The sequence below is a fragment of the Bartonella tribocorum genome, assembly GCF_002777915.1.
In the GTDB taxonomy this organism is placed as follows: Bacteria; Pseudomonadota; Alphaproteobacteria; order Rhizobiales; family Rhizobiaceae; genus Bartonella; species Bartonella tribocorum_A.
The window spans coordinates 57,672-115,342 of record NZ_NJGE01000001.1; the positions used below are offsets into that span (position 1 = coordinate 57,672).

The window sequence follows — 57,671 nt, forward strand, 5'->3', positions numbered from 1 at the left end:
TGTCATATTTTTTGCAAGATAAAAAGACGATACTAAAAGATTTTTTGAACTCTATAATTCTCATCTACAAAATATTTATCTTCACACTTATGAAGGAGTAAGCTGGCATTATCATTATACTTATTAGGCTTTTAATGTTGCAACAGTTCTTGGCATTTTGTAATTAGGCTTGTGATGGTTAAAAGTCTCTGTTTTTTAGGAGATGGAGAATATCAATGAGAAGACGTTTGGTCGGAATGACGTCTCGCTTTCATCCAAGTACGCAACTCTTCAATAAGAATGGCAATAACACCGAGAGTGATAAAACTATCTGCAAGATTGAAAATAGCGAAATAAAAAATATCATCAATATGAAAAAGTATGTAATCAGTGACATGATGAAAACGAATACGATCAATAAGGTTGCCGATTGCTCCTCCAATAATAAGAATAAGACCGAAGCGCATTAAAAATTTATTATATTCAGTATTTTTCCATAACCATAGAAGAAAGATAATCACAATAATCGTGATGGCTGTGATACCTAGGTGAGAAAAGGAAGAAAAAAACGAAAATGCAATGCCAGAATTACGCACATGATAAAGGGAAAGGAAAGGAATGAGCCGGATTTCAGTTCCTAAAGGCATATTGTTCATAACCCAGTACTTAACAGCTTGGTCAAGTCCTACTGTAAGGGACAAGCCAAGGAGAAGAAAAGGGAGTGATTTACGGATCATATTTTTCCTCGTATGGTTTTAGTGTTAAATAAGGGCGACGGATTTCATAAAGCATAACAGCTGTTGCGATAGCCAGATTAAGCGAGTCGGCGCGTCCACTTTGTGGAATACGCGCAAGTTTATCACACCGACGTGTAAGAATGTCTGATAACCCCTGTTTTTCATTTCCCATTAAAAGGATGATAGGACCATTTTTCAAATCAAGTTTACGATAATCTAGAGATCCTTTGAGATGTGTGCCAACGATCATGCCTTTAAAGTGAGCAGACCAGTTTAAAAAGGCGCTTTCATCAAAACGATAAAGGGGTATAGAGAAAATAGATCCCATGGTTGCACGAACTGTTTCAGGTGAGAAAGGGTCTGTTGTTTCGCCAATTAAAATAACACCTTTAGCACCCACAGCATCAGCAGTGCGAATAATGGTCCCAAGATTTCCAGGATCACGCACACGATCAAGCGCGATGTAAACATCGTGAGCTTGCCCTTTTATCATTTCAAGAGGTTGCCATTTTTGTTTGAAAATACCAATAACTGTTTGTGGATTATCGCGTCGAGTCAGTGATTCCATAACCTTTTGTGAAGCTTTGATAACAAAACCGCCATTGGCTACAGCGCGTGCGGCAGTATTTTCGATCGTAGCATTGCCCATTTCGCTTTTAGAAAAAATAAGCGTTTGTATTGTCCAGCCGAGATTGAGAGCATCAATGACTAATTTCAATCCCTCTGCCATAAAAAGACCTTCTCGATTACGGTTTTTCTTTTGGTTAAGAGCTTTAAGATCTTTTATGATAGGGTTGCTAAGAGAGGTAATTTCTTTCACTCTACCAGTTTTGGGTCCACACATATTCAAGCAATCCAACGGCTAAAAAGAGAAGTAGAAAGGGCACGTCCTGCAACTTCTTCACGCAAAATGAGTTCTCCTGATTCGACTGTACCACCAAGATTTACAAATGCATCGCGCATTAAAGCATGAAGTGCAAAAAAGGAAGCACGAATAGAATAAGCTGTAAGGATAATAGAGATTGGTTTATCAGAGAGAAGCTTACGACAATTTGTGATCATTGCTGGTAAATGATCAAACAGTTGCCAAACTTCGCCATGGGGGCCTCGCCCATAAGCAGGAGGATCAAGAAGGATCATATCATAGCTTTTTTTGCGACGCAGTTCTCGTTCGACAAATTTCGTAGCATCATCGCAAATCCAGCGAATAGAATGACCTGGTAGTCCTGCTCTTTCCTGATTAGCTTTTGCCCATGTAATAGCTTTTTTAGAAGCATCAACATGAGTGACGTTTGCACCCGCTCGTGCTCCAATCAAAGAAGCCACTCCTGTATAGCCAAAAAGATTCAATAATTTTATAGGACGTGCGGCTTTAACAATTTGTTCTTCCATAGAGCGCCAATGGGCATCTTGTTCAGGAAAAACTCCTACATGACGAAAGGAAGTAAAGCGACCTAGAAAAGACAGTCCATTCCAAGAAAGTGGCCATGTTTCATCAAGTGGTTTTTTAGGAAAATGCCAACGACCAACCCCTTCTTCATCACGATTTCCTGTGAAAATAGCATCAACATCAGCCCATTGTTTTTTTGATAAAGCGGGTTTCCATAGTGCTTGACCTTCTGGCCGAATAATTCGATAATCTCCATAGCGCTCTAGTTTTTGTCCATGACCAGAATCAATGAGAGCATAATTTTCACTCATACCTGTTTCTAAAATAAGAGGCAAATTTTCCTGCGGATATCTATTATTATGGGAGGATTGAAAGCATTGTGCAGGCATGTTTTGTATCACGGTATATGAGGTATAAAGGATTGTGTTATAAAGCTCTTAAATGTTTCGTAAAAGTGCAAAAGAACTAAAGTCGGTTAAAACACGTATAGAAAAAAGGGCACCTTAAAATCCTGTATTGAATATGAAATACAGCAGAAAAAAGACTTCATTAAAATACTATTACACCAGATTTGTTATAGATGTCTTTAGTTTTTCGATCTCGGCTTTACTTTTTTTGAGAGCTTTTTTGCATTTATGATAAGAAAACCAACGGATCATATTTCCTAATACAATACCAAAACCAAAGAAAATAAAGAGCCATACAAAGAGGGGAGCGTGATAAGTAAAGCTTTCAGAATTTGCTCGAAAAGGATAAAAGGTTAACGGAACCATTTGACGATTAGCTACAATAAAAACAATCAGCACTGCTGTGATAATCACACAGATACTTGTTAAAAGAATACGTTTAATAATCATAAATTTCTCACTGATTAAGACGGTCGCGTAAATCCTTACCAGTTTTAAAAAAAGGAATCCACTTTTCTTCAACAGCAACGGCTTCTCCTGTCCGTGGATTTCGTCCATTACGGGCTGAACGGCTTTTCACAGAAAAAGCTCCAAATCCACGAAGTTCAACACGATCGCCATTTGCAAGTGCTGTTGAAATTTCTTCAAAAATAGCGTTTACAATATTTTCCACATCCCGTTGAAAAAGATGCGGGTTATGACGAGCAATAATTTGCACAAGCTCTGATTTAACCACAATAACCTCACTTTCACACAAAAATTTTTTTAAATTGTGCACTTCATGCATATTACAATATATAAACGGATAAAAGCAAAATAAAACCAAGAAAAAACAAATTTCAAGAAACAAAATTTGAAAATACCTCTTATAAAGGTTATACAGGTTAAAAATGCGGAATATTTAAGAGATTAGGAGAGTATGTCCGTACACAATCGTTATGAAGTCTTTTCAACGCAATCATCTATTGGAGATGTTTTTAAAAAAGCATCCCAGCATTCGCGTCGTATTAGCCTATTAAAAATTTTTTTACCCCTCTCAGCGTTGGTTTCAGCGCTGATTTTTTGCTGGTTTACGTTTTTCTTGGTTCCCACTCCTTCTGATCCTATGCCTTTGAATAATGAAGAGAGTGGAGTGATGAATTTGACGATGCTTAATCCAAAATTAGAGGGTTATACGCGTTCTCATGAACCTTATTGGCTTAAAGCAGAAAAGGCATTTCAAGATCATACGCGCTCTGGGATAATTGGCTTACAAAACATTACAGCCAGAGTATCTATGGGGCAACAAAGACAAGTTTTTCTTGCGGCACAAGGGGGCGTTTACAATAACATTAATGGTTTTTTAGAGTTGGATAAGCCATTCACCATTACGACGAATGATGGGATGATGGCACAATTTATGTCAGCTAATATTAATTTATCTGAGGGACAGTTAAAAACAGATCAACGTGTTAATATTCAGCGAGCCGGTTTTCATCTTGTCGCTAATGCCTTACAAGTTCGAGAAAAAGGAAAAAACATGTATTTCTATGGTGGTGTGCATTTAATGCTCCAAAAGCAATGACGCAATATCAATAAGAATTTTTAAGGGATATTTAAAAGAGAAATATGTAACTATAAAAACAGAACAAACAGAAGAATTGAAATAATGAGATCATACAAAAGATGGATAGGTATGACGTTGGCTTTTAGCATGGGAATGTTAGGAGGAGGGGCGGCTATAGGATATGCTGAAGGGACCCATTTGGGAATAAGCCTATCAAACGACAAAGAACCGGTAGAACTTCATGCAGATTCTTTGGAGATACGTGATAAAGAAGGGATAGCGCTTTTTAAAGGTGATGTTTCAGTGGTGCAAGGTGAACGTCTTCTACGGACGGCAAAATTAGTTGTTTATTATGATAAAGCCTATAAAGGAACGGATAGAAACAAGGAAAATACCAAGACATCATCTGTTGCTTTGTTTGGTTCGTCGGGCATAGAAAAAATGGAAGCCTTAGGAAAAGTTTATATAAAGATAGCTACGCAAATTGCTACGGGGGATAAAGGCGTTTTTGATGGAAAATCAAAGATGATGCGCTTAACAGGGAATCATGTTGTGTTAACGGATGGTGATAATGTGGCAACAGGATGCAAACTAACGGCAAATATGGAAAGTGGAAAGGCATTTTTAGAAGGTTGTGAGACACCTGAGAAAAAAGGTCGCGTTTCTATTATTTTTAAACAAAATCAAACAAATGGCCATTAAGATTTCATGTTTGGAATCAAAAGAAAAAAACAAACGGATAGTTATGATCTTACAAGTGAAGCCTCAAAAAAGCGCTTAAAGGGGACTTTGATTGCCAGTCATTTGATTAAAGTTTATCGAGGAAGACCAACTGTTAATGGCGTTTCTTTTGGCATTCGTACGGGAGAAGCTGTTGGTATTTTAGGGCCCAATGGAGCAGGTAAAACAACTTGTTTTTATATGGTTACGGGACTCATAAAATCTGATGGAGGGTCCATTAAAATTGATGGATTTGATATTACTCATCTTCCAATGTATCGACGTGCACGTTTAGGTATCGGATATCTTCCCCAAGAGGCTTCAATTTTTCGTGGACTTTCAGTAGAAAATAACATTAAAGCTGTTTTAGAAGTTGTTGAAAAAGACCGCCTTAAACAACGTGAAGAGTTAGATAGCCTTTTACATGAATTTAAAATTGATCATTTACGTAAAATGTCTGCACTTTCGTTATCTGGGGGTGAACGTCGACGACTTGAAATTGCGCGCGCTTTAGCTTCTCGTCCTCATTTTATGTTACTTGATGAACCATTTGCAGGAATTGATCCTATCGCTATTTTTGATATTCAGCAGCTTATTCGTCATTTAACAAGGCGTGGCATTGGTGTTTTAATAACAGATCACAATGTACGCGAGACATTAGGGCTTGTCGACCGGGCTTATATTATTCACACCGGCAAAGTGTTAGTTCACGGTCGTCCTCATGATATTATCAACAACGCTGATGTCCGCAGGATTTATTTGGGAAATCAGTTTTCTCTATGATTTTAAAGTTTTCATGCGTTTGCATTTAAGTTTGACAGAAACAACATGGTCGTCACAAACGCTATTTTAAGCAATCAAACATATTCCAAAGGAGGTAGATGAGGTTTCGTTGTGATTATTAATAAAGCATATTATCGCTATATATTTCTTACAGAAACAAAGGCAATTGTTCCTTATATCGTAGAAATTATGATAACGTTGTTAAAGGTTGTAAATCAATAAGAGAATACAACTTTTTTAATTAGGGTGTGCAATAGGATTTTCTCTGATGATTGTATTCATTACATTATTATTGAAAATCCCCTTATTTATGCCGAAACTTCTTTTATGAGTATAATACAAGGAGTTTTTATTGAGGGGTGCAAAAAGCTTCATCACTATAAGATGAGTCTATTGTTTTTCTGGTTAAGCTTACGCATGATTGTATCATAAAGATATCACTAGATTAACGCGATAATGAGTGATAAATGAGACTATAAATAAATGCGTGTGTTATTGAAAGGTGAGAGATATTCATCATATTTTTCTCTGTCGAATCAAAGAATATGTCGATGATGCTGTTTCGGGTATTTTGATTGGAGCACCCGTTATATATTGTATTTATCTAATAGGGGTTGTTGTGTTTTATTGGTTTGTATGGCGTATTTAAAATAGGATCGCAGCGACAGATATAAGGCTAAATCTATGAATCTTTTAAAATAATCATTAAATTTCTAAAAGCTTTTAGATTCTTGTTATAAGGCTTTGTTTAAGCTATACAGTAATTTTCAAACGAAAGGTCTGTTTTGCTCAAAATGTTTCTCGTTCTATTAAGAGCTCATTTTTAAAGAAAGAAAAAATCTAATGGGGAATTATACGTTAACTCTTATGACAAGTTTAATAAATCTATGAGTAATGCCCTGTTCTCATGTCTTAAGGAAATTAATTTTATGAACAACTTCATTTCTTTTTTTCTTTTCTCATGCTGTTAATGAGGAGCTAAACACTATTTATTGTTCTGTTAAAAGTGATATGAGACGTATTAAGCCATCACCCGTTATAAATTAAAAAATAAAAACACATGCGATGTTGCGAAAAGTGAAAGAACTTTAAAGTTCAATACCGTTTATAGGTTTATTGGTGAGCATTTGAGCGTGTAAGAGGAAAATTAAAGGATGAATTTGAGTGAGTTAATAGCACCGGAAGCAATTATTCCGGCTCTTAAGGCTAATTCGAAAAAACAAGTTCTGCAAATTTTAGCCGAAAAAGCGGCTCAGCTGACCGGTCTTAGTGAGCATGTAATTTTTGATATCGTTTTGCAACGCGAGAAGCTTGGTTCAACGGGGTTGGGTGGTGGTATTGCGATTCCGCATGGAAAATTACCAGATATTAATCGGATTGTTGGTATATTTGCACGTCTTGAAAGTCCTGTTGATTTTGAAGCTCTTGATGACGAGCCTATAGATCTCGTTTTTCTCCTTTTAGCACCTGAAAATGCTGGTGCAGATCACTTAAAAGCTTTATCACAGATTGCACGTGTTTTGCGTCATGCTGATGTTGTGCAAAAATTGCGCAATACGCATAATGCCAATGCGCTTTATGCTTTATTGATTCAAACTTCAGAATCCAATGCGGCCTAAAAGCGATTATTTGTATCTTAAAGGACTGATAGTAAAAGATTACGTTATTCGATTCACTATTTAGGGAAAATCTAAAGTCTCTTTATTTCATGACTAACATATTGATAATAATTTATTATTTTTGAAGATCTTTTTAAGATTATGACAAGACGATATCAAGACAACATTGAATACAAGGTATGAATACGCTATAATGGATGAAAGGTGGAGTATCTTACGGACATACATGTATTGGATGTGTAAAGTTGAGAAGTGATATTTACGAGGCTATGGGATTTTTTTTGGGAGTACAGGGTGTATTTTCAAAGTTTTGAAGCAGATTGTTTATGATATAAAGAGTGTGGTTTATTTCTTAACAGAGCGGTGGTATGTTCTCATCTTGTTTTGAATCCTATTGCTTAAAGAAATCGTTTTTTATGAAAAAACGATAAGGAGCGGTGTAAGATCAGAAATGTTGTTTTTTAATGTGATTATTGAATAAAAGGTTCATATTTTGGTAACGACTAAAAGATCACAATGGAGCGTAAAAATCTGTTCTGACTGTTGTGAAGATATTTCGCTTATGGAAGGAATTAGGATAATTATACATGGGTATCGAGGAGTTTTTGATTGAACTTTTCAATGCAGAGAACTTTGTTAGAGATTAAAGAAGTGAGCTAAATGAAGATGTTTGAGAAGACTGTTATTGCTGCATCTGTAATGGTTCTTGTTACAGCTGGTGCGGCATGTGCGCAAACGCCAAGCCGTTTAAATCAATTTGAAGCGTGGGGAGCTTATTCTTATAAATCGTCCCAAAATACGATTTGCTATGTGTTATCTGTTCCTTTGAAGGCTCTTCCAACGACGGTTAATCATGGTGATAATTTTTTCTTAGTTACTAAGCGTTCTCAATCGCCTATTTCGTTTGAACCGCAATTTATGGCTGGTTATACGCTTCAAGAAGGGTCGAGAGTGACAGTGACCATTGGAGATAAGGATTTTGATTTTTTCACGAAGGATTCCTCAGCTTGGTTGGCATCATCAGAGCTAGAAAAACAGCTTGTTTCTGCTATGCGTGCTGGAAACAGTATGACAGTGAAAGCAATATCAAAACGGGGAACGTATACCACCTATACTTATTCCTTAAAAGGGGTCACTGCTGCCTTGAATGCAGCTCAAAAGTGCCATTAAGGTTTTGATAATTTTTAAATTTAAAATAGTGATGTAAATTGGAAAGCAATGGCTATTTCATATGACCTTAGACCTGTTGTTTCGTGTTTAGCACGAAAAACAGATAGTGTTGTTGTGAAGGAGAGTTCTAAACTCTCTTTAATTGGATTATCGCAAGATGAAATAGTGCAAGCTTTGAAGACAATTGGTGTACCAGAGCGTCAAACGCGTATGCGTGCACGTCAGCTTTGGCATTGGCTTTATGTACGTGGTGTTTCAAACTTTGATGAAATGCTGAATATTTCTAAAGTAATGCAGGAGACACTTAAGCGTCATTTTTCCATTGCACGTCCGGAAATTGTTGGAGAACAAATATCAAAGGATGGTACACGTAAATGGCTATTACGTTTTCCAGCACGTGGGGCTGGAAAGCCTGTTGAAATTGAAACGGTTTATATCCCGGAAGAAGGACGTGGTACTTTATGTCTTTCATCACAAGTAGGCTGTACATTAACCTGCTCTTTTTGTCATACGGGAACGCAGATGCTTGTTCGCAATCTGACCGCGGAAGAAATTTTGGCACAATTATTGGTTGCACGTGATTGTTTGGGTGATTTTCCTGATAAGAATACCCCTGATGGGGCAATTGTTCCTGTTGAAGGGCGCAAAATTACCAATATTGTTATGATGGGGATGGGAGAACCTCTTTATAATTTTGAAGCTGTAAAAAAAGCTTTATTGATTGCTTCTGATGGCGATGGGCTTTCTTTATCAAAACGTCGGATTACACTTTCAACCAGTGGGGTTGTTCCTGGAATTATCCGAACTGGGGAAGAAATTGGTGTTATGTTAGCAATTTCACTCCACGCCGTACATGACACACTAAGAGATATGCTTGTTCCGATCAATAAAAAATATCCGCTTACATTGTTAATGGATGCTTGCCGTAATTATCCTAGTTTGTCTAATGCAAAACGAATCACATTTGAATATGTTATGCTGAAAGATATCAATGATAGTTTAGATGATGCTAAGCGATTGATTCAGTTATTGAAAGGGATTCCTGCTAAGATCAATTTAATTCCTTTTAATCCATGGCCAGGGAGTAATTATCAATGTTCTGATTGGGAGCAAATCGAGCGTTTTGCTGATGTGGTTAATCAAGCGGGCTATGCTTCTCCTATTAGGATACCGCGTGGACGCGATATTTTAGCTGCATGTGGACAACTTAAATCGGCTTCAGAGCGCTTACGGAAATCTGAACGTTTGAAACTTGAAAATGCCATTGGTCATTAGTTAACACCGTTTTCAGCGCTATAAAGCCTATGCTTTTTTACGTAAATTACATATAAAATAAGCATGTGTGAGACATAGCTTAAGGTGGATCAGTGCGAGATGAGCAGTTTTAAGATTTTATAGGTTCAATAGGGGAAAAGATATTGCATAAAGTCTGTTTGCATAATCTCTGAAATGAGGAGGCAACCTAATTTAAAGGAAAGTCTTAAGGGGCCCTCATTTCCACCTCACACTCTTTACTTCGGCTTTACGACTTTTAAAAGCATCAACGATAATATCTTTTAAAGAGTGGAAATATACATTGCCTCATGCTTTTGTTTGTTACGTTCTTTAACAAGATTACCTCACACATAAAACGGCATGTCTAAAATATAAATACCATTGCGTTGTTCATTGACATGTTTTTAAAAAAGCATTTCTCAATGCACTCCTCCTCTCGCGACAATGCTTGCGAAGGGTATAACACAAAAACCTTTGTGAAATATATGATGCCATTTAGGTTTAATAAAAGTGTAAGTTGGTATCATCATTCTATTTTTTAGCTTTTCTTGTGATGTACAAGGAAAAGCTATTGTTTAATTTAACATAAAACAGATTTAAAACGGAGAGTGTTTCAGAATATCTAGAATTCACATTTAAATTAAAAATGATAAATTACACTTATAAATCAATTTTTTGTAACCATAAGAAGATGGAGGGCAAAGCTGGTAAAAATACCTGCAATAAGCCAGTCGAGAAAGCGAATATAAAGAGGATTTTTTTTAAGGGTTTTGGTGAGTTTATGCGCTGTAAAAACAACTGAAATTGTAATAGGGAAAGAAATAGGAATATAAGAGAGTCCTAAAAAGAGTAACTTTTGTGTTGCCATAGGATCATTCGCATTAATAAATTGTGGTAAGAATGTTGCATTAAAGAGTATAACTTTAGGATTGAGAAGATTAATTCCAATACCAGCAAGATAGTTGCGTTTAGAACTTTGAGGTTTAGAAGATGTTGGTTCAAAGGAAAGCGTAGGTTTTCTCCGTAATGCTTGAAAGGCAAACCATAAAAGATAAAAGGCGCCAACAATTTTCAGAAGAACAAAAGCGTGTGGCGCTGCAAAAATAAGCGCTGATAAGCCAAGAGCTACGGCGGTAACCTGAATGGCAAACCCTGTTGCACTTCCCAAGGCGCACATGATTCCAGCTTTTTTGCTTTGTGTAATGGTTCGTCCTACAGAAAGCATCATATCAGGTCCTGGAATAAGTGCTAAAATCAACGATGCTAAAGCAAATTGTACAATAATAGACCACTCCGGTAGAAATGACACGCAAACCTCCTCTTAATTTTTAAGCCGTGCTCACTATTTACAGTCCGAATCACCCTTATTTACGCTTTTTGAGTCTTTTTCATGTTGCTTAAAGAGAATTTATTTTTATATTTCTTGCATCGTTTTGATTTTTGAGAAAAATAAAAAAACAACGCGTAAGAGCTTTAAAATGAAAAAGTGGCAAAATATTAGAAAAGTTGTTTTGGCTTATTCAGGGGGATTGGATACGTCAATTATTCTCAAATGGTTGCAAAGTACGCTAGGCGTTGAAGTTGTAACTTTTACAGCGGATTTAGGGCAGGGCGAAGAGCTAGAATTTGCTCGTCGTAAAGCTGAAATGCTCGGTGTTAAAGAAATCTATATTGAAGATTTGCGTGAAGAATTTGTGCGTGATTTTGTTTTCCCGATGTTTCGAGCCAATACCGTTTATGAGGGGAATTATCTTTTAGGAACATCAATCGCACGTCCACTTATTTCAAAACGCCTTATTGAAATTGTTAAGGAAACAGGGGCCGATGCAATTGCTCATGGAGCGACAGGAAAAGGCAATGATCAGGTACGTTTTGAGCTTTCTGCTTATGCACTTAATCCTGATATAAAGGTTATTGCTCCATGGCGTGATTGGGATTTTAAGAGTCGGACAGATCTGTTTGAATTTGCGCGTATGCATCAAATTCCTGTAGAAAAGGATAAGCAAGGCGAAGCACCTTTTTCCGTGGATGCAAATTTATTACATTCTTCATCAGAGGGAAAGATTTTAGAAGATCCAGCACTTCCTGCTCCTGAATATGCCCATAAGCGTACTCTTTCGCCGGAAGATGCTCCAGATCAAGCAACCAGAATCACTCTTGGCTTTAAAAAAGGCGATGCTGTTTCAATCAATGGAAAAAATTTATCTCCTGCAACGTTACTTACAGAATTAAATCGTTATGGGCGCGATAATGGTATTGGTCGGTTAGATTTGGTAGAAAATCGTTTTGTAGGTATGAAATCGCGGGGTATTTATGAAACACCGGGTGGAACCATTCTTTTAGCAGCTCACAGAGCTATAGAATCTTTAACGCTGGATCGTGGTGCAGCTCATTTGAAAGATGAATTGATGCCACGTTATGCAGAACTCATTTATTATGGCTTTTGGTTTTCTCCTGAACGTAAGATGTTGCAGGCAGCGATTGATTTATCTCAAGAACATGTTGAAGGTGAAGTCACGTTAAAGCTCTATAAGGGGAACGTGATTATTGAAGGGCGCCAAAGCAAAAAATCACTTTATTCGAGTGAATTGGTAACTTTTGAGGATGATCAAGGTGCTTATGATCAAAGAGATGCAACTGGTTTTATTAAATTAAATGCTCTACGTTTGCGTACATTAGCAAGGCGTTGTCAAGGTGATTAAGAAAAGAAATAAAAATTACTTTGATAAGTATCATGTGAGGCAGTGCTTTTGTATGAAACACTTAACTTAAGAATTTTTACCTGTTGGTTTTTATAGTTCTTTCGTTCAATGTTAGAGTCTTCACTTTTTTGCGAATAACTATAATAAGCAAGATCCACGAAAATAATAATGAAGGCTCTGATAATCAAAAAAAGACAATTTTGCTTTATAACCTTCAATGTTTTTTATTTCACTCGGAACGAAATATGTTTACAGCGAGGGTGGTTTTTGTATTGTGACTTAAGAGTATAAAGAAATTTACATCTTTTTGCTTGCTATTATTGACGAATAAATTCAAGAACCATACACCCTATTTTTAAAGAGTATAATTTTTAGGATAAATAATGATGCGTAATCAGTGTGATGCCCTTAGCCTTACGCCTGAATTAAAGGATGCGGCTGCTCAATCGAGAACTTGGCCATTTGAAGAAGCACGTAAGATTATCAAACGGTATGAAAAAACGGGTTATCCAGACAGTGTAATATTTGAAACAGGTTATGGGCCTTCTGGTTTACCGCATATCGGAACTTTTGGAGAAGTTGCACGTACAACCATGGTGCGTCATGCATTTCATATTCTTACAGAGAATAAAGTAAAAACGAAGCTGCTTTGTTTTTCTGATGACATGGATGGTTTACGCAAGGTTCCTGAGAATGTGCCGGATCGCGAGAAGATGGAACATTATCTTGGTCAACCGTTGAGCCGTGTACCTGATCCTTTTGGAGATGATTATCCTTCTTTTGGAGCGGCAAATAATGCACGTCTACGAGCTTTTCTTGATCGTTTTGGTTTTGATTACGAATTTGCAAGCGCTACGGATTATTACAGTTCCGGTCGTTTTGATGAAACACTTTTAAAAATCCTTGCCTGTTATGACAAGGTAATGGCAATTATTTTACCGACATTGGGTGAAGAACGACAAGCAACCTATTCTCTCTTTTTACCGATTTCTCCCTTTTCTGGAAAAGTATTACAGGTACCGATGATTGCGCGTAATGTTGAAAAAGGAACGGTTACTTATATTGAACCCGAAACAGGAGAAACTATAGAAACGGAGGTTACAGGGGGCAAGGTCAAGTGTCAGTGGAAGGTCGATTGGGCTATGCGTTGGACAGCGCTTGGCATTGATTATGAAATGGCAGGAAAAGACCTTATCGATTCCACGAATCTTTCTTCTAAAATTTGTAAAGTATTGGGGGGGAAGCCTCCAGAAGGATTTAACTATGAGCTCTTTTTGGATGAGAAAGGGCAGAAAATTTCCAAATCCAAGGGAAATGGTTTAACCATTGATGAATGGCTTACTTACGCCCCAACGGAGAGTTTAGGGCTTTATATGTTTTCAAAGCCCAAAACAGCCAAAAGGCTTTATTTTGATGTTATTCCAAAAGCCGTGGATGAGTACTATGCTCATCTTTCAGCCTATGGTCGTCAAAGTTGGCAAGAACGGCTTAATAATCCTGTATGGCATATTCATAATGGTTGTCCACCGCGGGTTGATTTGCCGGTATCTTTTGCCATGCTTTTAAATTTGGTAAGTGCTTCAAATGCAGAGAATGCAGAAGTTCTTTGGGGTTTTATTTCTCGTTATGCTAAAGGAGCCAATGCGCAAACTTATCCAGAACTTGATCAATTGGTGAAGTTTGCCATTAAATATTTTGATGTTTTTGTCAAACCAAACAAAAAGTTTCGTACACCCGATAACAGTGAACGCGCAACATTAGCACAAATTGATGAAAAATTAGCCAATTTACCTGAAACTTTTGATGGAAATATATTGCAAAATACGCTTCTTGATGTTGCACGGTTAACGGAACGCTACCAAGATCATAGCAAAAAAAGCCCTGAAGGCGGTCCTGGAGTTTCCAATGTCTTTTTCCAAATGCTCTATGAAGTCCTTTTAGGACAAGAGCGAGGTCCACGATGGGGATCATTTATAGCGCTTTATGGGATTAATGAAATGCGTGCACTGATTGCTGAAGCACTTGCACGACCTGTGGAGGAATAATGGAACGAAGAGTGCAGGAAGTAAAGCGACGCCGTACATTTGCAATTATTGCTCACCCAGATGCTGGGAAAACAACATTGACAGAAAAGCTTTTATTGTTTGGTGGCGCTATTCAACTTGCAGGAGAAGTAAAAGCCAAAAAAGATCGTATTCAAACGCGTTCTGACTGGATGAATATTGAACGCGATCGTGGTATTTCCGTTGTGACTTCGGTGATGACGTTTGAATATGAAAACCATATTTTTAATCTCTTAGATACCCCAGGCCATGAAGATTTTGCAGACGATACCTATCGCACGCTTACAGCTGTTGATAGCGCTATCATGGTATTGGATGGTGCCCGCGGGATTGAACCTAGAACACTAAAATTGTTCGAAGTTTGTCGGATGCGGGATATTCCTATTGTTACTTTTATCAATAAAATGGATCGTGAGGCGCGTGATCCTCTTGAGCTTTTAGATGAAATTGAGGAAAAGCTTGCGCTTGATACCGCACCCATAACATGGCCTATTGGGACGGGTAAAGATTTTGTTGGTACCTTTGATCTTCATCATAATCGTTTTCGCCAAAAAGATGATGAGATAAAACAGCGGATTGTTTCAGATCTCAGTGAGATTGTTCATTTACTTCCAGAGTATCAACGTTCAACTTTTATTGAAGGGGTGGAACTCGCCCGAAGTGCTTGCAAAAATTTTGATCTTCAAGCTTTTCGTGAGGGTCACATGACTCCGGTTTATTTTGGTTCGGCATTACGAAATTTTGGTGTCCGTGACTTGATTAATGCGCTTATTGATTTTGGTCAAAGTCCGCGTGATCAAAGTGCAGATCAACGCAATATCATAGCAACTGAATCTAAAATGACGGGATTTGTTTTTAAAATTCAAGCGAATATGGACCCTAATCACCGTGATCGTATTGCATTTTTTCGGGTTTGTTCTGGGACACTTGAACGCGGTATGAAGACGAAGTTGGTCCGAACGGGAAAACCAATGACACTTTCAGCTCCACAATTTTTCTTTGCGCGTTCACGCCAAATTGCTGATCAAGCCTATGCGGGTGATATCGTAGGGATCCCTAATCATGGAACGTTGCGTATTGGCGATACTTTGACTGAAGGAGAAGATATCCTCTTTAAGGGAGTCCCCAATTTTGCACCAGAGATTTTACGTCGTGTTTGTTTGGGCGATCCAATGAAAGCAAAAAAGCTCAAAGAAGCTTTGCAACAAATGGCTGAAGAAGGGGTTGTGCAATTATTTATTCCTGATGATGGGTCGCCTTCTCTTATTGGTGTCATTGGAGCTTTGCAAATTGATGTTTTAAAAGAACGATTGAAAATAGAATATTCTTTACCCGTAAATTTTGAGCCTGCGCGTTTTAATTTATGTCGTTGGGTTTCAGCGCAAAGCAAAGATGAGTTGCAAAAGTTTCTCAGCAATCACCGTTCTGCTATTGCCTATGATTTAGAAAGTGATCCAGTTTTTTTAGCGGAGAACCATTTTTCATTGAATTATGAGGCAGAAAGAGCCCCTAAAATAAAATTTTCTGCTTTTAAAGATTATCAAGTACGCTCTTAACATAAAGAAGAATCTTTTATGTAACAATTGGGTTGATAATAATTTTTCACATTGAATCGGGAAGCTCAATATTGTTATTTTTTTCCGAAAATAAAAAGAGTATGTAAAGAACCCTTTCAGATTACATTATATCAAGAGAGGAGTAAATTTATGTATAATATTCAATAAGTTACAATATATTTATATTTGTAACGTCTTTTAAAATTTTAATATATTTTTTCACAATAGCTTAAGAAAAGGTCATATATTTCAGTATTTTGAATGTAAGCTAAAAATCTCCTGTATAAAGAGAGCTTTTCAGTTTTTCCTTGTATGAAAATTGTATACAGTCAAAATAATACAAATAATCAATAAGGTGAAATTTGTTATCCCAAATATGAGATCATATGATTTATAAACCACGTGTCTTTTCTATTTCTCCTGGAACGGCTTTTTTGCCTCATTTTGTTGATGCACTGCTCTCTGGTACCCTTATTGATGATTTTGCTCCCAATGGAGATATTCAAACGGCTCTTGCAGATAGCCTTATTTATGTTCCGACACGTCGTGCGGCTCGCGCTTTGCGTTTAGCCTTTGTTGAAAGAAGCGATACACAATCAACCTTATTGCCAACCATTCGTGCCCTAGGCGATGTTGATGAAGACAGTTTCCTTTTTGTTGAAAATCATACCAGCGCTCTTAATCCGCCTATTGGAGAGAGCGAACGCTTACTGCTTTTAGCGCGTCTTATTCGTCCATGGCGTGAAAGTTTGCCTGCACATTTGCGTGCTATGTTTGGTACAGAAGATGTACTTATTCCAGCGCATAGTGCCGATGCAATTTGGCTTGCTCAAGATTTAGCACATTTGATGGATGAAATTGAAACAGAAGCAGCAGACTGGTCAAAACTGAAAGATATTGCCCCTGATATGGTCGCTGAATGGTGGCAAATAACGCTCGATTTTCTAACGATTATTACGCAAAATTGGCCACAAATCTTGACAGAAAGGCAGCGAAGTAATCCCGCTGAATGGCGTAATCAAGCATTGACAATGCATGCAGAGGCTTTACAACGCGCGCAGTCTGATAAACCAATCATTGCGGCTGGTGTTTCAGGTTCTATTCCCGCAGTTTCTCATCTTTTAAAGGTTATAGCCTCTCTACCAAAAGGGGCTGTTGTTCTTCCTGGTCTTGATCTTCATATGGATGAAGAACAATGGAATGCACTTAGCACAAGCAATAAAGATAAAACAGCTTGTGATTTTTTTGATTATGCAGAAAACATTTTTAGCCATCCTCAATATCATTTAAAAAAACTTCTAACGCTCATGGAGTGTCAACGCGACCATGTTTGCGAAATTGGCCAACAAAGTACAATAAAGAAAAGGCGAATGGCGCTTTTATCAGAAGCACTCCGATCAGCTTCTACGACGGATAAATGGATACAAATTGTCCGTGATGATTATGAAAATCTTTGTGCAGATTGGTCATTTATTGAAGCTATAAATGAACGTGAAGAAGCTCTCGCTATCGCTGTTGCTTTACGCAAGGCTATTGAAGAACCCAAAAAAACCGCAGCCCTTATTACCAATGACCGTAATTTAGCCCGCCGTGTTGCTGCGGAATTACAGCGATTTGGCATTGAAGCAAATGATTCAGGGGGAATACCACTTGCACAAACATTGCCTGTAACGCTCTTGCGATTGATCTTAGAAAATGTTTTGCAACCCGATGATCCCATTGCTTTTCTTTCTCTTCTTAAACATCCACTGACAACACTCCAACAAAACCGTCATCGCTTACGCGAAATGGCAGAAAATTTTGAACTTTTTATTCTTCGAGGGAACACAGGGCGCATCAATCTTTGCGAATGTGATCAATTTCTTGAAAAATGGATTGAGACCTATACCCATGATCATGATCGTTCTGAAATTAATGCCCTTGATCAACAGAAATTTGAAGAAGCACGTCTCCTTTGTCATCTTTTGAAGAAAGCTGTTGAACCTTTAGCTTCTCTCATGAAACAAGAGGAAGAATGCACCATCAACGAAGCTGCGATAGCAACTGTTGAGGTTTTTGAAAATTTTGGGCGCAATGAGGATAATTCTCTTGCTCATCTTTATCAACACGAAGCAGGACAAGCCCTATCAAAATTTTTACGGGAATTGGTCAGTGATCAATCAGGATTAACATTTCATCTTTGCGAATGGCCCGCTATGTTTTCTGCATTGATCGCAACGCGTTCCGTTACACCTTCGCCTGGAGGACATTCACGTTTATTCATCTGGGGTACTTTAGAATCACGTTTACAAACGGTTGATACAGTGGTTATTGGCGGTCTTAATGAAGGATCATGGCCGATATCAACCCGAAATGATGCTTTTTTATCGCGACCGATGAAAATGATGTTAACTCTAGAACCACCAGAGCAGCGTATTGGTATTTCCGCCCATGATTTTCAATGGGCTATGGGAATGGATAAGGTGGTGATGAGTCGCGCATTGCGTGTTAATCATACCCCTTCTATTCCTTCACGTTGGCTACAACGCATAGAAACAGTGGTAGGAAAACAGGCTTGGAAACAAATCTGTGCACGAGGTGAAATATTACGCCATTGGACAAAGATGCTTGATCATACCAACATGATTTCTGATGTAGAACGACCTTGCCCTGCACCACCCCTTGATGTACGTCCGCGTCATTTTTCAGTCACTGAAATAGAAACATTGCGCTATGATCCTTATGCTATCTATGCCAAAAAAATCTTACGACTAAGACCACTTAAAAAACTTATTCACGATCCTAGTGCTATTGAAAGGGGAATACTTTATCACGCTATTCTTGCAGCTTTTTGCACACAAATAAAAAATCCAAATGCCGCAAATGCTTTAGATGTCCTACTTTCCATTGGACGTAAAGAATTTGATAAATTCAATTTTCCACCCGATATTGAAGCAATTTGGTGGAACATTTTTGAAAATCTTGCTCCACACCTTATTCAATGGGAACAAAGTTTAGGGCCGCGCGAGCGATATGCTGAAGTGGTCTCAGAAAAAATCCCTATAGGGACAACAGGGGTAACCCTTTCAGGGCGTGTTGATCGTCTTGATGTCTTGCCAGACAAAACGGTTGAAATTCTAGATTTCAAAACTGGAACGCCTCCTTCATCAAAACAGGTTCGTGAATTATTATTTCCACAATTGGCTTTAGAAACAGCTTTGCTGATGGAAGGGGCGTTTCCAGATTTTCAAGATCTTACCCCCTCAAATTTATTTTACATTCCCTTAAACGGAAAAGGCGAAATTAAATCCCAATCCATTCTTTTAAAGAAAAAAGAAGAAAAAACTTACCTCAGTGCCGTTAATCTTGGTGAAATTGCATGGAAAAATCTTATTGCACTTATAACGTATTATCAAAATCCACAACAAGGCTATCTTTCACATGCTGTTCCCATGGAAAAACGACATGAAGGTGACTACGACCATTTGGCACGGTTGTGGGAATGGTCAAGTGGTTTTTATAAAGAAGAGTAATCATGACTTTTTTTTCTATTCCTGAAGCTGCTCTTGATGCACAAGCAATGGCGACACATCCCCAAAAAAACGTGTGGGTTTCTGCAAATGCTGGATCTGGAAAAACCCACGTTTTAAGTGAACGTGTTATTCGTTTGCTTTTAAACGGTACGCCTCCAGCACGTATTTTATGCCTGACTTATACAAGAGCTGCTGCTGCTGTTATGCAATCACGAATTTTTCGCACGCTTTCCAGTTGGAATGAACTCGATGATACACAGCTGCAAGAAACCTTAACACGGTTTGAAAATAAACCCGTCAATGCGCAAAAATTAACTTATGCACGACAGCTCTTCGCTCGTGCTCTTGAAACACCTGGTGGCTTGAAAATTCAAACAATACATGCTTTTTGTGAATCTCTCTTGCATCAATTTATGTTAGAAGCCAATATCGCAGGGCATTTCGAACTTCCCGATGATATCAGTCGCGAAAAATTACAACAAGAATCTCGTCGCCAGCTTTTAGCACGTCGTGATGTACAACCTGCTTTGCAACAGTTACTTCAAGTTATTAGTGAACATACTTTTAATCAACTGCTCGATGAAGCCGTTGAAAAGCAACATAAACTCTCTGATTTTTTATCTTCTCTTCTGTCTGAAAATGGAGAAGAAAAATTGCGTGCGCTTTTTAACTTAGCACCCGATGAAACAAATCAAGGTCTGCTGGAACAAATTCAACAGGCTGCGCGCCTTCCTCTTTATGCTCTTAAACATGGTGAAACCAATGGTAGCCAAAGCTTTAAGGATATGGTGGAAAAATTTTCCCAATTAGAAAAGGTGCGTGATGAGACAAATATTCTCAATATTATTTCTGATATTTATTTTAAAACAAAAGGTGAGCCGCGTAATTTTTCACGTTTATCTCGTAAAAAATCCGATGAAATTTGGCCTTTTATTCAACAAATGCTTGAAGATAAACAAAACAAGCTTTCTGTCCTTTTAGAAAAATATCAATGCGCAAAAATTGCCACCCTCAATATGGCTGCTTTTAAGCTCTGTGCCGTTTATCTCAAAATCTATACGAATCTAAAAAAGGCCAATGGCATCTTGGATTTTGATGACCTTATTGAGCGTACGCTCCATTTGTTACAGCGCAAAGGTGCCAGCCAATGGGTGCATTATAAACTTGATCAGGGCCTTGATCATATTCTCCTTGATGAAGCGCAAGACACCAACCCTGAACAATGGCAAATTATTCAACTGTTGGCACAAGAATTTTTTTCAGGGTATAGCCAACGAACAAATATACGGACTCTTTTTGCTGTTGGCGATGAAAAACAATCGATTTATTCTTTTCAAGGTGCTGCTCCAGAAAACTTTGCTGCAAATGGACGAATCATTCAAAAAAAAGCGCAGCAAACAAATCAGCAATTTGAAAAAATACAACTGCATTACTCTTTTCGCTCTACAGCAGATGTTCTTAAAAGCGTTGATCTTGTTTTTGAAACACCAGAAAACTATAAAGGGCTTTCGGCAGAAAATACAAAGACGGTGCATGAAGCTATTCGTGTTCATAGCCCAGGTGAAGTTGTTATATGGGATGCCATTTCCAAAGAAACAAGCGAATTTCCCCATGATTGGCATTTGAGTGTTGATCATTTAGATACACCTGAAGTCCGTTTAGCAGAAAAAATTGCTGAAACGATTGCTGACTGGTTACAAAAAGGCGAAATGCTTCCAGCAAAGGGACGTTTAATACGGGCAAGTGATATTATGATCTTGGTTCGTAAACGTGATAAATTTGTTTCAGCTCTTTCCCGTGCTCTTAAACACCTTAATATTCCTGTAGCAGGGGCTGATCGTTTACAACTCACCAAACATATTAGTATCCGTGACTTAATGGCGCTTGGACGTTTTGTTTTGCAGCCACAAGATGATCTTTCTCTTGCTTGCGTTTTAAAAAGTCCCCTTTTTGCTTTTAGTGAAGAGGAACTTTATCAGCTTGCTACACACCGAACCGGCTCTCTTTGGCAAAGTTTATCTACGCATGCATCATCGCAGGTATCTTTTAAAGATGCTTTTGAAAGACTAAATCATTATCGCACTTTAGTGGATAAAATACCAGTTTTCGAGTTTTATAGCCATATTCTGAATAATGATAAGGGAAGACAAAAAATTCTATCTCGCTTAGGATCTGAAGCAAATGATGTGCTCGATGCTTTTATGGATTATACGCTCACGATTCAAAAAACAGGATTACCAGGATTACAAGCTTTTTTAGAAACATTAAGTGCAAGCGAGCCAGAAATTAAACGTGAATTTGAACAAAACAATGAAGAAATTCGTATCATGACGGTTCATGCTGCAAAAGGACTAGAAGCTGCTATTGTGTTTTTGGTTGATCCTGGTAGTGCGATTTGGCATCCTCAGCACGCACCTCATTTGCTTAAAGCTCCTTTAGACAATGCACAATGGAATGGACAACAAGCTTTTATTTGGCGCCCCAATGAAAATTTTGATACAAAACTCTCTAAGCAAGCAATTTCACATTTAAAAGAGCGTGCCGAAGAAGAGTATAGGCGCCTTCTTTATGTAGGAATGACACGTGCTGAAGATCGTTTATTTGTTTGTGGATATAAAGGTAAAAAAACACCCCCTCATACATGGCTACAACTGGTAAAGAAAGCCCTTGAACCTCATGCGGTTTCTATAAAAGGCCCCGCAGAAGATATTGCAGCTTGGCGTTATTGCATTACATCTTCTTCTGCCTCTATAAACCAAGAAATTTCCTGTTCTGAGAGTCAAGCCTTACCAGCTTTGCCTGCTTTTTTCTCTCATAAAGTACCAGCAGAACCAGTTCTCCCAAAACCGCTAAAACCCTCTGTTGCGAGCCTTGCCATTGAAGCTGATACAGAGCTTTCCTCAAACCCAAAGCAGCTTTTCACTTCACCTGTTTTAGGAGAAATAAACACCAACAGAGCTTTTTTCATAGAATATGGTCATCTCATTCACCGATTATTACAATATCTTCCCGACTGCCCTCCACAAAAACGTCAAGATTATGCTCGCAACTATCTCAATATCAAAGCTTCTCATTGGGATAAAAGCCAAAGAGAACGTGCTCTTCGCCATGTTTGGAAAATTTTAGATCATGATTACCTCAAACCCCTTTTCTCTGAGCAGTCACGTGCTGAGGTTCCCTTAATGGGGATTGTAAAAATTCGTGGAAAAGAACAAGCAATTTCTGGTCAAATTGACCGTCTTTACATCACGAAAAACAGCATTATCTTTGCTGATTTTAAAACAGGGATTCCACCTGAAAATGAAGCCGCTATTGCTCCTCATCATTGGTTGCAAATGGCACTTTATCGAAAATTGTTGCAAGCTATTCATCCTGATAAAGATATCCAAGCTCTGCTTATTTACAGTAAAGAAGCCAAAATTTTTAAACTTCTTCCAGAAAAACTCGAGGCATTTCTTGATGAAATTGCCCTATAAGTTATTGTTTCCCTTCAAAGTATCTTTACGCTTTTTTATTTTCCTAAAATTGCTCAAATAAACACGTTCCACAATTTTGGGTGCAAAAAAGTTCCTTAATAATTTATCTTTGCAATAACTTGATATGAATTGTTATCATACCAATCTATAAAAAAATAAGTATAAAGGATAAATCAATGACGTGTGTAAAAGTTGATAAGGACAATTTCGAAAGTGAAGTTTTAACCTCTTCCACCCCTGTTGTGGTTGATTTTTGGGCAGAATGGTGTGGTCCTTGCAAAATGATAGCGCCAATTTTGGATGAAATTTCAACAGAAATGCAAAATCAAGTTAAAATTGTCAAAGTAAATATTGACGAAAATCCGGAATTAGCTACCCAATATGGAGTACGCTCTATCCCTACATTACTAATGTTTAAAAATGGAAATGTCTCATCAAATATGGTTGGCGCTACCTCTAAAGGACGTCTTTCTGAGTGGATAAAAGATGGGCTTAGTTAATGCTATACATAGGTAATGATAAAGGAGAGAAATTTTAGTCTCTCCTTTTGATTTTTTTTAAATATTTTCTTCTTGGGTAGGGTTATAAAGATAGGGAATCCAGCACATAAAAAAGCAAATATCACTTTAGCAATAAGGGGGATTCTGCTTGGAGTGCTTGGCAATTATAAAAGAAGATTTTAAGCAAAAGTTTTGCAAGTTGCTTTTTTGAAGTTTACACTTTTTAAGGAGAAAGAAGAAAGCAATTCACTGTAGTTAAGTTAATACTTTTCTAAGAAGGTGACTACTTTGATATAAAATTCCCTTACACGTTTATCCAAAATCAAAAGAATTTTTTTAAAGTCTTCAAAAAAATATGAGAGACAAAAAACATTCTCTAAAAGAAACGAATTAATTCTTGAAAATTAATGAATGTCCTTTGCAAGTTATGCCATTTTTATAAAAGAGTCTGTTTTTTGTTTCATTTTCATGGTTGGTACATCCAGCAGGTTTTCTTTATGTTATTCATCATCTCAAATTTTATAAATACGTATTGAGGGCATTACAAACTAAAAAATGACGATGACCATATCGATATGTTTTATGTGTGAATTGCAAAAGACTGTTGCAAACGTTCAATGGAATGTTGTGCAGATCGCAGTGTCACATGACGCCCATGTGCTTTATATTGTAAGGTGAGTGCAAAAGTGGCAACCTCTAAAAGATCTGCACTTCTTTCTGGCCATTCAACGAGTAAAATGTTTTTCTCACGTGCTTCATGAAGCCCTAACTCATCAATTTCTTCTGCCATAGAAAGGCGATAAAGATCAGCATGAATAATTTCAAACTGTGGAAGTTGATAGCTTTGCACAAGTGTAAAAGTAGGGCTTGGAACCTCCATAGTGTCATCGTTTGCAAGCGTTTGGATGATTGTACGTGCGATGGTTGATTTTCCAGTTCCAAGATCTCCTTGCAGTGTCACAAGATCTCTAGGCTTTAAAGAAAGGGCTAAGTTTTTTGCAAAAAGCTTTGTTGCCTCTTCATTTTCAAGAAAAAAATCAAAATTCATCAAGATTTCCATGAATTGGATAAAAATATAACAAAGGTTAAAATTAAAAAATTTTATCTCCTTTGGAGAGGGGGAAAAAACACTTAACAGTTGTTCCTTTTCCAGAACCGGTAAGAATTTCAACATATCCACCGTGTAGTTCAACAAAACTTTTCACAAGTGAAAGCCCAAGCCCCGCTCCCGCACGCCCACCATGGTGTGAATGGGAAGAAAAACGTTTAAAAATACGATCAAGGATGTCTTCGGGAATATCAGAACCCTCATTGTGAACACTAAAGACAATGTTATCATCTTGTTCATCGACACAAAATTCAATCGTGCTCGCTTCCGTTGCAAAATTAAGTGCATTACTCAGGACATTCACAAAAATTTGATGTAAGCGTTTTTCGTCAGCAGAAATAGAATTTAAGGAAGGAGAAATTTGTTGTAAAAGCGTAATATGGCGTCCATTAAGGCGATCTTCTACACGAGCTACGGCTTGTATCATAGCATCAGCAATGTTAACTGATTTTATGTCTAATTCCATAATGCCCGCATCAAGGGTGGCAAGATCAAGAATATCGTTAACAATATTTAAAAGAGTTCCTGATTCTGAATGAATGTGCCCAAGATATTCTTGTTGACGTTCATTGATAGAACCAAAAATTTGATCCCGTAAAATATCCGAAAATCCAATAATATTGGTGAGAGGTGTACGCAATTCATAGGAAACATGTTGGACAAATTCATTACGCAAACGATCAGCACTTTCTAATGCTTCATTTCTTTCTTGAAGAGCACGTGCAACATGGACAGAGTCTGTAACATTCACAAAAGTAAGCATCGTTTGTCCATCGGGAAGAGGGACCAAAGTGTAATCAATAATCATATCATTTTTAAGATCTATACGCCCTGAATATGTTTCACGTTTTTCAGCAAAACCGGTAATGAATTTAGTAAACTGATCCCATTCTTGCCCCAAAGTTAAGGCTGAACAATGGTTTTGTAACTGTGTAATATGGGTTCCTTCTACCAGTAAATTATAAGGAAGCGACCACAATTTCGACAAGGCAGGATTAGATAAACGAAGGCGCCCATCAGTACCAAAAACGACCACGCCTTCGGAAAGTTTATCAAGTGTTTCCCCTTGTATTTTAATCAGTGTATTATAACGGCGTTCAAGATCAATTTTTTCTGTAAGGTTTTCATAAAGCCATGTGACCCCTCCTTGTGGATGAGGATTCGAGACAACACGCACCGTACGCCCATCTGGAAGATTCCAAATTTGTTGGTTTGATTCTGTTTGCCGATAGGCTTTAAAAAGTTCTTCTTTCCACGCGCGCCAATCAGGATGTTCAGCAATGAGCCCTTTTTCACGTAAACGTTCAAGAAATAATGTATGGCTTGGTTCACTTTCTAAAAAGGAACTCTCCAACGGCCATAGAATTTTAAAAGCATGATTGCAGAATTTTAATTTTTGGTTTGTATCAAAAATGGCTACAGCTGTTGAGATTTGGTCAAGAGTTTCACAATGGCTTTGAAGAACATATCTTAATTCATGAGCAAGATTTTCATAGGCACTGTCATCACGTGCAAAAGCAGCCATCCCTTCGGCTGTTGTGATCCGTGTGAGATGAAAACGGCGCCGTTCTCCATCAATGACGGTGTGAACATGTTCTTGAAAAATTGTTTCTGTTTCATCTGTTTTGCATTGTGTGTTTTCATTGAAAAGATCCCCCACATCATCACTGCCTTCACGATAGTCTGTCATTTCCCTAAAGGCGCGATTGATAAAACAAACTTTTCCTTCACAATCTTTTATCCATACAGGCTCTTGAATAAGATCAAGAAGATTACGTTGCATTCTCAGTTCAGTAAGAAGGCGGGCGATATCTTTCTGTAAACGAGCATTTTCGCTCTGCTGTTTTGAGATATCTTGAAAACGAGCAATGGCGACTGTTCCTGCGATGGCCCCTGTAACTTGTAGCAGGACATTATTTGTGGTGGTGATAGAAAGTTCAAAAGGGTGACATTTACAACGCAGTTGAGTCAATGCATAATCAACTTCTCGTAGAGAATTTTCTTCAATCCAGAGTTCAAAGCGCTGAAAATTTTGCTGATTAATGCCTATTTTTTGCAATGTGGAAAGGTTACCAACGACACGAGGTAAGGTTGTTGGATTTTCCCAAATAAGAAGGAGTTGCTCGGTTGCTTCCAGAAGCCATTCATAATATTTAAGTTTTTCAGAAAAATCTGCCTGAATTATCTTTAAAGGCTTCTGTACTGTTTTTTTTGTATGCATAATAACAGCTATGCACGTGAGAATTGAAGCACAAGAAATCCCTCCACACAGAGCTAAAAGCAGCCATGGACCATTTGGCAAAGTGAAGGGAAAAGGTAAATAATCTTCCAACGACTGAGCAATAGTGCATGTTGGAGAAAAAAAGAAAAAAAGGCAAAAGATATACGTGCAGATTCGAATCATTTTTTGAGCTTTTTCTTTGGGGGTATGGTCACCAAAGCTGAGCACGACATTTTTCCCTTTTTTAACCCAAGGAAGTATTTTAGTAACGGTAATGGTTTGGTTTATAAGGTCCTTGCGGTGTGACTCCAATATAAGCGGCTTGTTCTTCTGATAAAACAGTTAATTTTATTCCTAACCGATCAAGATGAAGACGTGCAACTTTCTCATCAAGATTTTTAGGTAAAACAGTAACTTCATTTTTATAGTGTTCTGCACGGGTAAAAAGTTCAATTTGCGCTAAAACTTGATTGGTAAACGAGGCTGACATAACAAAAGAGGGATGTCCTGTCGCATTACCGAGGTTTAACAAACGTCCTTCAGAGAGCAAAATAATGCGTTTTCCATCGGGAAAGGTGATCATATCGACTTGAGGCTTAATATTTGTCCATGGCAAATTTCTAAGGGCTGCGACTTGGATTTCGTTATCAAAATGACCAATATTTCCAAGAATACACATATCTTTTACTTGTCGCATATGCTCTAAACGGACAACATCTTTATTGCCTGTTGTTGTGATGATAATATCAGCACTGGAGGCAGCATCATCCAAATTAACAACTTCATAGCCATCCATAGCTGCTTGAAGAGCGCAAATAGGATCAATTTCTGTTATTTTAACACGAGCTCCAGCACCTGAAAGAGATGCCGCTGAGCCTTTTCCTACATCACCATAACCACAGACAATAGCTGTTTTACCAGCAATCATCACGTCTGTTCCACGTCGAATACCATCGACCAATGATTCTTTACACCCATATTTATTATCAAACTTTGATTTAGTGACGCTATCATTGACATTAATAGCAGGAAAAGGCAGAAGCCCTTCTTTTTGTAATTGATAAAGACGGTTTACACCTGTTGTGGTTTCTTCGCTTACCCCTTTAATTGCTGCGCGTTGTCGTGTAAAAAAACTTGGCGTTGCATCCATACGCTTTTGGATTTGTTTGAAAAAAATTTCTTCTTCTTCTGTTTTGGGATGCGAGAGGATATCTTTATTTTGTTCTGCACGACTTCCCATTAAAATATAGTTTGTAGCATCAGCTCCATCATCTAAAATCATGTTGGAAGGATGACCATCAGGCCATTGGAAAATGGCATCTATATAAGTCCAATATTCTTCCAATGTTTCTCCTTTAACGGCGAATACAGGAATCCCCGTTGCGGCAATAGCTGCTGCTGCATGATCTTGCGTGGAAAAAATATTACTAGAGCTCCACCGTATATCGGCGCCAATCGCTTTTAATGTTTCAATTAAAACAGCAGTTTGAATTGTCATGTGCAAGGAGCCAGAAATACGCGCACCACGCAAAGGTTGACTGGAGGAAAACTCCTTGCGACAAGCCATCAAACCAGGCATTTCAGTTTCAGCAATATCAAGTTCTTTACGACCATAAGCGGCAAGAGTAATATCTTTGACAACAAAATTTTGAGCTGTCATTCTTTATTCCTTTAAAATCAATTTTTGCAAAGACGGTAGGAGAAATTAAAAAAAAATGCAAGATAAGAAGAAGACTTCTTTATGTGAAAAAGCTCTTTTAAAAATTTCCAGAGGAATACCTTTTAAAGAATAAAAATGATGCATTGCTTCATAGTTTTTATATCGATTTTTTTACGGGGTAATCAGAAAGAGTATACTCTTGTTCTATTCACTCATACGGTTGTTTAAAAAAGGCATTATGATCTTTTTTCATTTCATTATTAAGCTTTAGCAAAATAATATAATGCAAAGCCATATGTTGTTGTATTTATATTTATGAATAGACAATACAGATCCAATTCTTCTGAATTTCAATGCTATATCTGCTCTTGCATAAAGACAATTTATAAGAAGTGTTTTTTCTTGTTTTCAATGATTTTTATCAAAAGACTATCAATATATGAGAAAACATTTTTCGTCATACTGAATGGAGCATTTAAAATATAAAAACATCAATCTATTGAAAAGTCTGATTTTAAAAGAGCGAACAACAAGCTATGAATTATAAATCAAATAATTAACACAGTTTTGGGAGATTTTTTTAGACAAGCAAGTTTTGGGAAAATTGACCATGTGGACGAAATCTCCAGAGATAACTTGGCAAGAATGCAGCCATTGCTCTAGGAGTAATTCCCACACCTTCTAAAGTATACCCATTTTCAATAGCTTCTTTAGAAACAATGTTATCCATTTGCAAAAAGCGTATTTGATTGACTGTTACAAGTGTTGGTATAAAAGGTAATTTACCGATTGTTCCCAAAATTTTTCCAATCAATAGACCGGCAGAAAGAGGCATAGATAGGATTGTTTTTTTACGGTGAATAACTTTGAGTATATTTTCAAGAGCATTTTGGAAGGTGATAATCTGAGGACCACCAAGATCATAATTTTTTCCCCAAGCAACCTGTCCATCTAAAGCGCGTGCGATAAACTCGGCAATGTCACCAACATATACGGGTTGCAATTTACTTTGTCCCCCTCCAAAAAGAGGCATAATGGGTAAGAAACGTGATAAATCTGCTAAAGTATTAAAGAAACAATCCTCTGGTCCGAAAATAACAGATGGACGCATAATAATTGCTTGAGCATGCTTGTTATGAATGATTTGCTCGCCCATAAATTTAACACGTGCATAAAGACATGAAGCACTTTCGTTAGCAACAAGCGTTGACATATAGATGAGTGGAATACCAGCTTCTGCTGTTAATTCAGCAACATTGTAAGTACCATCAATTTGTGTGCTTTTAAAATTCGATTGATTTGCTTGTTTTAAGCTACCAGGCAAAAACACTGCCGCATCAGCTCCAAGCAATGCGCGTGCAACAGATGCACGATGCTTTATATCTGTTTTAAGCATTTGGGTTTGCCCTACTTCTCCTATTTGGAGCATGTAATAAGCTTTTTGCGGACAACGAACAGCAATACGAACGCGATACCCCCGCTTAGTCAAAGTTTCAACGACATGGCGACCGACAAAACCAGATCCGCCAAAAACGGTAATAAGTTTAGGGTGTTGATAAAGTGCACAATCAAATTGCATGATTAAAAAGTCTGTCTTTCAAAGCTTTAAAAAGATTCAATTTCTAACACGGTGGTGTTTTATTGTCACGCAAAATATCGCCTGCAAGATAAAGGGACCCCCCAATAAGAACGATTGCCTCTTTATATTCGACCTTAATTTTATGCAAAGCATCTTGTAGGTGCGCTTGTGGGATAGAAAAGATTCCTGCTTTTTGGGCTGATTCAGCTAAATTTATTGGACAGATACTGGCATTATTGTCAATAAGCGGTATCGTATATACTTTATCGACAAGGTTCGCTAAAGGACGAAAATAACCCACAGCATCTTTGGTATTGATCATGCCAGCAATCATAATAATGGGACGATCTGTTTTTTTTCTCCATTGGGTAAGTTCTGCCGCAATAACCTTTCCAGCAGCAGGATTGTGACCACCATCAAGCCATACATCAATATTAGGAGACAGTTGATCAACCAAATGTCCTTGGGTAAGATGTTGCATTCGTGCGGGCCAATAAATATTTTTTAAAGCATCATTAATGACTTGTTCTGAAAGTTGAAAACCTGCTTGATAGACGGCTTCAAGAGAAGCACCAGCATTGGCAATTTGGTGATCTCCAATAAGGTTAGGAAGGGGAAGATCCATGAGACCTTGATTGTTTTGAAAAACCATACGGCCATGTTCTTTATAGCTTTGATAATCTTGATCAAATAGAGAATAAGGTGCTTTATTTTTATCAGCAAGGGATATTAAAGTAGCAAGAGTTTCTTCATGGGCTTGCTTACCGATAACTACCGGAACGTTTGGTTTGATAATTCCTCCTTTTTGAAAAGCGATTTGAGCAATTGTGTTTCCCAGAAAGTTCTCATGATCATAATCAATGGGCATAATAAGCGATACTGCTGGTTTGTGAATGACATTTGTAGCATCAAAACGTCCTCCCAACCCAACTTCTAAAATGACAGCATCAGCTGGATGTATACTAAACAGCATAAAGGCAGCGGCTGTAAAAATTTCAAAAATAGTAATCGGCTCTTGACGATTGATTTTTATAATTTCACGGATTGTTTCAGCCAGTAAGCTCTCTGTAACAAGTTGACCACCTCCTTTTTGGCCTAACCGGCAGCGTTCATTCCAGTTGACGAGATGAGGTGAACTATAGACATGAACACAGTATCCAGCACGTTCCAAAAGAGCACGACAAATTGCTGAGGCAGATCCTTTGCCATTTGTTCCAGCAATGTGAATAACAGTGCCAAGTTTTAAATGTGGATTACCAAGACGCTCTAAAAGGCGAACAATACGTTCTAAAGAAAGATCAAATTTTTTCGGATAGTTTTTCAGTAGATCATCTACGACCTTTTGTACTTGGCTTGGTTGCATGAATTTAGGCTGCTTTTGTTTTAGAAAGCGATGTTTGAGAATCTGTTGGGGAAGGAGTGGAAGGGGTAACAACAGCAGGGCGTTTCATCATTAAGCGTAAAAGACGTGCAATGGTCGTTTTCATTTCTAAACGCGATACCACCATATCAACCATACCATGTTCAAGCAGATATTCACTACTTTGAAAACCTTCTGGTAGAGTTTCGCGTATCGTTTGTTGAATCACACGTGGACCAGCAAAACCAATCATAGCACCGGGTTCGGCAATGTGAATATCGCCAAGCATGGCGTAAGAAGCCGTAACACCACCAGTGGTTGGATTGGTCAAAACAACGATATAGGGAAGTTTTGCTTCTTTCAGCATTTCAATCGCTACTGTTGTACGGGGCATTTGCATCAATGAGAGTGTTCCTTCTTGCATGCGTGCACCACCAGAAGCAGCAAAAAGAACCAAAGGACACTTTTCAGTAATGGCAGTATCAAAAGCTTTGATAATAGCTTCCCCTGAAGCCATACCGAGAGAGCCACCCATAAAGGCGAAATCTTGAACGGTTGCAATAATTGGTAAGCCTTCAATAGTACCGCGTGCACTTAAAATATTGTCATCAACCCCAAGTTTAGAACGATAATCTTTTAACCGGTCAATATAGCGTTTTTCATCGCGAAACTTTAAAGGATCTGTCACAACTTTTGGATTTTCAAGAGCTGTATAGACACCATCATCAAAAAAATGCATGAGACGATTTTTGGCACTGATACGCATATGATAGCCAGAATTAGGAGCCACAAATTGATTGTCTTCTAGATCTTTATGGAAGATCATTTCACCACTGGTAGGATCTTTAATCCATAGATTTTCTGGAATTTCACGGCGTCCCAATATAGAGTTAATTTTAGGACGAACATAATTTGTAATCCAGTTCATCTTTATAGCCTTCCTTTAAATATTACACATCTTTTACATGAATTGAAAGAATATAGAACTTAAGCGGTTATATTTGCTTTTCCGGCTGAACAAACGGGTCTATTTAATACTTTTATCCATGCTCGTATAGCTCTAATCCCATTGTTTTTTATTTTTAACAGTTCTAATGTCATAAAAATCATATGCACGAAGAGTATTCCCTATAACAAATTTCTCAGAATTTGTAAGAACTTACATGTTTTTATTCTTTGACCTTGGTATTACAACTTACCTCTTGCGCTGGTTTACACACGGCTTATTTTCTTTTAATAAAAACGACTCTCCAATTAATCAATAATATCAACAGTCTTAAAGCCAAGAAACCTTATAATATAAAACCTTAACAAGGTAATACGTATCCATTAAAGATAATGGATACGATAACGTCATGTTAGCGAAACGCTAACAGCAGAGCAAGATTTTTTTCAAAAGACCTTCTTAAAGCGTGTGCGCTTTGTATAAAATTAAAGCGCCCCCAAAATATCATTTTTATTTGTGTATCCACGTATTGCTAAATTAACAGTTTTACGTATTCTCAAAATTCTCTTATGATAGTGCCGATGAAGAGTATATTCCCCTCCATGAAAGACATAAAATTTATATACTCTACCATTTTTACTGAAATAAAAAGGATAAACCGATATTCTCATACTGTTTGAGTTTCCAATGTGATAATAAGTCTCACACTGAGAGGGGGCATGAGAGTATTTTATACCTTTTTAAAAGTGCTTTTATCCACACGACTGCCCTCTATTTATGACATCTCAACAAACGATTTTAATTGATTCAATATGAATGGGTGAAAATAAGAAAGCTTTATAATATTGAGTTCTTTACGCGTGCCATAAAACGGTAAATTATCATTATAAATCAATATATTGATTTAAAAAAGGTAAAACATAAAATTTTATATTATGCTTTCTTTGGTTGGCAGGCTTTGTTAAGTTTAAAATTCAAGGAACATTATTTTTGTGTGATGCGTGCCATGGTTTTTTGGGAAAGCATTTTGTGTAAATGTGTCATAAAGGCAGCTGCAAAAAGTGGTGTAGCTAGATTCAGAATGGGAATCGAAACAAAAACCGCGATCAACAATCCAGCGCCAAAAACCGTTGTATAATGAGTATACAAAAAAGCACGTGCATCTTGCTCTGTCCGAAAACGGTAAGCAGCAAACAAGAAATATTCATGACCAAGCAAATAACCATTAATAAAATAAAAGGCAATCAAATTAACACCTGGTATGAAGAATAAAATAAAAGCAATTCCATTCCCAAGAAGGCTTAAAATAACAAATTTAAAGGAGAGGATAAGAGAACGTCCAAATGGCATAGCTTGTCCAATAGGCTCATTTGGATAATCTTCTTTTTCAATGATTTCAGCAGCAGAGTCAATGAAAAAACCACCTATCATAGCTGTGATGGGGGCAATAAAAAAAGCCAACAAAAGAGCCAAACCAAGATTGAAGATGATAAGCATGCTAAAGCCTAACCAGCCTGCCCAACTTGGGAGCCCAGGAAGAAACTGAGAAGCCCAAGGCCAAAAATAAGACACAAAAAGTTGGTGCACACATAACCATAAAACGGCGAGCACAAAAAAAGTAACTCCCAATGCTTTCAATATCATAATGCTGTATTGTGAGGTCAGAAGACGTTGTAAAGCACGATAGGCAGCAGTAAAAATCATAGCTAATAAATTAAGGAAAGAAGCAAAAAAAACAAGAAATATATTTAAACGAATGTGTTGTATAATTTTTTCTTTTTTGAATTACAAAATCTATTTTCAATAACATTAAGGAAATACATCGATATTGTTTTGTAAAAAAGAGGATTTTTCAGCTTTATATATTATTAAAGTAAGGCTAAGTTTTTCTAGAATGGATAAAATAAAAAATAACGAAGGCTTCTTCGTTTAAAATAAAATTTAAATCAATAGAAATTTTGGGTTTAAAAAACGAGAAGAATGTAAGAAGCAGCTGTTGTAGAAAAACTTTTAAATATTTTTGTACAAATTTTAGCTGATTGCGTTTACATGATATATCTAAAAAAATTAAGCTGGTAAGAGATATTGAGGAGCAGTTTTTTTACTTCCATTTATCCTGTATAGCTGCCTAATTTCATTTATAGCTTTATTTGTTTTGTACGATCCCTAATATTCTGTACTTTTCGATCACTTGGCGTGGCACTTCTTGGCTTAGGTTTCTATTCAAAAAAATATTGAGGTTAATGGAATAAGGATAAAATTTACATATTCATTATGGAGATATTCTCTCAAAACTCGTCATACCCATGTCGCAACAGCAACATTCGTGAAATGGTATAAGGATAAAGATTCCATAAATACTATAAAACTTATAGAGAACCTCTCTTTACACTTAACAAAAGAGCATGCCAGCACCATTTCTTTACCTTCAATGTTGTGACAAGTCTTTAGTTCTCAAAACGGTTCATTATAGGGGTTTTTAGTCCTTTCTTAGACACTTAATATTCACGCAGTTATCTTTGCTAACGTGCAAGCAAAAGGCTGTGATTGATTCAATATACAGGGATTTGAAACAAGAAAACCTTACGATATTAGGGGGGCTCATTCAAGTTGAATAACGATAAATTATTATTATAAATTAATATGTTATTCAATCTAGACTGATAGACATCTTTATGTATTTCAAAAGTTGAGTTCTGATTTTATGAGATGCTTTAATAGGGTATTTGAAGAGTGATTATTTGAAATGGTGTATTTTTTCTTTATGGGGTTTAGGTGTTTGGGGGGTAAAGAATGATACGATCATGTTTGCTAATTTTTGCGCTACGTGTTGTTTACTCATAGGGGGCCATGGTTCAACTTTTTCTTTATTTACGAGATAAACTTGATTTGTATCAGCACCCATGACATTTGTGCCATCAGAGTGAAGAGAAACGTCATTAGCAAGAATGAAATCAGCACCTTTTTCGACACATTTTTTTTGCGCATTAGCAATGATATCACATGTTTCAGCAGCAAAACCAATGACCAATGAGGGGCGGTTTGGAGCGTGTCCAATCGTTGCTAAAATGTCAGGATTTTCGACCATATGCAAGGATGGCGGTGTTTTATGAGTATTTTTTTTAATTTTGTGTAAAGATTGCGTTTGACTACGCCAATCACAAACCGCTGCAACAAAAATGGCACCATCAGCAGGCAATGATTCTTGAACAATTTGTAACATCTGTTGTGCTGTTTCAACATGAATAGTTTTCACTTCTTGTGGATCTGCAAGATTAACAGGTCCACAAATCAGTGTTACTTTTGCTCCCAAATGCGCAAGAGTGGTTGCAATGGCGTGACCTTGTTTACCTGAAGACCGATTAGCAAGATAACGCACTGGATCAATTGGTTCATGGGTAGGGCCAGAGGTAACGATGAAATGGCGGCCAGAGAGAGGTTTTTTACGCACATCCAAAAGAGCCTCTATGGCAGCAACAATGGTTAAGGGTTCACTCATGCGCCCATAGCCTGTTTCGTCACGTTCAGCCATATTTCCGATTTCTGGTCCGATAATATGAACGCCATCTGCGCGCAATTGTGCAACATTGCGAACAGTGGCTGGATGCGCCCACATGGCTGGATTCATAGCAGGGGCAATTAAGAGTGGACAGCGTGCTGCTAAAAGGACGCAATCGGCTAGATCATCTCCTATGCCATGGGCTATTTTTGCTATGCGATTGGCTGTAGCAGGGGCTAAAATAATGAGGTCAGCATCCCGTGCTAGTCGGATATGTCCGATATCGTGTTCTTCTTCGCGTGAAAATAAATCGGTATATACAGTACGACCGTTGAGAGCTTCAGCAGTTAAAGGCGTAATAAATTTTTGTGCTGCTTTTGTCATAATAATGTTTAAGTGTGCTCCACGCTCTTTTAAACGACGAATGAGATCAAGCGCTTTATAGGCCGCAATACTTCCACCAATAATAAGAAGGAGTGATTTTGATTGCAATGATTGCACTTCAATGGCACTTGCATGAGAGGGGAATGTAGTGAAAGTGGTGGGATTACTTAAAAGACGGCGCGCTTCTTCCTCCATAGAAATCCCATTTTGCGCAGCGCGTACACGCAAAGCTTCTTTAATTTCAGGAGACAAGTTACGAATAGTAATACTGGCCATAAAATACCTCCAAGAAACAAAATGATTGCAATGATTTCATTGTTGATATTTTTAGCATATTAAGAAGATTAGAAAAGATGAAAAAAGTAAAAAGTGAAAAAAACGCAACAAAGCGCAATGATAAACAAGCTATAACGACCATAGCGATTTCTACGACTTTGTTCAGTAGCAAGTTGTTTGAGGGTAGCTGGAGAAAGATTAACCCCTGTTGTTTTCATTTGATTAAAATCTTCTTCTATACGTTGGAAATTTTGTACCAATTGTGGTGTTTTGCGTGCCAGCGAAAGGAGAGCCTGCGCTCCTTCACTAAAGTCTTTTGCAACGCCTACGGGTCCTAAATTTTTACTAATCCATTCTCTGACAACGGGTTCAGAAGCTTTCCACATGTTAAAACTGGGGTCTAATGTGCGGGCAACACCCTCTACGACAACCATTGTTTTTTGCAGTAATAGAAGTTCAGGTCGCGTTTGCATGTCAAACAGTTCAGTGACTTCAAACAACAATGTGAGCAATTTAGCCATGGAAATGCTTTGTGCTGATTGTCCATGAATTGGTTCACCAATCGCACGATTGGCTTGCGCAAAGCTTTCAATATTATGATGTGAAGGAACATAGCCTGCTTCAAAGTGAGCGCGGGCTACCCGATGGTAATCGCGCGTAATAAAGCCATAAAGGATTTCTGCAAGAAAATGCTTTTCCTTTTTTCCAAGCCTTCCTGTAATGCCTAGATCAACAGCAACAATACATCCATCTGAGTCTACAAATAAATTACCAGGATGCATATCGGCATGAAAAAAACCGTCACGCAATGTGTGGCGTAGAAAAGACTGAATAAGCGTAATGGCAAGAGCCTGTAAATCAAAACCTGCTTCTTTGAGTTTGGAAATTTCGGATATTCTTATACCATCAATCCATTCCATGGTAAGAACATTCCGCCCTGTCCGTTCCCAATCAATACGTGGAACCCGAAAACCTGTATCCTGTTGAATATTTTCAGCCATTTCAGATATAGCGGCTGCTTCTAAGCGTAAATCCATTTCAAGGCGTGTCGTTTGTGCTAAAGTATCCACCACACGAACAGGACGGAGTCTTCGGGAGGCAGGGATATAACGTTCTTGTAAACGCGCAATGAGATAGAAACCTCTAAGATCTTTAGAAAAACGTGCTCTGATATTGGGACGAATGACTTTTACAGCACATTTTTTCTTATGACCGGTTTCATCAATATATTCAGCAGGATGAACCTGAGCAATAGAAGCAGCGGCAATAGGGGGATAAAAATTGACGAATAAATCATCAATAGAGCGACCAAGAGAACTTTCAATTTGAGCAATAGCGGCGGTGCAAGAAAATGTTTGGACACGATCTTGTAGCTGTGACAAATCGTCTGCAACATTCCGTCCGACAATATCAGGTCTTGTGGCAAGAAATTGACCAAGTTTTATGTAAGAGGGTCCAAGCTTATTGATAGCATACGAAATATTTTCAGATCGCTGCTTCTTTTTTGTTTTGCGTCGTGCTAATGCACGCGCGATACGATGACATAATGCTGGAAATCCTCGAAGGTCGTCATGAGGCAGAGCACTTAAAACACCTTCACGTGTTAAAATCCATCCTGCACGCATCAATTGAAAGTAAGGAGAAATTTGCACCATTTTTAAATTTTCCAACCTGAATGCAGTGCTGCAATCGCACCGGTGAGATTGCGATACGATACGCGCGAAAATCCTGCTTGCTTGATCATATGGGCAAAATCATCTTGTTTAGGAAATTTGCGAATAGATTCAACCAAATAACGATAAGCATCGCCATCATTTGCAATAAATTGACCTATCTTAGGGATAGCATGGAAAGACCAAAGATCATAAATTTTATCGAGCCAAGGCATCTCGACATTTGAAAATTCCAAACACAAGAAACGCCCACCATGCTTTAAAATGCGAAAAGCTTCTCTAAGGGCTTGATCAATATGAGGAACATTGCGAATTCCAAAAGCGATCGTGTAAGCGTCAAAGCTTTGATCTTCAAAAGGCAAATGTTCTGCATTGGCTTCAACAAAATCAATCAGGGGGGCAAGACCATTTTTTTGTGCGCGTTGTTTGCCAACACTGAGCATGGAGCCATTAATATCAAGCACCGTAGCATGGACTTTTTGACGTGAAGCATTAAGGATGCGAAAGGCAATATCACCGGTACCACCAGCGACATCAAGAACTTTCCAATGAGAAAGCGCCGGTGGAGAAAGCCATGCAACCATAGAATTTTTCCACACACGGTGTAGCCCTAAGGATAAGATATCATTCATCTTGTCATAATTTTCAGCAACAGAATGAAACACACCATCGACCATGGATTGTTTTTGTGTTTCATCAACTCTTGTAAAACCAAAGGAGTGCTCCATACCACCTTTGGTTCCTACACGTTCTGTTTCAGTTGCCATATATATGACCTTCCTTATTTTTTTATCGTAAATGAAATAGAGAGGTAATGTTCAAATACGAAAAAACAACGTATAAAACTGCGACGTTTATACAGCCAAAAACAGAAGAGTATCTTTAGATATCAAGATTAGCAACGCTTAAGGCATTGTCTTGAATAAAAATACGTCTAGGTTCAACTTCATCACCCATGAGACGAGAAAAGAGTGAATCTGCATCGGTTGCATCATTAATTTTTACTTGTAAAAGAGAACGCGCATTAGGATCAAGCGTTGTTTCCCAAAGCTGTTCAGCATTCATTTCTCCAAGACCTTTATAACGCTGAAGAGTAATACCCTTTTTACCGTTTGTAAAAATGCTCTCTAAAAGGCTCATAGGTCCAAAAATATGCTCCGTTTTATCTTTACGACGCAAAAGGAGAGGAGGATGATATACGTCGCCAAAATTTTGGGAAATGCGATCAATTTGACGTGCATCTGCTGAGTTTATAAGCCCTGCATCAAGCGTGATAACATCCTTAACACCCCGCAAAATACGCTCAAAACACAAGATTCCATCTTCCATATATTGTCCACTCCACCCCTGTTCCATATCATCAGCAATCAGATTAAGGCGGTATGCAACAGCATCTGCTATTTTTTGCGCTTTTTCTTGTATTGCAAAGGCTTCAGGGTTAAAAGCGCCAACAATAGCTGCTTGCTCAACAACGTTGCGGTCATAACGGGTATGAAGACCATTTAAAAGTTGACGGAATACACGGGCATCTTTAACGAGTTGATATAAATCAGCCCCTGCACGAACTTCTCCTGTTGAAAGTTCGAGCGTTGTTTCTTCTAGTCCCGTATCGATCAAGAATTCTTCAAAGGCTGCTTCATTTTTAATATATTGAGAAGATTTTCCACGCGATACTTTATAAAGAGGTGGTTGAGCAATATAAAGATGTCCACGTTCAATTAACTCGGGCATTTGTCTAAAAAAGAAAGTGAGCAGCAGAGTGCGGATATGAGCTCCATCAACATCCGCATCTGTCATAATAATAATCTTATGATAGCGTAATTTATCGGGTGAAAATTCATCTTTACCAATAGATGTTCCAAGAGCTGTAATCAGTGTTCCGATCATATCAGATGAGAGCATACGGTCGAAGCGTGCCCGTTCAACATTGAGAATTTTACCGCGAAGCGGTAAAATTGCCTGATTTTGACGTGAGCGTCCACTTTTTGCTGAACCACCTGCCGAATCTCCTTCGACAATAAAGATTTCTGATTTTTCAGGATCACGCTCTTGGCAATCGGCAAGTTTTCCTGGCAAAGAGGTGATATCAAGCGCTCCTTTTCGCCTTGTAAGTTCACGTGCTTTGCGTGCTGCTTCACGTGCTGTTGCAGCTTCTACTACTTTGCTAATAAGAAGTTTTGCTTCATTAGGATGTTCTTCCAGCCATATTGAAAGACCTTCGTTGACCAAATTTTCAACAATAGGGCGCACTTCAGAAGAAACCAATTTGTCCTTTGTTTGTGAAGAAAATTTAGGATCAGGAACTTTGACAGAAAGAATAGCTGTTAATCCTTCACGGCAATCATCTCCAGTTAAATTCACTTTTTCTTTTTTTGCAATCCCTGAAGATTCGGCATAACCATTAATTTGACGTGTAAGAGCACTTCTAAAACCAATTAAATGCGTTCCACCATCACGCTGAGGAATATTATTGGTAAAACATAAGACTTTTTCATGGTAGGAATCATTCCACCATAGGGCAACATCAACGCTCATACCATCTTTTTCATTTGCAATGTAAATAGGCATGTCTAGGAGCGCTTTTTTTGATTGATCAATATATTTAACAAACTCTATCAATCCACCTTCATAATGCAATTCAACGGATTTAATGTCAGCATGCCGCTCGTCAACAAGGAGAATATGAACCCCAGAATTTAGAAAGGCCAATTCCCGTAAACGACGCTCCAAAGTTTCAAAATCAAACTCAACCATAGTAAAGGTTTCAGAGCTTGGTAAAAATCTAATTTCTGTTCCACTTTCTTGATCACAATCACCAACAATTTTCAATGGAGCATCAGCCACCCCATGGGTAAATGATATTTCATGAATTTTACCATTCCGTCTGATTTGCAATTTAAGCCAAACAGAGAGCGCATTCACAACAGAGACACCAACACCGTGCAATCCACCTGAAACTTTATAAGAATTTTGATCAAATTTTCCACCAGCATGAAGCTGTGTCATGATAACTTCAGCAGCAGAAATACCTTCTGTTGGATGGATATCTGTTGGAATTCCACGTCCATTATCACGAACAGAACAAGAACCATCAGCATGGAGTGTGACATTTACAAGAGTTGCATGACCGGCTAAAGCTTCATCGATAGCATTGTCTACAACTTCATAGACCATATGATGTAACCCCGATCCATCATCCGTATCACCGATATACATACCAGGCCGTTTGCGTACAGCATCAAGACCTTTGAGAACTTTAATAGAAGCGGCGCCATAGTCATCGCCTTGTGTCGGTGAGGTACTTTGTGTCGGTGAGGTTATTTCATCACTCATAAGTTAGTCCATTTCTGTTTTCAATTTACAATATCTTATCTGCTTTTTTAAAGCTCAATGTTGTGATCAGTTATTTATGGAATAACCACGTTAAACATTTACCGTATATCAGCTCTAGATTCAATATCTGTCACTCTATAATGGAGCGAATGATGCAACGATATTAAATTATTATACAGTAAAACACCGTCTTTAGGGCAGTAACATAAGACAAGTAAACGCCTCTTTGATATATTTAAGTATTTTTACAGTGCGTGGTGAATATTCAGAGCAGGTCTTGAAAGCCTTTCGTTAAGTGAATTGCGTGAATGGGAAAACCAAAGAAATTAAAAGCGTAATTTAGAAAGAGAAGTCGATTGTTTACAAACTAACGTTGGTACAAATCTTTTTCCTCTAAAACTGTGGGACGAGTGAAATTATGGTTTATTTTTGCATATGCGTAATATTTCAAACTTAGTTGTGAATCTTTGTATTACACGAATAAAGTTTTTACTTTGTTTACCTATCAATCAATCATCAATTTTAATGAAATCGTATATCTAACACAAAGGCAATGTGTTTCTTAAGACACCGAAGTTTGTTGTATGTTAGATTGAGATGAGAATGTTGTATGTTAGATTGAGATGAGAATATTGTGTATATTTGCTTATGTTATTCTTGTCATGGAGGTTACATTTCTCATTCAAAATAAAACACTATTGTGTTATTTATTCACGTACTTTTTTAAGAAGAATTTCTCAATGTTCCAAGATTTATTTTACGACGATATTTGAAAAGTATAATGTCAAATATTTTGTGAAAGCATAAGGTTTATTTCTTTCAAGTTGCTTTTTATACACTTGTGTTGGAAATCTTGAGATCAAAAGTTAAAGCATTTTCAATGTGTTTGAAAAAATATATGAAAATTGTTAAAAATTTTAATAATTTTAAAAAAGAGCAAGAGTTTTATTGATTAAGCGGCAGATATTTTGGTGAAGTGCGTTAGATAATAGCCAAGTAGAGTTGCATTTTGGCTTTGAAAAATGGGGGGAGAGAGTTTGAAAATAAGAAAACCTACACATGTAAAACATCTTCAATGGTGTTTACGGTACTTTTTACTCTACAATCTATATACTATTTTTATGCGCATTTTATTTGTAGCAGGGGGATTTCTATTTTCCTTTTACGCAGAAGCTGAAATAGCTGAAAGGCTGCCTTCTTTTTTTGATTCGCATGAACATTTGGTCCAGCCTGATACTAGGGATATTATTCGTTTGCGTTTTGTAACAACTTTTGATTTTCCTCCCTTTAATTTTCTGGATCAAACGGGGCATCTTGCAGGTTATAATATCGATTTATTGCGTGCTATTTGCTCAAAATTAAAATTAGAGGAATTTTGTGAAGTAGAAGTGGTTCCTTGGGAAGAGCTTGTAGAACATGTCAAAAATGGTGGTGCAGAAGTTATTATTGCGGGTTTAAAAGAAACAAGTCAAACTCAGCAAGATCTTGTTTTTACAAAGTCATATTTGCGCTTTCCAGCGCGATTTGTTGCTTCTCAAAAATTGAATCTCGATGAGCCAATAAGCGATCAATTGATCCATTTAACCAGCGGTGTTTTGTCTAAAAGTATTCACGAAAAGCTCTTTCATTACTATTTTCCTAAAGCACAATGGCAAGGATTTAAAGAAAGGGAAGAGCTCTATAAAGCCTTACAGGAGCATAAAATTGATCTTATTTTTGATGATGGATTTGCTTTATCGTTGTGGTTCAAAAATCAAAAATCTGTTGATTGCTGCCATTTTGTTGGGGGGGCATATATGGCTCCGCAGTTATTGGGGCAGGGAATGCAGCTTGCTGTTGCAAAAAAGAACGAAAAATTGATTGATATCCTCAATTATGCACTAAAATCTTTAGAAGAGGATGGTAAACTTACAGAGCTTTATTTGCGTTACTTTCCAATAAGTTTTTACTGATAAACAGTTTTTTTAGTTAAGAGCTGTTAATCTTTCCGTACCGAGCCGATAGGAGATGGCTTCTGCAAGATGATGGCGTGAAAGATTGTTCGATCCATCAAGATCAGCAATTGTACGTGCAACTTTGAGAATGCGATGATAAGCACGTGCAGAAAGGTGCATTTTTTCACTTACATCTCGTAAAAGTATGGCGGCATTTTTATCCGGAATGGCAATTTGTTCTATAATTTTGGCAGGGCAATCGCCATTGGTCCGAATATGGTCAAATCCTAGTGTTGCAAAACGTTTGGCTTGAATGGTACGGCACCGTGCGACGCGTTTGGCAACATTACAGCTTTTTTCTGATTGCTCTGGTTGCATAAGGTCTATCGCTGTTAAAGCAGGAACATCAATCCGTAAATCAATTCGATCGAGAAGCGGACCAGAAAGACGGGATTGATAATCGATTTGACAGCGTATTCCTTTAGCACAAACATGGCCTTTTTCACCTGCCATACCACATCGGCAAGGATTCATTGCGGCGATAAGTTGGAAGCGAGCAGGATAGCTGATATGGTGATTAGCGCGGGCTATAACCGCTTCTCCACTTTCTAAAGGTTGACGAAGAGAATCAAGAACTTGCGGAGAAAATTCAGGCAATTCATCAAGAAATAAGACACCATTATGAGCAAGTGATACTTCCCCTGGTCGTCCTTTAAGCCCCCCACCAATCATTGCAGCCATAGAAGCAGAATGATGTGGAGCACGAAAGGGGCAATGAAGTGAAATGGTATTGTGAACTGTTTCTCCTGTAATAGAAGCAATCAGAGAGACATCTAAAAGCTCACGACTATCAAGAGGGGGTAAAATAGAAGGTAAGCGTTGCGCCAACATAGATTTTCCAGCACCAGGAGGACCGACAAACAAAAGGTTATGGCGTCCAGCAGCACAAACTTCTAAGGCACGTTTAGCTATTTTCTGTCCTTTGATTTCGCAAAGATCTGGAAGTTCAGTTTCAATAGTATATTGGCGTGGTTGTGGACGTTTTTGAATTTGGGTTCCTTTAAAGTGATTGACGATAGTAAGAAGAGTTTCTGGGGCAAGAATATTTATTTCCGCATTTACCCATGCTGCTTCAGGTCCACATTCAAAGGGACAAATCAGTCCTTTATCGAGCGATACAGCTGTCATGGCAGCTGGTAAAACGCCATTGACAGCGGTAAGTGAACCATCCAGTGACAATTCACCTAAAATAACGTACTCTTGTGCTACCTCGGGAGGGAGAATTCCCATAGCAAGCATTAAGCCTACAGCAATTGGCAAATCATAATGTGATCCCTCTTTAGGCAAATCAGCTGGTGCAAGATTAATCGTAATTCGTTTGGTTGGCATAGAAAGCCCACAAGCATGGAGGGCTGCTTGTACACGTTCACGGCTTTCTGCAACGGCCTTATCGGCTAATCCAACAATAGCCATTCCCATTTTACCGGACGAAATCATAACCTGTACATCGACAGGGACTGCTTCTAGACCGCGAAAAGCAACAGTTGTAATACGTGCGATCATTTATATCCCCCCTTTAGACTCGGGAAAGACAATCATATCTACGCATAAAAATCAAGAAGCACATCTATGGTTTTTTAAATGGAGAGATCTATATACGTACGCAGGTTTTTGGAGCGTTCTCATGGCAAGTTATTTGTACAAATTTAACCATGATAATATGGAGCGCAATAAAACATTTATAATAAGCTAAATGAATATGTTAAGGAAAAAAAATAAGGCTGTTTGTATGACACAACAGAGCAGAATTTTGTGAAGATATGAGGGGAGGGTGACGTTATGTATCGCAGAGTGTTATTTGATGTGATAAAACGTGTAAAGTATGCAAAGTAGTTATATTTACCTTTCTTATTTTATATTATTTAAAGTGTAGTAGATGCAAAGTGTATTAAAGGTATCTGATTTATGGTATACCAAACAAAAATTTTGTTAAAATCAGGAACTGTGCGCTGTGTATTTATAGGGTTGTGTTTCGCTTTTGCTTTTCCACAGCCTCTTGCTGCATTTGATTTTTTCGGTATTCCTCTTTTTGGTCAAAAGAAAACAAATTCTTCTTCACAATATGTCAAAAGTACAGAGAAATTTTATAAAGTTAATATTATTACACCACCAGGGGCGCCATCAGAAGGAATAAAAATAGTTAAATCTGTCTCTTCTCTTTTTGCAGATAAAGACAAAGCATCTGCGAGTTCTTCTGGTTTGCTAGCTAAAGCGCGTTCAGATTATCGGGCTATTCTTTCTGCTCTTTATGCTGACGGGCGCTATGGTGGTGTTATTAGTATTAAAATTAATGGTTTAGAAGCCGCTGATTTAAGTCCAGTAACGCAACTTCCAGCACAATCCAATATTGTTATTACCATTAATGCTGGTCCACAATATATTTTTAGTATTGCAGATATTGATAAAGTAGCGCCTTATGAAAAACGTAAAGCGCATAAAATGCCCACACTTGAAAAATTGGGCTATAAAGCTGGAGCTATTGCCAAATCTGAAACCATTTTGAAAGCAGAAAAATGGGCGGTAGAAGGATGGCGTCAACAAGGTTATGCTAAAGCTAAAATTATGAAAAGTGATATCGTAGCTGACCATGCTGCATTGCGTGTTGAAGGACGGATTGTTGTTGATCCTGGACAAAAGGCTTATTATGGTCCTTTAAGTGTACGGAATATAAGTAAGAACCCCCATGTAGATTCAGATTATATCGCATGGATGACCGGATTGAAGCTAGGTCAGAAATACGATTCCGATGCGTTAGCTAGGGCAAATGAACGTCTTGCACGCTTAGGTGTTTTTCGTGCTATCAATATACGTGAGGCTGATACCATTAACCCAGATGGCAGTTTACCGCTTATGCTTGTTGTACAAGAACGTAAACCGCGTCGTTTCGGTATAGGTGGCGGTTATTCAACATTAGATGGTGCTGGTTTTGAAGCTTATTGGATGCATAACAATCTTTTTGGTCACGCAGAGACCCTTAAACTTGAAACAAAAATAAGTGGTGTTGGCGGTAACAAAAAACAATCCTATAATTTTAAGAATTTTGATTATCTTTTCGGTGGTACGTTTATAAAACCTGGTGTACTCACGCCTGATACAGATTTCAGATCAGAATTAAAAATACAACAAGATGTTCTAGAAAATTATACAACAAAAGCCATCAAAGGGAAATTAGGTATTACGCATATTTTTAATAGTCATCTATCGGGACATACTGCTATAGAAGTTTCAAATGGTTACTCACGTGATATTTATTTTGGGAGCCGTAATTTTACAACCATTGGTTTTCCTACCGGTTTGATTTACGATAGTCGTAATAATAAGTTCAATGCAACAAAAGGGTTATATGGTGAAGTCCTGATTGAGCCTTTTTATGAAATGCGTTTTAGCAACTTTGTTGCAAAAGTAACGGCAGAAGGCCGTTCTTATTGGGCGTTGGATGAAGGGGATCGTTTTGTTTTTGCTACACGGGCAAAGCTTGGTACAATTCTTGGGAATGATACAGCGCAAGTTCCTGCGGATACGCTCTTTTTTGCTGGTGGTGGGGGCTCTGTTCGTGGTTATGCTTATCGTAATATTGGTATCAAAACAGAAAATGATGCGGTTGTTGGTGGACGAGCGCTTATTGAGGGATCGGCAGAATTGCGTGTTTCTTTAAATGATAAAATAGGATTGGTCAGTTTTCTTGATGGAGGTCTCGTAGGAGAAAAGGCGAAGTTTAACTTTTCTCAAAAAATTAAATGGGGAGCCGGTATAGGAGGTCGCTATATGACGGGTCTTGGTCCTTTACGCGTTGATTTAGCCTTTCCTTTAAAGAGAGAGCAGGGTGATCCTCGCATTGGTTTTTATGTAGGTATAGGACAAGCATTTTAATGAAAAAAAGTGTACGTTTATTAGCTTTCTTCTTTGGGCTTGTGTTTTTTTTAGTCGGTGGTTTTGTTTTTGCGCAGAGAGAAGACCGTTTTCCTTCTAACGAAGAGATAGCAGATGATCGTTCATGGTTCGTTTCTTTAATTGAACGCAAGCTTTCAGCACCTAATCGTCAAGTTCGTTTACATAATATGCAAGGAAAGCTATCTTCTCAAACATCCATTGATGCTATTACTATCAGTGATAAAAAGGGGGTTTGGCTTAAAATTACTAATGCTAAAATGGATTGGAATCGTCTAGCGTTGCTAAGAGGGCGGGTGGATATTAATCAGCTTTCGGCAGAACAGGTTACGTTTTTACGCAAACCACAAGGCAATTCTTCTTTTATTTCTTCCCTTGAGACGGGTAGGTTTTCTGTACCAAAATTGCCACTTGCTCTTTTTATCAATACGCTTACAGCGCAGCATGTGACGTTTGACCAGAATCTTTTGGGTTTTCCTGCTGATATGTCCTTAGAAGGCAGTTTCACTTTGGCGAGTGGTAATTTTGATGTTGATATAGCAGCGCATCGTTTAGATGCACCGGGTTCTTTTTCCGTTCTTACTAAGATATCTGAGAGCAATCGTACAGCTCAGATTGATATCTCTGCTGATGAACCATCAAATGGTATTTTGGCAAATGTTTTTAACATTGAAAAACGTCCAGCATTAAATCTGGCAATTAAAGGTGATGGTACTTTTGATGATTTGGTTATCAAACTTTCTTTAGACGCCGATCATCATTCTATTTTAGATGGTAATGTTATTCTTGCAAGTGTTTCAGAAGGACACAGTTTTTCCACGAAACTAGAGGGAAGATTGGGCCTTTTAGTGCCTGCTCAATATCGTCGTTTCTTCGCATCTGATATAACATTAAAAGCAGAGGCAAGAAGAACAAGAGAGGGGGCGACTCACCTTGATCAGATGGTACTTCAGAGTAAAGAAATGAATGTTATTGCCAATGCTGAAATAACCACCGATGGTTTTTTGCGGCGGCTTTTTGTTGATGGAAAAATGGCTCTTGATAACGAAAAGGGGTCTATTCATTTACCAATATCAGAGGCGCCAAAACCTGCAAATAATATTGCTTTAAACATTGACTATGGTCGCGAAGGACAGCAGTCATGGAATGGGCGGTTGGTTGTACATCATTTGAGCAATAAAAATATTTATATTCGTGATGCAGTTTTTGATATGGGAGGTGTAAGCGAAAATCTTGATAATGCGGCTTCTCGTCATGTTGGTGTTCAGGTTAACGGAACGCTTCAAGGGGTAAAAAAGATTAAGGGAGCGTTGGTAGAAGATTTAAGTCAAGCAGCTCATGTGCATTTAGATACGGATATTGTTTCGAATAAACCCATTTTGATTCATGATTTTAGTATTACGGCTCAGGGTTTTTCTTCTTGGTTAAAAGGGACAATGGAGCATTTTGTTTTTAAAGGCGATCTTGGTTTAAAAGCCCAAACATTAGCTCTTTTGGAGATGTTTAGTAAACAACCACTCTCTGGTAATGCAGATATTAAAGCCAAAGGAACGATTGGTTTATTGAGTGGAATTTTTGATCTGAAATTATCAGGAATGGCTGACAATATGAAAATAGGCGTGCAGCCTTTTGATCGTTTATTCAAAGGAAATATCACTCTTTCAGGTGGTGTTGCTCGAAATACAACGGGTTTTATTTTACGTCATTTAAATTTAAAAAATCAATATACCAACATACAGGCTAATGGTTATTTTTCGGATGAAAGCGCTAAAATGGACTTGTTTGCTCAAATATCTGATCTTACCAAATTAAATCCGAAGATAAGCGGTGCACTTACCATTCAAGGGACAGCAAGAGGGCGCAATAGCCACATAAAACTCAATACAAGTGCTCATGTTGCTGAAGCGTTCATTGTGGGGAAAAAACTTCAAAACACAACACTTAACATAAAGGCACTTGTCGATAATACAGCACCAATTACTTCTTTAACAGGGTCTGTAAAAGGTGATGGAATTTTTGCTCATAAACCGCTACATTTGTCTGCTTCTTTTAAAGATTCTCATAAAATTCGAAAACTTGAAAATATCGATATTAAAGGGGGGGACGCAAAAATAATGGGTGATCTTTCTCAACAACTTGGAGGTTTTTTGAAAGGAACGCTACATATTGATGCCGATGATATTTCAGCACTTTCAGCACTATTTTTGCAGGATGGGAGCGGAAAAGTAAAAGGAGATTTTATTTTTGATGAACAAAATGGCCAACAAAAAGCCCATGTAAAGGCGCATGTTAACCATTTGAATTTTGCCAAGAATAAAATAAAAAAACTTGCAATAGATGCCGACATATTCGATCCTTTTGGTACGACACAGTTTGAAGGCGTTATCAATGCAGAGCATATCCAAACTCCTTTGATAATGGTCAATCGTCTAAATGCTTACGCCAATAGAAATAATGAACAAACGGTTTTTACTGTCCAAGCGATGGTGCATGATGCTCTTAATGCACAGCTTTCTGGTCGTGTAATGGGCGTAGAACTTCCACAAGGCATAAAACGAGAAGTGAAAATTGAAACCATAGATTTAAAACAACACCATTTTCATGCAACATTGCCGAAACCTTCGATAATTGTTTTTGATAACGATGGAATGACAATCAATGAATTAGGAATTGCAATAAATGGCGGTAAAATGACTCTTGCAGGGAATATTCAAGATACCCTGAATTTACAACTTACCGTAGATTCTCTTCCTGCTACTTTAGCCAATCTGTGGAAATCCGATCTTGGAGCAGCAGGGAGTGTAACAGGACAGGTTATGATTCGGGGTCATTTTAAAAAACCTGATATAACCTATGATATAAAAGGGGAAGGACTGACGACTATTGCTCTTCAAGACAAAAAGATTACGCCTTTTTCGCTTTCTGCTATGGGGAAAATCTTAGATCAAAACCTTACTTTGAATGCAAGTTTAACAGGAGAAGGAGTACAAGCACAAGCTCAGGGGCTTGTATCTTTAGAGAAAGACAAGCTTGATCTCCATATTAATTTGCAAAATTTATCTGCACGTTTGGCCAATAGCTTTATTGCAGGACAAGCGCTTGATGGAACGGTGATAGGCAAAGTTGATATTGGCGGGACAATGAAGGATCCATCTGCTCATTTTGAGCTTTCTAGTCAAAGTTTAACCGCTATGACGCCTAAAGGACCGATGTTAATCAATATAAATGCTCGTGGTTCTTATAAAAAACCAACATTTCATATTGAAAATATGATAGCAACAGGAGATAAAGGATTAGATCTTTCCATCCATGGGCCTATTTCTCTTAATGGTTCAGAGGCAAAATTAAACGTTAAAGGAATAATGCCTCTTGATTTTGTTAATCTCTTATTAGCTAAGCGTGGTGCGTATATAGCGGGTACAGCAAGAGTTGATACAGTTCTTAATGGTGCGTTATCAAAGCCACAATTTATAGGAAATATTTCTATCGGTGATGGTAGCTTTTTTGATTCAAAAACCAATGTAGGATTGAATAATATAGCGCTTGAAGGCAAATTAAATGGCGATCATATTTTTATAGAGAAAGCTTCAGCTTCTTCGTCTGAGGGAGGAGGAGTTTCTGCTTCAGGTCGTATTTCTAATGATCTAGAGAGTGATTTAATCTTTCATCTTGATAATGCCAATTATAATGACGGTTCTATGATTCTTGCAACATTGTCAGGTGACATGACAATGAAAGGTCATTTTCTAAGTGATCTTGTTATTGGTGGTGATATCATCGTTGAAAAAGCTGAAATTTTGGTTCCTGATCATTTTAAAAATGCTAAGTTTCTTGATGTTAGAAATAAAAATTTGACAAAACAAATTCAAACAACGCTTGAACGTGCTGATGTTAAGAGCACGAACAAAAGTCCTAATGTCGCAGAAGAATCGTCATCTGTTGTACTATCAAATATACGTGTTACAGCACGTAATCAATTTTTTGTGCGGGGAAAAGGGGTAGATGCCGAACTGGGAGGGCGTATTAATTTAGCAGGTCCATTAAATGATGTGCATCCAGTAGGTGAGTTTAGAATGATTCGTGGACGTTTTGATATTCTTTCACAACGTCTTAATTTTGATCAAGGACAAGCGAGTTTTAGCGGTAATCTTAATCCTACGGTTTATTTTGTAAGCAACAATAACAGTGGTGACATTAGCGTTACTGTAACCGTAAGTGGAACGATTGATAATCTTGATATTAATTTTTCTTCACAACCGAATTTGCCACAGGATGAGATTTTGGCGCGTTTGATTTTTAATCGCTCTCTTAATGAACTCTCACCATTTCAGATTGCTCAACTTGCGGCAGCAGCAGCTGATCTTGCCGGTGCTTCTAATACATCTTTGTTAAATACTTTACGAACTAAAATTGGGCTTGATGATCTTGATGTTATCGTTAATGAAAAGGGTAATACAGGCTTACGTATTGGTCGCTACATACACAATAACATTTATTTAGGCTTTGAAGCAGGGTCTGATGGAACCACGAAAGGGACAATTAATTTGGATATTTCGCGTCATCTCAAAGCGAAAGGCTCTATAGGAAATGAACAAAATTCTAGTATTGGTCTTTTTTATGAAAGAGACTACTAAAGATTAAAGTTTAAAAAACAAATTCTTTATTTTTTGTCTCTCATTTCTAAGGCTGAGGAAAGAGGCCTAGACTAGGAATACACTCAAAGGAGAAGTGTTTTGTTGTGGTGTGAAGAAAAGGATCTAAAATAGTTGGTTTTTTTGTTTATGACATACTCTAAAGAGCTAAAATCTTGACGAAAGAGAGTATATTATTTTCGCTTATCTATATTTAGAGAAATACTTAAATCTTATTCTCAATCTCATTTCATGCTGTTTGCTAAAGAGTATAATGTATACAACATATTGATTTATAAAATATAATTTATCGTTATTCAGTTTGAATTAAAACTTTGAATGCTGTAAGCTTTTCTTATTGCAAGTCTCTCTCATATTGAAGCAATCAAAACCATTCGTTTGCATGTTACAAGTGGAGATGCCCCACGTGGAGATAAAAACGATTAAGAAATGACTAAAAATGCCCCTTATGAATCATCTCGAGAGCTAAGGCCTATTGCAACATTGGGATTTGGAAAAAATAATGTAAATGGCGTCAGCTTGTCACTCCATAAGTGTAAAGATAGGAGTGCTCAATGGATTTATCATTGTAAAGTTCACGAACGTTGTCGCAAAATAGGCTTGTTTTAAAGAAACATTTCTCCGTGTGCACTTGATCCTATTTCACAATACTGCTTGTGAAATGATATAAAATATCTCTCATAAATGGTATAAAATTCATACTACCGTTATTAATGAAGATATAAGTTGGCATTATCACTTTATTTTCAATTTTTCATGTTGTCGACAACCTTTGTACTTTAAAGATTAGAGGTATTTTATTGTTTATCTTAAGCGTTTTTATGGATACACTAATGTTTTTTTATGATGTACAACAGGTGCTTTGTATTTTTAAGGTGTGAAGAAGAAAAAATCATCAGTGTAGAGATAAATATGGATAAAGATAGCATCAATCTAGATTCCTCCTTCTTCGTGAAAATTTTTTCAAAACTTTATGGAATTTTCCCTTTTAGGATTCGTAAAATTGACGGATATTTCATTACTTTACTTAAAAAGAGAAGAAGGTTTTTGTTTTCAAGTTATGTGATTAAAAATCAATTTTATTCAACAAAATAGAAGGAAAGGCGTTCATCTAAATCCAAGAAGTTTGTTCTTAATAAACCGTAAATTCTTTGCTAATTCCTGATTAACGTAATATTTTCCTTTGTAATTTTGCTTTCACAAATGGGGCACTAGCTTCTAGCCATTTTTTATTTTAAATCTTATTTAAATACCTAGAAATTAGGGCGTGTGTTTTTTGAACTGGATGTTATGAAGTTTTTTATAAAACCCATGTTCTTTTGCGAGTAATTCTTTCTGAGTTCCTTGTTCAATCAGTTGTCCATTTTTGATGACCACAATTTTATGGGCACGAGCAATCGTTGAAAGGCGATGAGCAATAATGATCGTTGTACGTCCTTTGGTAAGGTGATGAATGGCTTCATTAATTTGGGCTTCGGTGTGTGAATCAAGCGCGCTTGTTGCTTCATCAAGAATCAGAATTTCACTATCGTGAATCATTGCTCTAGCAATAGCGAGTCGTTGTTTTTGTCCTCCTGAAAGATTACAGCCATTATCGCCTATTTGTGTATCATAACCATTTGGCAAATGCATAATAAAGTCATGAGCATTTGCTGCTTTTGCTGCTGCAATAATTTCGTCATCCCGAGCGCCTTCTCTTCCAAGTCCAATATTATATTTAACGGTTCCTTGAAAGAGAAAAGTATCTTGCCCTACATAGGCCATCAAATTTCTCAGAGAACGAAAAGTTGTGTAGCGGATATCTTGATCATTAATCAATATTCGTCCTTTTGTAGGGTCATAGAGGCGCATAATAAGATTGATAAGGGTTGACTTTCCTGAACCAGATGGTCCCACCAATGCTGTCATTTTCCCAGCTTCTATTTCTAGATTGAAGTCTTTCAATACCATTTTGTTATCAGTATATGCAAAAGAAACATGCTCGAAACGAATAGCTCCTTGCGTTTTATTCAAATCTTTAGCTTCTTTATGTTCTATAACTGTAAGAGGACGATCGAGTATTTCAAACATTGTACGGATATTAACCAAGCCAGATTCAATTTTGACACGGACATTTGCTAGTCTTTTTGCGGGTTCATAAGCTAAAAGTAAAGCAACAATAAAGGACATAAATTCACCTTGAACACCCGCGCGTTGGGTTGCGAGGTAACCGGAAAAGCAGATAATACCGGCAATAGCAACACCTGTGAGTGTTTCCATAATCGGATTGGTAATAGCTTCAAGTGTTGCAATACTGTTTGTTTGTTTTTCAACATCACAAATGGCTTTGTCCATTCTTTTTTTCATGACTTCTTCTAGCGAAAAAGCCTTGATGACTCGAATGCCAACAGCTGTTTCCTGCACGATTTTTATAATTTCACCAAGTGAAAGAAGTTCTTTTTCCATAAGGCGGCGAACGCGTTTTAAAGCCATTCGAACACCTAAAAAAGCCAGTGGTCCTACGATTAAAGTAATGGAGATTAACATAAAGTTTTGAATGAACATGACAAGCAATAGTCCACTCACGGAAAGCAAATCACGTACGAAAGTTGTGATAATAGTATCAATGATATTACGCACAGCTGTCGCATTATGGGTTACGCGAACAAGCAGATCAGATGACGTGTTATTATGATAAAAAGAGACACCTTGTTCCATAAGACGCGCATAAATTTTGCGCTGTTGTTCAGCAATGATACTATTACCTGCTTTGCTTAAAAAGTAAGTTTGGGCAAAAGTTGCAATTCCTTTAAGGATAAAGATAAACGCAATAAAGCTAGAAATCAAAACGATTATAGTAAAATTCTGCGCATCAATAATATAATTAACAACATCACGCATAATCCATGCACTGGTTGCAGTTGTGCAAGAAATGATGATCATTGAGATAATAGCGGCACTGTACCAACGCGCATGTTTATGAAAATTTTCTCGCAAAAGGCGGATAATAAGATGTTTATCAAAAGAGGAAAGTTGTTTTTTGGCCATGTAGTGCTTCTATATTTTCTTGCTGTTTTATGCAAGATTGAAGCGATCTTAATTAAAAAGCTCCTTAATCTTTTTTACAAAAATAGCTTTCTTCTTTTAACATATCATATTCCCTTATGCGACGGTATTTCGTATAATGGGGTTACTCCCCTTATGTAAAATAGGATGCCACCCAGTTGCATGTTCACGTGCTTGTTGTAAAGAAATATCTCTCAGCCATCTTTACGCTTATAAAGGAGCAAGCCGGCAACATCATTATATTTGCTAGTTTATGGTTTTTGCGACAACTCTCGGCACTCGAGACAGTTCACAAAAGCCATTTTTAGTCTTTTCTTTAATGATTTTACCCACACATTCATCCCGCTTTTGATGTACAAGCAAGCGATTTTAATTGATTCAACATACACAGATTTGAAATGAGAGAATCTTACGATATTTGGGTCTTTCATTCAATATGCAAAACAGTGAAATATCATTATAAATCAATTTGTTGTCTAATAAAAAATCCTCCACAAATGGTCTGTGCACCGCTATTTCATTTATATATAAGATATAGATACCATCCTCTGTTGGTATTCCCATATTGCAGCTATTTCCTAGTTGCTTGAAAAGATTTATAAGGGGATTATGACTTCTTTCTATGAATATGATACCACCATTTATGACGCGTAAGCGAATATTTTTGTTTGATTTCATATTGAAAAGTTTTGAAATGAAAGAAGATATTCAGGACTCTTATTCAATATGCAAAACAATAAATATATTTATAAATCAGTACTTTGCAATTGCAAACAACAGAGAAGGATGGTTTTGTTAACGGGCATCATTATCTTTAAGGTTATGAAAGTTCAAGTCAACACCATCATTCCTTTACCAGTTTTCATATTGTTATAACTTTTGGCACTTGAAATGGTTCACAAAAGATATTTCTACTTTTTTAATATTTTATGCATGATCTCTGTTTGTGATGTACAAGCAAATGATTCTTTGCTGGATTCTATGAATTAAGAGAACTCAAAATGAGAAGATCTTCCGATGTTCGCACTCTCTCCTTTTAATATAAAAATGATATGCAAAATAACGAATTCTTCTTATAAATCAGGGAAGCATTATTAAACTCTTACAAGGATCTATACACATTTACAAAACCCTAAAAGCACCACAAAATTCACTGTGGCGCTTTTAAACGATACCTATCCGCTCATTTTGATGAGTTGTACACAGATCCAATGAAAAACTATTTAGGCGCTATCACCATCATTATTTGCCGCCCTTCAAGTTTTGGCTCCAATTCAATCTTGGCAATTTCACTTGTATCTTCTTTCACACGCTGAAGAAGCTTTAATCCAAGATCTTGGTGAGCCATCTCACGACCACGAAAACGCAAAGTAATCTTTACTTTATCACCATGATCAATGAAGCGATGAACAGCCTTAAGCTTGACTCCATAATCATGGACATCAACATTCGGGCGCATCTTAATTTCTTTGATTTCGATGACTTTTTGCTTTTTACGTGTCTCAGCGGCTTTTTTTTGAGTTTGATACTTTAATTTGCCCAAATCGATGATTTTACATACGGGCGGCTCTGCATTTGGTACAATTTCAACCAAATCAAGCCCAGCTTCTGCAGCCATAGCAAGAGCCTCTTGTATCGCAACAACCCCTTGATGTTGTCCCTCATCATTGATAAGCTGAACATGAGGTACCCGAATATCCTGATTTGAACGCGGTCCGTCTTTTTGGGTAGGTGTCATTTTAAACGGTTTACGAATGGTTTATGCTCCTTAATTTTGATTCAACTAACAGTTAGTTTAATATACAATTATGCACATAAAAACAACTATAATTCGTGTCTTTTTCATTATTTGATTTGTTACTTTTTTAAATGATTTGGATTATAAAAATTTTTCCCTTAACTTAAAGAAATTGTTTTATGGAGAAAAAGAATCATGAATCAAAATATTTCTTGCCAATTTTTTTCATTTGAGGACGCTGCTCTTGCAGTACGTCATCGCAAAGGGCGCCATTCTCCAGGTTTGGTTTGGCTTCATGGCTATCAATCCGATATGTTGGGAAGTAAGGCGATGTTGGTTGATCAGTTTGCTCAAAAAAATGATTTGTCTTGTTTACGTTTTGATTACTCTGGCCATGGGGAATCGGAGGGAGATTTTTTTCAAGGAACGATTTCACGTTGGGTGAGAGAAAGTTTAGCAACTTTTGAAACTTATTGTGAGGGACCGCAAATTTTGGTTGGTTCCTCTATGGGGGGATGGATTGCACTAAAGCTTGCTATGATGCTAGCGCAGAAAAATAAGAAGCTTGCTGGTATGATATTAATTGCTCCAGCGCCTGATTTTACAAAAACATTGGTGGAACCAGAGTTAGGCCCTGAAGAATGGAAAATTTTGGAAGAAAAAGGCTATATTGAACGTCCTGCTGTCGGTGATGAGGAACCGATGCCTTTTACAAGAAAATTGATTGAAGATGGACGCGAAAATTGTGTCATGCAAGGATGTATTGATGTTGGCTGTCCAATCCATATTCTACAAGGGATGGAAGATGATAAGATACCTTATCAGCATACATTGACTTTACTTGATCATTTACCTCTTCATGACGTAACATTGACACTTG

At 37.5% G+C, this 57,671-nt stretch carries 36 protein-coding genes (1 of these 36 only partly in view); 16 read left to right on the forward strand and 20 right to left on the reverse strand.

The window, feature by feature from the left end; translation table 11 throughout:
• Positions 1 to 212 precede the first annotated feature (212 nt).
• From lspA to ihfB, 5 genes are all read right to left on the reverse strand, one after another.
• Positions 213 to 716, reverse strand: a complete 504-nt coding sequence (lspA, locus tag CER18_RS00260) for a signal peptidase II (RefSeq protein WP_100128117.1) — start codon at positions 714 to 716, stop codon at positions 213 to 215.
• Positions 706 to 1,560 carry a TrmH family RNA methyltransferase gene (locus tag CER18_RS00265; protein ID WP_100128118.1) on the reverse strand — a complete coding sequence of 285 codons (855 nt, stop codon included), beginning with the start codon at positions 1,558 to 1,560 and terminating at the stop codon, positions 706 to 708. Before CER18_RS00265 ends, lspA begins: the two co-directional genes overlap by 11 nt.
• Positions 1,561 to 1,562: 2 nt before the next feature.
• Complete coding sequence (locus tag CER18_RS00270; protein ID WP_100128119.1) at positions 1,563 to 2,495, reverse strand: class I SAM-dependent methyltransferase; 933 nt, start codon at positions 2,493 to 2,495, stop codon at positions 1,563 to 1,565.
• Positions 2,496 to 2,666: 171 nt separating this feature from the next.
• Positions 2,667 to 2,963 carry a lipopolysaccharide assembly protein LapA domain-containing protein gene (locus CER18_RS00275; protein WP_100128120.1) on the reverse strand — a complete coding sequence of 99 codons (297 nt, stop codon included), beginning with the start codon at positions 2,961 to 2,963 and terminating at the stop codon, positions 2,667 to 2,669.
• A gap of 7 nt (positions 2,964 to 2,970) precedes the next feature.
• Positions 2,971 to 3,249, reverse strand: coding sequence for an integration host factor subunit beta (gene ihfB, locus CER18_RS00280; RefSeq protein WP_026500856.1), 279 nt, complete (start codon positions 3,247 to 3,249; stop codon positions 2,971 to 2,973).
• A 183-nt stretch (positions 3,250 to 3,432) separates the two neighbouring features.
• Between ihfB and lptC the strand changes: the two genes are divergently transcribed.
• The 6 genes from lptC to rlmN all read left to right on the forward strand — a co-directional run bounded on the left by lptC (position 3,433) and on the right by rlmN (position 9,626).
• Positions 3,433 to 4,077: an LPS export ABC transporter periplasmic protein LptC gene (gene lptC, locus CER18_RS00285; protein WP_100128121.1), complete on the forward strand. Its 645-nt coding sequence runs from the start codon at positions 3,433 to 3,435 to the stop codon at positions 4,075 to 4,077.
• Between the two features lie 111 nt (positions 4,078 to 4,188).
• On the forward strand, positions 4,189 to 4,761 hold the full coding sequence (locus CER18_RS00290; protein WP_100128122.1) for an LptA/OstA family protein: 573 nt from the start codon (positions 4,189 to 4,191) through the stop codon (positions 4,759 to 4,761).
• Between the two features lie 6 nt (positions 4,762 to 4,767).
• On the forward strand, positions 4,768 to 5,562 hold the full coding sequence (lptB, locus tag CER18_RS00295; protein ID WP_100128123.1) for an LPS export ABC transporter ATP-binding protein: 795 nt from the start codon (positions 4,768 to 4,770) through the stop codon (positions 5,560 to 5,562).
• A gap of 1,154 nt (positions 5,563 to 6,716) precedes the next feature.
• Positions 6,717 to 7,181 carry a PTS IIA-like nitrogen regulatory protein PtsN gene (gene ptsN, locus CER18_RS00300; protein ID WP_100128124.1) on the forward strand — a complete coding sequence of 155 codons (465 nt, stop codon included), beginning with the start codon at positions 6,717 to 6,719 and terminating at the stop codon, positions 7,179 to 7,181.
• Positions 7,182 to 7,847: 666 nt separating this feature from the next.
• A complete protein-coding gene (locus CER18_RS00305; protein ID WP_100128243.1) occupies positions 7,848 to 8,351 on the forward strand; it encodes an invasion associated locus B family protein in 504 nt (167 codons plus the stop codon).
• Between the two features lie 48 nt (positions 8,352 to 8,399).
• Complete coding sequence (gene rlmN / locus CER18_RS00310) at positions 8,400 to 9,626, forward strand: 23S rRNA (adenine(2503)-C(2))-methyltransferase RlmN (protein WP_100128125.1); 1,227 nt, start codon at positions 8,400 to 8,402, stop codon at positions 9,624 to 9,626.
• Between the two features lie 667 nt (positions 9,627 to 10,293).
• Here the strand turns inward: rlmN and CER18_RS00315 are convergent.
• The gene (locus tag CER18_RS00315; RefSeq protein WP_100128126.1) at positions 10,294 to 10,935 is read right to left on the reverse strand and encodes a LysE family translocator; all 642 of its coding nucleotides are present in this window, start codon (positions 10,933 to 10,935) and stop codon (positions 10,294 to 10,296) included.
• 169 nt (positions 10,936 to 11,104) lie between these two features.
• On the opposite strand from CER18_RS00315, the gene CER18_RS00320 reads away from it, so the two are divergent.
• The 6 genes from CER18_RS00320 (at position 11,105) to trxA (ending at position 23,435) form a co-directional block, all read left to right on the forward strand.
• On the forward strand, positions 11,105 to 12,328 hold the full coding sequence (locus CER18_RS00320) for an argininosuccinate synthase (RefSeq protein WP_100128244.1): 1,224 nt from the start codon (positions 11,105 to 11,107) through the stop codon (positions 12,326 to 12,328).
• Positions 12,329 to 12,711: 383 nt separating this feature from the next.
• Positions 12,712 to 14,373 carry a lysine--tRNA ligase gene (locus CER18_RS00325; protein ID WP_100128127.1) on the forward strand — a complete coding sequence of 554 codons (1,662 nt, stop codon included), beginning with the start codon at positions 12,712 to 12,714 and terminating at the stop codon, positions 14,371 to 14,373.
• Positions 14,373 to 15,947 (forward strand): peptide chain release factor 3, encoded by a 1,575-nt coding sequence (locus CER18_RS00330; RefSeq protein WP_100128128.1) that lies wholly within the window; start codon positions 14,373 to 14,375, stop codon positions 15,945 to 15,947. The genes CER18_RS00325 and CER18_RS00330 overlap by 1 nt, the downstream gene beginning before the upstream one ends.
• 386 nt (positions 15,948 to 16,333) lie before the next feature.
• Positions 16,334 to 19,459: a double-strand break repair protein AddB gene (addB, locus tag CER18_RS00335; protein ID WP_100128129.1), complete on the forward strand. Its 3,126-nt coding sequence runs from the start codon at positions 16,334 to 16,336 to the stop codon at positions 19,457 to 19,459.
• Positions 19,460 to 19,461: 2 nt separating this feature from the next.
• Positions 19,462 to 22,935 (forward strand): double-strand break repair helicase AddA, encoded by a 3,474-nt coding sequence (gene addA / locus CER18_RS00340; RefSeq protein WP_100128130.1) that lies wholly within the window; start codon positions 19,462 to 19,464, stop codon positions 22,933 to 22,935.
• A gap of 176 nt (positions 22,936 to 23,111) precedes the next feature.
• Positions 23,112 to 23,435 (forward strand): thioredoxin, encoded by a 324-nt coding sequence (trxA, locus tag CER18_RS00345; protein WP_100128131.1) that lies wholly within the window; start codon positions 23,112 to 23,114, stop codon positions 23,433 to 23,435.
• A 580-nt stretch (positions 23,436 to 24,015) separates the two neighbouring features.
• Here the strand turns inward: trxA and tsaE are convergent.
• From tsaE to gyrB, 11 genes are all read right to left on the reverse strand, one after another.
• Entirely contained in the window at positions 24,016 to 24,483 is a 468-nt protein-coding gene (tsaE, locus tag CER18_RS00350; RefSeq protein ID WP_100128132.1) for a tRNA (adenosine(37)-N6)-threonylcarbamoyltransferase complex ATPase subunit type 1 TsaE, read from the reverse strand.
• Positions 24,484 to 24,526: 43 nt separating this feature from the next.
• A complete protein-coding gene (locus tag CER18_RS00355; RefSeq protein ID WP_100128133.1) occupies positions 24,527 to 26,992 on the reverse strand; it encodes a sensor histidine kinase in 2,466 nt (821 codons plus the stop codon).
• A gap of 34 nt (positions 26,993 to 27,026) precedes the next feature.
• Complete coding sequence (gene ahcY, locus CER18_RS00360; RefSeq protein WP_100128134.1) at positions 27,027 to 28,424, reverse strand: adenosylhomocysteinase; 1,398 nt, start codon at positions 28,422 to 28,424, stop codon at positions 27,027 to 27,029.
• Positions 28,425 to 29,004: 580 nt separating this feature from the next.
• Complete coding sequence (locus CER18_RS00365) at positions 29,005 to 30,003, reverse strand: complex I NDUFA9 subunit family protein (protein ID WP_100128135.1); 999 nt, start codon at positions 30,001 to 30,003, stop codon at positions 29,005 to 29,007.
• A gap of 43 nt (positions 30,004 to 30,046) precedes the next feature.
• Positions 30,047 to 31,366, reverse strand: coding sequence for a bifunctional folylpolyglutamate synthase/dihydrofolate synthase (locus CER18_RS00370; protein ID WP_100128136.1), 1,320 nt, complete (start codon positions 31,364 to 31,366; stop codon positions 30,047 to 30,049).
• A 4-nt stretch (positions 31,367 to 31,370) separates the two neighbouring features.
• Positions 31,371 to 32,291 (reverse strand): acetyl-CoA carboxylase, carboxyltransferase subunit beta, encoded by a 921-nt coding sequence (gene accD, locus CER18_RS00375; protein WP_100128137.1) that lies wholly within the window; start codon positions 32,289 to 32,291, stop codon positions 31,371 to 31,373.
• Between the two features lie 1,002 nt (positions 32,292 to 33,293).
• Positions 33,294 to 34,013, reverse strand: coding sequence for a sulfate transporter family protein (locus CER18_RS00385; RefSeq protein WP_100128138.1), 720 nt, complete (start codon positions 34,011 to 34,013; stop codon positions 33,294 to 33,296).
• Positions 34,014 to 35,046: 1,033 nt separating this feature from the next.
• Entirely contained in the window at positions 35,047 to 36,468 is a 1,422-nt protein-coding gene (coaBC, locus tag CER18_RS00390) for a bifunctional phosphopantothenoylcysteine decarboxylase/phosphopantothenate--cysteine ligase CoaBC (protein WP_100128139.1), read from the reverse strand.
• A 68-nt stretch (positions 36,469 to 36,536) separates the two neighbouring features.
• Positions 36,537 to 38,123 carry a 2-polyprenylphenol 6-hydroxylase gene (gene ubiB / locus CER18_RS00395; RefSeq protein WP_100128140.1) on the reverse strand — a complete coding sequence of 529 codons (1,587 nt, stop codon included), beginning with the start codon at positions 38,121 to 38,123 and terminating at the stop codon, positions 36,537 to 36,539.
• A 2-nt stretch (positions 38,124 to 38,125) separates the two neighbouring features.
• Entirely contained in the window at positions 38,126 to 38,908 is a 783-nt protein-coding gene (gene ubiE, locus CER18_RS00400; protein WP_100128141.1) for a bifunctional demethylmenaquinone methyltransferase/2-methoxy-6-polyprenyl-1,4-benzoquinol methylase UbiE, read from the reverse strand.
• Positions 38,909 to 39,023: 115 nt separating this feature from the next.
• Positions 39,024 to 41,474, reverse strand: a complete 2,451-nt coding sequence (gene gyrB / locus CER18_RS00405) for a DNA topoisomerase (ATP-hydrolyzing) subunit B (RefSeq protein ID WP_100128142.1) — start codon at positions 41,472 to 41,474, stop codon at positions 39,024 to 39,026.
• A gap of 1,022 nt (positions 41,475 to 42,496) precedes the next feature.
• On the opposite strand from gyrB, the gene CER18_RS00410 reads away from it, so the two are divergent.
• The gene (locus CER18_RS00410; protein ID WP_100128143.1) at positions 42,497 to 43,426 is read left to right on the forward strand and encodes a transporter substrate-binding domain-containing protein; all 930 of its coding nucleotides are present in this window, start codon (positions 42,497 to 42,499) and stop codon (positions 43,424 to 43,426) included.
• 12 nt (positions 43,427 to 43,438) lie between these two features.
• On the opposite strand, the gene CER18_RS00415 is transcribed toward CER18_RS00410, so the two are convergent.
• Positions 43,439 to 44,971, reverse strand: a complete 1,533-nt coding sequence (locus CER18_RS00415; protein ID WP_100128144.1) for a YifB family Mg chelatase-like AAA ATPase — start codon at positions 44,969 to 44,971, stop codon at positions 43,439 to 43,441.
• Between the two features lie 402 nt (positions 44,972 to 45,373).
• On the opposite strand from CER18_RS00415, the gene CER18_RS00420 reads away from it, so the two are divergent.
• Together CER18_RS00420 and CER18_RS00425 are read left to right on the forward strand one after the other, a co-directional pair.
• The gene (locus CER18_RS00420) at positions 45,374 to 47,338 is read left to right on the forward strand and encodes an autotransporter assembly complex protein TamA (RefSeq protein ID WP_100128145.1); all 1,965 of its coding nucleotides are present in this window, start codon (positions 45,374 to 45,376) and stop codon (positions 47,336 to 47,338) included.
• Complete coding sequence (locus CER18_RS00425) at positions 47,338 to 51,990, forward strand: translocation/assembly module TamB domain-containing protein (protein WP_100128146.1); 4,653 nt, start codon at positions 47,338 to 47,340, stop codon at positions 51,988 to 51,990. Before CER18_RS00420 ends, CER18_RS00425 begins: the two co-directional genes overlap by 1 nt.
• Before the next feature lie 1,278 nt (positions 51,991 to 53,268).
• On the opposite strand, the gene CER18_RS00435 is transcribed toward CER18_RS00425, so the two are convergent.
• A complete protein-coding gene (locus CER18_RS00435) occupies positions 53,269 to 55,035 on the reverse strand; it encodes an ABC transporter ATP-binding protein (RefSeq protein ID WP_100128148.1) in 1,767 nt (588 codons plus the stop codon).
• Between the two features lie 1,237 nt (positions 55,036 to 56,272).
• A complete protein-coding gene (infC, locus tag CER18_RS00440; RefSeq protein WP_100128149.1) occupies positions 56,273 to 56,791 on the reverse strand; it encodes a translation initiation factor IF-3 in 519 nt (172 codons plus the stop codon).
• Positions 56,792 to 56,986: 195 nt separating this feature from the next.
• Here infC and CER18_RS00445 point away from each other — a divergent pair, with 195 nt between their 5' ends.
• On the forward strand, positions 56,987 to 57,671 hold the 5' portion of the coding sequence (locus tag CER18_RS00445; protein ID WP_100128150.1) for an alpha/beta hydrolase. 95 nt of this gene lie beyond the right edge of the window; 685 of the gene's 780 nt are visible here — the first part of the coding sequence; it begins with the start codon at positions 56,987 to 56,989; its stop codon lies off the right edge, out of view.

What these genes read in the sequence shown, in the direction of transcription:
- lspA (WP_100128117.1), bottom strand. Translation starts at nt 716, where the DNA reads ATGATCCGTAAATCACTCCCTTTTCTTCTCCTTGGCTTGTCCCTTACA.
- CER18_RS00265 (WP_100128118.1), bottom strand. Translation starts at nt 1,560, where the DNA reads ATGTGTGGACCCAAAACTGGTAGAGTGAAAGAAATTACCTCTCTTAGC.
- CER18_RS00270 (WP_100128119.1), bottom strand. Translation starts at nt 2,495, where the DNA reads ATGCCTGCACAATGCTTTCAATCCTCCCATAATAATAGATATCCGCAG.
- CER18_RS00275 (WP_100128120.1), bottom strand. Translation starts at nt 2,963, where the DNA reads ATGATTATTAAACGTATTCTTTTAACAAGTATCTGTGTGATTATCACA.
- lptC (WP_100128121.1), top strand. Translation starts at nt 3,433, where the DNA reads ATGTCCGTACACAATCGTTATGAAGTCTTTTCAACGCAATCATCTATT.
- CER18_RS00290 (WP_100128122.1), top strand. Translation starts at nt 4,189, where the DNA reads ATGACGTTGGCTTTTAGCATGGGAATGTTAGGAGGAGGGGCGGCTATA.
- lptB (WP_100128123.1), top strand. Translation starts at nt 4,768, where the DNA reads ATGTTTGGAATCAAAAGAAAAAAACAAACGGATAGTTATGATCTTACA.
- ptsN (WP_100128124.1), top strand. Translation starts at nt 6,717, where the DNA reads ATGAATTTGAGTGAGTTAATAGCACCGGAAGCAATTATTCCGGCTCTT.
- CER18_RS00305 (WP_100128243.1), top strand. Translation starts at nt 7,848, where the DNA reads ATGTTTGAGAAGACTGTTATTGCTGCATCTGTAATGGTTCTTGTTACA.
- rlmN (WP_100128125.1), top strand. Translation starts at nt 8,400, where the DNA reads ATGGCTATTTCATATGACCTTAGACCTGTTGTTTCGTGTTTAGCACGA.
- CER18_RS00320 (WP_100128244.1), top strand. Translation starts at nt 11,105, where the DNA reads ATGAAAAAGTGGCAAAATATTAGAAAAGTTGTTTTGGCTTATTCAGGG.
- CER18_RS00325 (WP_100128127.1), top strand. Translation starts at nt 12,712, where the DNA reads ATGATGCGTAATCAGTGTGATGCCCTTAGCCTTACGCCTGAATTAAAG.
- CER18_RS00330 (WP_100128128.1), top strand. Translation starts at nt 14,373, where the DNA reads ATGGAACGAAGAGTGCAGGAAGTAAAGCGACGCCGTACATTTGCAATT.
- addB (WP_100128129.1), top strand. Translation starts at nt 16,334, where the DNA reads ATGATTTATAAACCACGTGTCTTTTCTATTTCTCCTGGAACGGCTTTT.
- addA (WP_100128130.1), top strand. Translation starts at nt 19,462, where the DNA reads ATGACTTTTTTTTCTATTCCTGAAGCTGCTCTTGATGCACAAGCAATG.
- trxA (WP_100128131.1), top strand. Translation starts at nt 23,112, where the DNA reads ATGACGTGTGTAAAAGTTGATAAGGACAATTTCGAAAGTGAAGTTTTA.
- tsaE (WP_100128132.1), bottom strand. Translation starts at nt 24,483, where the DNA reads ATGAATTTTGATTTTTTTCTTGAAAATGAAGAGGCAACAAAGCTTTTT.
- ahcY (WP_100128134.1), bottom strand. Translation starts at nt 28,424, where the DNA reads ATGACAGCTCAAAATTTTGTTGTCAAAGATATTACTCTTGCCGCTTAT.
- CER18_RS00365 (WP_100128135.1), bottom strand. Translation starts at nt 30,003, where the DNA reads ATGCAATTTGATTGTGCACTTTATCAACACCCTAAACTTATTACCGTT.
- CER18_RS00370 (WP_100128136.1), bottom strand. Translation starts at nt 31,366, where the DNA reads ATGCAACCAAGCCAAGTACAAAAGGTCGTAGATGATCTACTGAAAAAC.
- accD (WP_100128137.1), bottom strand. Translation starts at nt 32,291, where the DNA reads ATGAACTGGATTACAAATTATGTTCGTCCTAAAATTAACTCTATATTG.
- CER18_RS00385 (WP_100128138.1), bottom strand. Translation starts at nt 34,013, where the DNA reads ATGATTTTTACTGCTGCCTATCGTGCTTTACAACGTCTTCTGACCTCA.
- coaBC (WP_100128139.1), bottom strand. Translation starts at nt 36,468, where the DNA reads ATGGCCAGTATTACTATTCGTAACTTGTCTCCTGAAATTAAAGAAGCT.
- ubiB (WP_100128140.1), bottom strand. Translation starts at nt 38,123, where the DNA reads ATGGTGCAAATTTCTCCTTACTTTCAATTGATGCGTGCAGGATGGATT.
- ubiE (WP_100128141.1), bottom strand. Translation starts at nt 38,908, where the DNA reads ATGGCAACTGAAACAGAACGTGTAGGAACCAAAGGTGGTATGGAGCAC.
- gyrB (WP_100128142.1), bottom strand. Translation starts at nt 41,474, where the DNA reads ATGAGTGATGAAATAACCTCACCGACACAAAGTACCTCACCGACACAA.
- CER18_RS00410 (WP_100128143.1), top strand. Translation starts at nt 42,497, where the DNA reads ATGGGGGGAGAGAGTTTGAAAATAAGAAAACCTACACATGTAAAACAT.
- CER18_RS00415 (WP_100128144.1), bottom strand. Translation starts at nt 44,971, where the DNA reads ATGATCGCACGTATTACAACTGTTGCTTTTCGCGGTCTAGAAGCAGTC.
- CER18_RS00420 (WP_100128145.1), top strand. Translation starts at nt 45,374, where the DNA reads ATGGTATACCAAACAAAAATTTTGTTAAAATCAGGAACTGTGCGCTGT.
- CER18_RS00425 (WP_100128146.1), top strand. Translation starts at nt 47,338, where the DNA reads ATGAAAAAAAGTGTACGTTTATTAGCTTTCTTCTTTGGGCTTGTGTTT.
- CER18_RS00435 (WP_100128148.1), bottom strand. Translation starts at nt 55,035, where the DNA reads ATGGCCAAAAAACAACTTTCCTCTTTTGATAAACATCTTATTATCCGC.
- infC (WP_100128149.1), bottom strand. Translation starts at nt 56,791, where the DNA reads ATGACACCTACCCAAAAAGACGGACCGCGTTCAAATCAGGATATTCGG.